This window comes from Haloferula sargassicola, from assembly GCF_040362925.1.
GTDB classification, from domain to species: domain Bacteria; phylum Verrucomicrobiota; class Verrucomicrobiia; order Verrucomicrobiales; family Akkermansiaceae; genus Haloferula; species Haloferula sargassicola.
The window spans coordinates 226,170-283,840 of record NZ_BAABRI010000001.1; the positions used below are offsets into that span (position 1 = coordinate 226,170).

Genomic DNA, 57,671 nt, shown 5'->3' on the forward strand with positions numbered 1-57,671 from the left:
TGTGATCGATGTCGTTCTCGCCGACGAACTCGAGGTTTCCGTCCTCCGAGTCCTCGCGATAGAACCGCACCCGGCCGGCGGGGAGGGGTACTCCGAGGCCGTTTTCCTCCGAGTTCTTGAACTCCCAGTAGACGGCCACGTCCTTGGGAAAGGTCTGCCCCTGGCTCGGCTCGGTCTGGAGCCCGCCGTGGAAACGGAAGGCCTCGGCCCCGTCGTAGACGTATTTTTTGGACGCCGTGACCTCGGGGGAACGCAGGAACTCCACCTGTTTGGTCTCCTTGTCCCGGATCGTCAGGGGGCGGGGAAGGGAGTAGAGGTGAAAGTCGTCGAACGCTTTCTCCTGCACCTTTTGTTCGGCGGCAAACGCATTCATCGTCCGTTTCATGCGGGCTGCCGGCATGATCTGAGGCTCGATGACGTTCACATCGCCCGCCACGAGTTTCACCTTGGCGTCGTCGAAGCCCGTGCCGGACTGGTTGTTCACCGTGACCCAGCCGGTCAGCGAGACGGTCTCGCCGTTTTCCGGGGCCACGAGGTTGTAGTCGGCCTCCCAGCTGAAGCCGCGGGTCAGGTAGGAGAGCTGCGCGTCAAAGCTGGCGGCCTGCGGCGAGGCGATCTGCCACGAGAGCGTCGGGCGCAGGATCGAGCCATCGCCGAGCGAGGGGAACAGCGGCTCGCCCGGAAGGGAGAACATCATTTTCCCCTCCACCTCGATGATCGGCCCGGTCGGCTGGCCGCCGGGGACGTAGCCGGAGCGGATGATTTTTCCATCCACCAGCTCGACCCGGCCATCCGGGTAGGTGTGGCTGAATTGGATCGTTTTTCCTTCGAACTGGCTCAACAGCAGCCACCGGCTCACCGGGTCGTTGCGGTAACTCTGCTCGAGGATGGAGAAATCATGCTCGCCGGTGGGGTCGCGGAGCACCACCGAGTCCGGGTGGACCTGAGCCGTGGCGCGGTCGAAGCTGACGGATTTTTCTCCGGCGGCGAGCTCGAGGGGGAGCGTCTCGCGGACGACGGCGAGGTTGCGGTTGTAGATGGTCAGCGCCGGTTCGGCGGAGGCCGCGGCGGCGAGCGTGGTGAGAAAGAGCGTGGTCTTCATTCGAGTCTATTGAAGACCGGCCGGGCGATTGTGACAGGGAAAATCCTCGGATTCTCCCCCGCCTCACAGCACCGGGGCCGCCAGCCGCGCCGCCCGCGCGGCGATCCGGAACCACAGGGGCCGGCCGGTGAAATGCTCGGCCGTCACGCTGAAGGCCTCCTCGAAGTCCTTTTCCAGCATCGTTTTTACTTCCCTGACGAACCCGGCATCGGTGCTGACGGCGGTGAGCTCGAAGTTCAGGCGGAAAGACCGGTTGTCGAGGTTGGCGGTGCCGATGAAGGCATAGCGGTCGTCCACCAGCATGGCCTTCTGGTGAAGAAAGCCCGCCCGGTAGCGCAGGATCTTGATCCCGAACGGCAGCGTCTCGTCGTAGAAGGTGTGGGCGGCCAGCCACACCATCGCGTGATCGGCCTTTTCCGGGATCAAAATGCGCACGTCCACGCCGCGGACCGCCGCCGCCTGCAGCGCGGTCAGGACGCCCTGGTCCGGCACGAAGTAAGGAGACGCGATCCACAACCGCTCGCGACTGCTGTTGGCGGCCTCGGCCACGACCAACTGCCATGAGTCCGCCGGATCGGCCGGACCGGTGGGCAGGATCGCCGCCGCCTGGTTGGCCGGTTCCTCGTGCGAGTCCCAGAGCAGGTCCGGCCGGGTGGGCGCCACCCAGTTCCAGTCCTCGAGGAAGACAATCTGGATCGCCTGCACGCACGGCCCCCGCAGCCTCAGGTGGGTGTCCCGCCAGTGGCCGAAACGCTGGTCGCGGCCGAGGTATTCGTCGCCCACGTTGAGGCCACCGATGAAGGCCTCGTGGCCGTCGGTGACGACGATCTTGCGGTGGTTGCGGAAATTGATCTGCAGCCGGGACCACCAGCGTCGGTTGACGCCGAACGAGCGGCACTCGATCCCGGCGTCCTCCAGCTCGGACAGGTAGGTCCTGGCCAGCTTGTGCGAGCCGAATTCGTCGAACAGGAAATAGACCTTCACCCCGTGGCGCGCCTTGGCGATCAGGGCCTCCTTGAAGCGCTGGCCGATCCGGTCGCTCTTCACGATGAAGAAATTCACCAGAATGTAGTGCTCGGCCGCCGCGATCGATTGGAAGATGGCTTCGAAGGTCTGGTCGCCATCGATCAGCAGGTGCAGGGCATTGCCGCGGGTGAAAGGAAGGCCGCCAAGCTGGGCCGCGGCCCGGCCGAAGGCATCCACGGGCTGCAGCTCGTACTGCCGCAGCCGGCGGTGCATGTCGTCGGATAGCTTGCGCAGCCCGGCGTCCTCGGCCCGCCGGGCGCGCACGTAGCCGGCGAACTTCTGCCGCCCGGCGATCCAGTAAAAAGGGATGGCCACCCACGGGGCCACGATCATGCACACGATCCAGGCGATCGTCCCCTGCGCGGTGCGCCCGCGCATCAGCACATGGAAGACGTGGAGCAAGCCCACCGCATGCAGGCAGGCGAAGCCCGTGGCGACGACGATGGTGGTCCACTCCGGATGGTTCACGCGGCAAGCTAGCAGCCATTTTCAGCCATCCGCAATGCCGCGATCCCTCGTTGGCGGCGGTCGCGGGGCGATCGGCTTTTGCCAGGGATGGAGGGAAAGATATAAAAAGATGAACTCGGGGGTTGACGTGAAGGGCGTCGATAGATAGAGGTCCGTGCGTCAGCCCCGACCGCCATGTTCTTGCATCCATCCAGCAACCTCACTTCGCTCCGCGGCATCCGTGCCGTGCAGGCGTCCGGTTGTCTGGCAGGAAAAAGCCAGCCGGGATTCGCTCCGGACATGCACGATGAGTGGATGAATCCGGGAAGAAGGGAAAGCAGGGAAGGGTCGATACGATGATCCAAATGTTGCATAGAACCAAGGTTTCGACGCCCCGCTTTCCGTCAGGAAGCGGGGCTTTTTCGTTTCATGGCACGATCTTCCGCCCGCCGCTCCGATTTCGTCCCGAACCTTTTCCTCTTTCCCCACCGCTCCTTCACCTCGAAACGCGGAAATCATCCACCAAGCTTCTCCCCACCGCTGCCGGCAGGTTCCGCCATCGCGCCGCACCTTTTTTAAAACGACGTCATGAAATCCTCAGAAGGATATAATGACGAACCGATGAACTGTGTCCGATTTGTAGCATTAAAACATAACTCAGGTGCCTTGGCACGCCCCTAGCATCAGCGGGATGGCCGGGGCGGCCGACCTTCCAGAATCCGCGGGGAGACCCGCTTCATGCCAATTCCATGACCGAAAACCTTCTCCATCGAAGCAGCGTCCTGGTGCTCAACCGCCACTGGATGGCGATCGACGCCATCTCGCCGGCCGGAGCCTTCAGCCATCTCGTTTCGGGCAGCGCCCGCGCGGTGTGGATCGAGGAAGGCGCCTTCCAGCCGATGGAGTGGGACGAGTGGGCCCGCCTCGAAGTGCCCGAAGGTTCCCCCTCGATCGGCACCACCAAGGGCCGGATCCGGATCCCCACCGTGGTGCTTCTCAACCGCTTCGACCGGGTGCCGATGGTGCGTCCCGTATTCGGCTTCCGCGGGATCTGGGAGCGCGACGGCGGGCGCTGCCAATACACCGGCCGGACCTTGCGGCCCGACGAGGCGAACATTGACCACGTCGTGCCGCGCTCGCGGGGCGGTCGGGACGACTGGGAGAACTGCGTGCTTTCCGATAGACGGATCAACACCCGCAAGGGTGCCCGGACGCCGGAAGAAGCCGGTCTCCGGCTGCTCGCCGCCCCCAAGGCCCCGAAGACCGTGCCCGCCACGCTGCGGATCCGGAATTCGTGGAAGGTCGAGGACTGGAATCACTTTCTTAAATTCCCGGCCTGAGCGCGTCGATCGATTCCTGAGAGGATCACCTCCGTTTCCCCGGTGGCCGTTTTTTCCACGGCCACCTCATCCGGCCGGCTCCCCGAATCACGGGCGAGCCGTGCCTCCGACTTTCTTTTTTGCCATGATCACCTTATTCACCAAACGATTGAAACTGCGGCCTCCCGTGGCTGCGGATGTCGATGCGATCACCGCGCTCCTGCAGGAGCGCAGGGTGGTTGAAATGCTGAGCGTCGTACCTTGGCCCTACGAGCACCACCATGCCCGCACGTGGCTCGAGGAAATTGAAGCCCGTCAGGCGGACGGACACTGGGATTTGTTCTCCATCGTCCTGCGAGAGACTGATGAAATGATCGGCACCATCAGCCTGACTTCCGCTGCGAATGGATTCTGGGGCGTGTTTGGTTACTGGCTCGGCATCGATTTCTGGGGCCGCGGCTACATGACCGAGGCTTTGCGGGAAATCCTCAGGCATGGCTTCGAGGACCTCAAGTTACGGAGGATCGAGGCCTGTCACTTCGCTCATAACCCGGCCTCCGGGCGGGTGATGGCCAAGGCGGGATTGACCTGCGAGGGCGTCCAGCGGCTGCGCGCCGCGCGCTTCGACGAACTGTATGACCGCGTGAACTATGGAATCATCGACGAGGACTGGCGGGCCTTGTCGGGAACCACGGGCTGAGTCCCGACCGCCGAAGATGCCGATCCCATGATCGGCGCTCCACGAAAATGAAACTGTTGAATCATGAAGACCTGATCGCGGCCGGCTATGAGCCCGGCCCGCGCTTCAAGGCGATGTTCGAAAAGCTCGCCGAGTACGAGGCGCGTGGTATTTCGGACAAAAAGTATGCCCTCAAGCTGCTGAAGCGCGAGTTCGGGGCGCCCGAGCCGAAGCGGGGACTGCGGGAAAAGCCCGCGCCGCTCGCCGAGGCGATCCGCCCGGACACGAAGGAGGAGAAGGACAACGTGGCCGCCGTGCGCCGGAAGATGGACGAGCTGCTCCGCGTGCCGGTGATCGCCCGCGGCGCGGTGATGCCCGATGCCTGCCCGGCCGGTGCCGGACGCGCGGTGATCCCGGTCGGCGGCGCGATCGCGGTCGAGAATGCGATCATCCCCTCGGCCCACTCCGCCGACGTCTGCTGCTCGATGTTCGCGACCTTCTACGACGAGCGTAGTAGCGTGGCGAAGGAGCTCGACGCGCTGACGGCCGCGACGCGGTTCGGGGCGGGGCACCGTCACCTCGACGACCTCGTGTTCGATCCCGTGCTCGACGAGCCGGTGTGGCAGAACCGTTTCCTCTCCGGCATGCGGGACCGCGCCCACGCGCACCTCGCGGACCAGGGCGATGGCAACCACTTCGCCTACCTCGGCGAGGTGGAGGTCACCGCGGAAACGCGCGCCGTGCTGCGGATCGCGGGTCATGCCGGGCTGGCCGCGGCTCTGGAGCCGAAGCGCTACCGGGCGCTGGTGACCCACCACGGGTCGCGCGGCCTCGGAGCGCACGTGTTCAAGCGCGGCCAGGCAGCGGCACTCAAGCACACCGCGCGGGCGGGATCGCGCATCCCGGAAGCGGCGGCCTGGCTCGATGCGTCGTCGCCCGAGGGCATCGAGTATTGGGACGCGCTGCAATACGTCGCCCGCTGGACGAAGGCGAACCACCGGGCGATCCACCGTCGTTTCCTCGAGCGGATCGGCGGCGCAGCCGTGGCGGAAGTGGGCAACGAGCACAACTTCGTGTGGCGGCGGGGCGATCATTTCCTGCATGGAAAAGGAGCGACCCCGGCGTGGCGCGACGAGCAGGGCCGGCCCCAGCTCGGCCTGATCCCGCTGAACATGGCCGAGCCGGTGCTGCTGGTGCTCGGCGCGGACAACGAGGATTTCCTCTCCTTCGCTCCCCACGGCGCGGGTCGGAACCTCTCGCGCACCGCGCTCCGGCGACAGTTCCCGGACGAGGCGTCTCGCCGGCACGCGATCGAGCGCGGGACCGACGGGTTGGATGTCCGCTGGTTCTGCGGCGAGCCGGACCTCAGCGAGCTGCCGGTTGCCTACAAGAACGCCGCCGCGGTGAAAGCGCAGATCCACGAGTTCGGCCTGGCCGAGATCGTCGCAGAGATCCGTCCGCTCGGCTGCATCATGGCGGGCGATGCGGGGCAGCCGTGGCGGAATCGCGAGAAGGAACTGACGCCGAAGCAGAAGCGCCAGATCGAGCATCGCAAGGAGCGGCGGCGGATGAATCAGGAATTGCGGGAATAGTGACGGGTCGGGGGGTGCCGGTTCCGCCGCCGGCGCCCCTGTTTCTGTCACGATGCATCCTTGTCGGAGGGAGTGACCGGCCGTGGGATGGCGCCGTGAAGAAGTTTCTACGATGGCTTGTCGCAGGACTCGTATTCGCGGCAGCGATGAGCGCCGAGGAAGAGTGGCGGACCTGGACGAGCACCGCCGGCACCAGCCTGGAGGCCCGCGTGGTTTCCGCCGAAGGCGATCAGGTGACCTTGGAGCGGAAAGGTGGAGGCTCGCTGAAGGTGAAGTTGGGGCAGCTTTCACAGGAGGATCGGGATTTCCTCGCCGAGTGGAGAAAACCCAAGAATGCCGTGGGCGAGCCGAGGGTTGAAGGCGTGGACGCCGAGCCCGGACAGGTTTCAGGAGAAATCCAGTGCGCGGGGGATTCGCAGTGGTCCTATCACCTCTATCTGCCGCAGGAATTTCACACCGGTCGGAACTGGCCGGTCTGCTTCGTGATGGACCCGGGGGGCGGTAGTCCCGGCACGCTGGACCGCTACAAGCCGGCGGCCGAGCGCTACGGGATCATTCTGGCCGTGTCGAAGCAGTCGAAGAACGATTTCGCGGACTCCGATGAGGCGATGATGGCGATGAACCGGGATGTCCGTGAGCGCCTGCCGGTGGTCGAAGGACTGGCCTTCGCCAGCGGGATGTCGGGCGGCAGCCGGATGGCCTACCTGATGTCCGAAATGGACAAGGACATCGCCGGCGTGGTGGCCTGCGGCTCGGGCGGGGGCGTCTACTTGAAGGAAAAGGACTTCCGCCCGGTGAGGCTCCGCAAGTCGGTGATCGTCTGCAGCCTGATGGGGACAAACTGCTTCAATCGCTCCGAGGCGGCCGCGTCCCACAAGACCTTTCCCAAGGCGGCGCGGCTGATCTGGTTCGCCGGCAACCACGACTGGGCGAACGCCGAGCTGATCGAGGAAGCGATGGCGCACGTCTATGGCTCCACGCTACGGGAATCGCGGGAAAAGGAGCACGAACCGCTGCGCGAAGCCTTCGCCGCCGAGCAGATGTCATGGGCGAGGACGAAGGTGTCCGATGAACCGTGGGCTGCGCTCCGCTGGGCCCGGTTCCTGGCGGATTTTCCCTCGGTGGCGTCGGATGCCCGCGCGCTGGAGGGTAGCCTGACCGGCTTGGAGCGGGCGGAGAAGGGGCTCGAGGTGGAAAAGGAGATGAACGAGTTCGCGGAGGATCATTTCACCCTTGGCGACCACACTGCGGATGCCTCCCGGGAAAAAGCGGCCACCAAGCTGGCGGAGAAGTTCTCCGATCTGCCGCAGGCCGAGCTGATCAAGCGGATGGGCGAACCGAGCGTCGCCCCCTGACGGCGGATTTGCCTCGGGCATCAGGAAGCGCTACGCCTCGACCCGTGACGCTCGAAATCTCCACGCCTGCACTGCTGTTTCCGGCGATCAGCCTGCTGTTCCTGTCGTTCACCAACCGCTTCCTCCACCTCGCGGCGCTGATCCGGGAGCTGTATCACGACTGGCTGGAAAAGCGGCACGCCACGCTGATGGCGCAGATTTCCAACCTGCGGAAACGGCTGACGCTGATCCGCTGGATGCAGTTCCTCGGTGCGGTCAGTCTGTTCCTGTGCGTCGCCTCGATGGTGGCGGTGGCGGCCCGGACGCAGGGACTGGCGGTTCCGTGCTTCGTGGTGGCGCTGCTGCTGATGGGCGGATCGCTGGTGTGCCTGATGGTCGAGGTGTGGATCTCCGGCGGCGCGCTGCGCATCCTGCTGAGGACGCTCGAGGCGGACGGCTCAGCGAAAGATTGAAGCCCGCGTTGTCCGCGGCATGCTTCCCGCCGTGGACCTGTTCGGGGAAAAGAAGGAAGCCAAGGCGCTGAGCGTGACCCAGCTCGTGCGCCGGATGAAGAACCTGCTGGAGATCCAGCTCGGCGAGCAATGGGTGGAAGGAGAGGTGTCGAACCTGCGCAAGCAGGGCAGCGGGCACTGGTATTTTTCGCTGAAGGACGAGAACGCCCAGATTTCCTGCGCGATGTTTGGCGCCCGGCGTCGGCCCGGGGCGGAGGCGCTGCAGGACGGAGTGAAGGTTCGCGTGTTCGCCGAGCCGAGTGTTTACGAAGCCCGCGGTCAGCTTCAGATCATCGTCCAAAAGGTCGAGCGCGCGGGCCAGGGCGACCTGCAGGCGCGCTTCGAAGCGCTGAAGCGGAAGCTGGAGGCCGAGGGGCTGTTCGACGCGGCGCGGAAACGGCCGCTGCCGAACTTTCCGCGGACGGTGGGGATCGTGACCTCGGGCACCGGCGCGGCGATCGAGGACATCCTGCACGTCATGGGCCGCCGCGCGCCCTGGGTGAAGCCGGTGCTTTTCCCGGTGCGGGTGCAGGGCCGGGGGGCGGAGCGCGAGATCGCCGAGGCGATCCGGCGGATGGGCGAAGCGGAAAGGCACGGCATTCCGCCTTGCGACCTGCTGATCATCGGTCGCGGCGGGGGTTCGCTGGAGGACTTGTGGAATTTCAATGAAGAGGTCGTCGCGCGGGCGATCGCCGCCTGCCCGCTGCCGGTGATCTCCGCGGTAGGCCACGAGATCGATTTCACCATCGCCGACTTCGTGGCCGATCGCCGGGCACCGACTCCGAGCGCGGCAGCGGAAATGGCGGTGCCGGACGGCGAGGCGCTGCGCCAGCAGGTGGAGATCGTCGGCCGCCGGATGAAGCGACGCGTCGACGAACGCTTGGAGCGCCTCGACCTGATCCTTTCCAATGCCCGCCGCGGGGTGTTGTCGCGAGGGGGCGAGCGCCTGCTGCGCGAGCCGGCGATGCGGCTCGATGCCGTGCGCGGCCAGCTCTCCTCGGCGGTGACCGCCCGTTGGCGCGAGCGTCACGCGGCAGTGCATTCGCTGGCCATGCGGCTATCGCTGATGAAGCCCGAGCGTCAGGTCGCCCAGCGGCTGGAGCGGCTGGCCGGTCTCTCGCGGCAACTCGAACGGGCCGGAAAGGCCGCGCTGGAAGAACGGGGCGACCGACTCGATCACCTAGGGGGATTGCTGCGCGCGCTGGGACCTGAGTCGGCCTTTGAAAGAGGCTTTTCCATCACCACGAAGGCCGATGGCAGCATCGTCCGCTCGATCGCCGATGTGAACAATGGCGAGGTGATTCAAACAAAGGTTCGGGACGGGGTGGTAGAGAGCCGGGTGGAAGTCTGAGGCATGGCAGCGCTTTCCCCCGACCTGTTGCTGAATGCCTATGCCCAAGGGGTTTTCCCCATGGCGCAGGATGGGGAAATCCTGTGGTTTTCTCCGCTGATGCGCGGCGTCATCCCGTTGGACGATGCGTTCCACATCCCGCACGGACTGCGCCGTCGCCTTAAGAAGCAGCCGTTTGAAATCCGCTTTGATACAGCCTTTTCGGAGGTGATGAAAGGCTGTGCGCAGCGCGAGGAAACGTGGATCGATGAAACGATCGTTTCAAGTTACCGGCAGTTGCACGATCGGGGTCACGCGCACTCGGTCGAGTGCTGGGATGATGAAGGGCTGCAGGGTGGACTCTACGGCGTGTCGCTGGGCCGCGCGTTCTTCGGCGAGAGCATGTTTTCGAGGAAGACGGATGCCTCGAAGATCGCCCTGGTGCACCTCGTCGGGCGGCTGCGGGAGGACGGGTTCATCCTGCTCGACACGCAGTGGATGACGCCGCATTTGCGAACCTTTGGCGGGAGGGAAATCCCCCGCGACGATTACCTGGCCTTGCTGGCCGAGGCGCTGGGCGGGCTGGCCGCGGGCTGACGGGATCCGCAGACAGAACCGGGCGGTCGTTTCCCGTAAGGCAGCCATGCGCATCCAAACGCTGACGCTTTTTCTGACTGCCGCGGCTCCTCTTTTCGGCCAGGGGACGGAGCCGCCGCCTCCATTTCCGAAAGACCCGGCGCAGGCGCTGGAGAGAACCTGTTTCCAGACCGCCAAGCCATGGAGTCCGAAGGGCAACCTGCGGTCGGACGTGGCGATCGTTTACGGCATCGGCGACCACCTGCCGGAGCGCATCGGCACGTGGCGCGACCGCGGCTACCGGATCCACCTGATGACCGGCGTGGCGTGGGGCAACTATCAGGATTACCTCTACGGGCGCTTTGACGGGGAAAACCACGTCGACAACGCGCAGACCGACCGCAACGGCCACAAGATCAGCCACGGCGGCGATGTCTACTACATGTGCCCGGCCGCGAACTACGGCGAGTATCTCGCCAGCGGGGTCAAGGTGGCGCTGGAGGCGGGGGTGAAGGCAATCCACCTGGAGGAACCCGAGTTCTGGGCCCGAGGCGGCTATTCGGAGGGCTTCAAGCGGGAGTGGCAGGATTATTACCATGAGGAATGGCAGCCACCGCACTCCTCGGTCGATGCCCAGTGGAAGGCCTCGAAGCTGAAATACTACCTCTATCGTAGGGCGCTCGGGCAGGTCTTCGACCACGTGAACCGTTGGAACGACGACCACGGCACGGACGTGAAGTGCTACGTGCCGACCCACAGCCTGATCAACTACGCGCACTGGTGCATCGTGAGTCCGCAGTCGAGCCTGGCGCGGATCGATGGCTGCGATGGCTACATCGCCCAGGTCTGGACCGGCACCTCGCGGACGCCGAACCACTTCCGCGGCGAGATGAAGGAGCGGACCTTCGAAACGGCCTTCCTCGAATACGGCGCGATGCAGAACCTGGTGCGGTCGACCGGCCGGCGGGTGTGGTATTTGAACGACCCGATCGAGGACAATCCGCGCCACGACTGGGAGGACTACCGGACCAATTGGGAATCGACCCTGACTGCCTCGCTGCTGCAGCCGGAGGTCTGGCGTTTCGAGGTCGCGCCGTGGCCGGAGCGGGCGTTTGGCGGACGCTATCCCCGCGGCGTGCCGGAGGACCAGCAGCAGACGATGCCGGGCGAGTATGCGAGCGAGCTGCAGGTGGTGATGAATGCGCTGAACGACATGAACCAGCAGCGGGTCGAGTGGGACGCGGGCACGCCGGGGATCGGAATGCTGGTGAGCGATTCGCTGATGTTCCAGCGCGAGCAGCCGACGCCGAGCGATCCGAACATGGCGCACCTCTACGGCCAGGCGATGCCGCTGGTGAAGCGCGGGATTCCGCTGGAGCCGGTGCAGCTGGAAAACGTCAACCTGAAGGGCTTTCTCGATCCCTTCAAGGTTCTCACGCTTTCCTACGTGGGTCAGAAACCGATGTCGGCCGAGGTGCATCCGGCTCTGGCCGATTGGGTCCGCGCGGGCGGCGTGCTGGTGGTGGCCGACGATGACTCCGACCCCTATCGCCGCGTTGCCGAGTGGTGGAATGACGGCGGCAAGAACGAGCTGACCCCGCGGGCGAAGCTGTTCGAGGCGCTCGGGATCGCCGACAACGACTTTTCGGATGCCGGCAAGGACACGCTGCCGGTGGGCAAGGGGTCGGTGACCTGGCTGGCGGAGAATCCGGTGAAGTTCGCCACCAGCGCCGCGGGCGACGAAAGGTGGGCGGCCACGCTGGAAGCCGCCGCCGGTCGGGCCGGGCTGGAGTGGAGGACCTGCAACCACCTCGTGCTACGGCGCGGGCCGTATGTCGTGGCCGCCGGGCTGGATGAGTCTCCGGCGGAGGGCGAGAAGGTGCTCGAGGGTCGCTTCGTGAACCTGTTCGACCCCAAGCTGGCCGTGATCGACCGTTATGCGGTGAACCCGGGATCGCGTGCGGTGCTGCTGGATCTTCAGGCCTCCGAGGCGGACGAGACACCTGCCGTGCTGGCCTCCGCTTGCAAGACCTTGCCGGTCGGCGAGGGGGCGGCGTGGACGGTCGAGGGCGTTGGCGACACCCCGGCGGTGGTGCTTTTCCGGACGCCGGAAGCCCCGAAGTCCGCGAAGCTCGACGGCGAGCCGGTCGACTTCGAGACCCACGGCGAGCTGACCTGGGTGCGATTCGAAAACGAGGCACGGCCGCGCAAGCTCGAACTCGGGTTCTGAGGCCGGGCGCTCGACTTCCGCCGCCTGGGTTTTCACGATCCGCCCCATGGCAGCCTGTGAAATGCGTCCGGCCGACAAGAAGGCCTATTTCGGAGCCGTGGGGGAGGAACTCACACGCCGGCATGGGAAAAAGAAGTACTACTCTCCGGGCGAGGTTCGCAGGGCGTCGCAGGACCGGGGTTTTCCGGTGGACATCGAGTGCTGGGCCTACTGCATGTACACGTCTCCGGACGATTTTGCCGCCCTGCACGAGGCGACGGGGGAGGTGTGCGACTACGCCGCGATGAAGGCGGAGATCCTCGCCGACCTGGCGGGCGGATGGACTTTCGAGCTGCCGGATATCGACCTCTCGTGGCTGGAATGGCCGGACATCGACCTCGCGTCGCTGTTCGACTGGTTTGACTGGAGTTGACCGGCAAAAAGTCAGCTCGCGCTCGGGGCATTGTGCCTTGACCGGGGGGGCGGGTGCTTTCAGCGTCGCCCATCTTTCCCGCGACATGAACATCCACGAGTACCAGGCCAAGGAGCTTTTCGACCAATACGGAGTGGCGAGCCCGAAAGGGAAAGTGGCTTCCACGCCCGACGAAGCCGCTGAGGCGGCGCGCGAGTTCGCGGGATCCAAGCTGGTCATCAAGGCCCAGGTCCACGCCGGCGGCCGCGGCAAAGGTCATTTCAAAAACGGGTTCCAAGGCGGCGTTCACCTCATCGAGTCGCCCGAGCAGGCGGCCGAATTCGCCGGCAAGATGCTCAATGAGACCCTGGTCACCGTGCAGACCGGCGAGGAAGGCCGCGTCGTGCGCAAGGTGATGGTGGCCGAGGCCGTCGACATCGAGCACGAGTATTATCTTTCCATCCTGATGGACCGTGGCACCTCGCGGCCGGTCATCGTCGCCTCGACCGAAGGCGGGATGAGCATCGAGGACGTGGCCCACGACACGCCGGAGAAGATCATCCGCCAGTTCGTCCACCCGCTGATCGGGCTGCAGCCGTACGAGCTGCGGAAGCTCTCGGCCACGCTGGGTTTCCACGGCGAGCAGTCGAAGGAGTTCTGCCGCCTGGTGGCGAAGCTCTACAAGATGTTCATCGCCTGCGACTGCTCAATGGTGGAGATCAACCCGCTGGTGACCACCCCGGACGGCCGGGTGCTGGCGCTGGACGCGAAATTCGGCTTCGACGACAACGCGCTTTTCCGCCACCCGGAGATCGTGGCGATGCGCGACCCCGAAGAAGAGGATCCGCGCGAGGTGGCCGCCTCGGAATACGATCTCAACTACATCGGGCTCGACGGCAACATCGCCTGCCTCGTCAACGGCGCCGGCCTCGCGATGGCCACCATGGACATCATCAAGCACTACGGCGGCGAGCCCGCGAACTTCCTCGATGTCGGCGGGGGAGCCTCCAAAGAGCAGGTGACTGCGGCGTTCAAGATCATCCTCGGCGATCCGAACGTGAAAGGCATTCTGATCAACATCTTCGGCGGCATCATGGATTGCAACGTCATCGCCGAGGGCGTGATCGCCGCGGCCAAGGAAACCGGCCTGCCGATCCCCTTGGTGGTGCGCCTGGAGGGCAACAACGTCGAAGCCGGCAAGGCCACGCTCGCCGCCAGCGGGCTGGACATCGTTTCCGGCGACGGCATGGCGGACGCCGCCCAGAAAATCGTGGCCGCCGTTTCCTGATCCGCCCTTCGTTTCGAAAAACCCAGCCGCGCCCACGATGAACGTCTCCGAGATCGCCTTCACGACCTATCCGGTCAAAGACATGGATCGCGCCGTCGGGTTCTACGAGCGGGTCATCGGTCTGACCAAGACCATGGACCACCGGACTGAAGGCGGCCGCTGGGTCGAATTCGACATCGGGGCCGGAACCCTCGGCCTCGGCAAGATGGAGGGATGGGAACCGAGCCCGCAGGGCGGCACGGCGGGGCTGGAGGTCGATGACTTCGAGCAGGCGCTCGCCGAGGTGAGAGCCGCCGGGGTCACCATCACCATGGGGCCGATCGAAACGCCGGTCTGCCACATGCTCATGATTCAGGACACCGAGGGCAACCCGCTCATCCTCCACCACCGCAAGCCGGGACACGCCTGAGCCCCGCACCCGATTTTCTCACCGATACACTCCTGCCATGGCCATCCTCGTCGACGAAAACACCAAGCTCCTTGTTCAAGGCATCACCGGCAGCTTCGGTGCCCGCCATGCCAAACTCTCGCTCGAATACGGCACCCGGCTGGTCGCCGGCGTGACTCCGAGCAAGGGCGGCCAGACCTTCGAGGGCAAGGTGCCGATCTTCGACACCGTCTCGCAGGCCGTCGATGCCACCGGGGCCACGGCTTCCGCCATCTTCGTCCCGCCGCCGTTCGCGGCCGATGCCATCCTCGAAGCGGTCGATGCCGGCGTGAAGCTGGTGGTCGCGATCACCGAGGGCATCCCGGTCATGGACATGATGCGGGTGAAGGCGGCGATGCTGGAATCCGACGCCCGCCTCGTGGGGCCGAACTGCCCCGGCATCGTGACGCCGGGCCACGGGGAAAAGTCGCACGGCGGCTGCCGGATCGGGATTTCCCCCGGCTACATCCACAAGCGCGGCAACGTCGGCGTGGTCTCCCGCTCGGGCACGCTGACCTACGAGGCCGTCTACCAGCTCACCTCGCTCGGCTACGGCCAGAGCACCTGCGTCGGCATCGGTGGCGATCCGATCAATGGCACCTCGCATCTCGACGTGCTGAAGATGTTCAACGACGACCCGGAAACCGAGGCCATCATCATGATCGGCGAAATCGGCGGCAACGCCGAGGCCGAGGCCGCCCGCTGGGCCAAGGAGCACTGCAAGAAGCCGATCTGCGGCTTCATCGCCGGGGCCACCGCGCCTCCGGGCCGCCGCATGGGCCACGCCGGCGCGATCGTCGGCGGCGCGGATGACACCGCCGAGGCCAAGAAGCGGATCCTCGCCGAGTGCGGAATCGCCGTGGCCGAGACGCCGAGCGACATGGCGACCACGCTCCTGCAGCACTGGGGCAAGTAAGGGGCCTTCATTTCCCGCCGCGATGAGCCAGCCCGCCACTCCTCCTCAGCAGCAGGCCCTGGCGGCGTGGGTGATCTGGATGTCCCTGCTGATCGGCATGGGCATCATCATGGTCTTCGCCGGCGGAGGGTGGCCGAGCGGCGAGGATGGGACCACGGGCTTCACCGATCCGGTCGTGCTGATGGCGCTGGCGATGTTCTTCGCCAGCCTGCTGGTCAGGTTCCAGGTCGCTCCGAAGTTCACCGATCACGAGCAACGCCTGCCCTGGTTCATCATCGGGGCGGCCTTGGGTGAGGCGGCGATGATCGTGCCGATGTTCCTGCTGCAGGATGACGCGGTGACGGTGAAACAGGTGCTCTACATTCTGGCCTTCATCGCCGTGTTTCTGCAGGCACCGACGTTCACGCGGGGCGGCGGGCCCCGGGATTTCACCCAACTCGGCGGGCCGAAGCATTGAGCCAGCCGCTCAGCGACCGCGGTTGCGGTAGTGCGGAACGAACGGCTCCTCGACGGCTTCCCTGACGTCTTCGAGCAGGACCTCGACAGCCTTTTCGATCTGCTTGTCATCGCCGGCGATGAGGTCGGCGGGCTCCGGCCAGACGATGTAGTCGGGCACGGCGCCGTTCATTTCCATGTCCTCGCCGGTGTCCGGCAGGAACCAGCCGCGGAAGGGGACGCGCAGCGTGCCCGCATCGAGGATCCGGTCCTTGGTGGCGGAAATGACGCCCCCGGCGGTGGGCACGCCGACCAGTTTGCCGCGGCCGAGGGTCTTGATCGCATGGGCGAATATTTCGGCGTTGGAGTAGGAGTTCTGGTTGCAGATGACGACCAGCGGCTTGTGCCATGAGGCGTAGACCTTGCGGTCCTGCGGGTAGCCCGGGCCCCCGTCGCGCGGGATGGTCACGGCGTGGCGGGGCTGGCAGAGGACGGTGAGCAGGTGGTCGGTGGTGAAGCCGCCGCCGTTGTCGCGAATGTCAATGATCAGGCCGTTCTTGCCGTGGCCGGCGGCGTAGATCTCGCGCTCGAAGCGGTCGAACTCGTCCCAGAACATCCGCGCGATGTGGACGTAGCCGAGCTTTCCGTCGGACAGCTTTTCAACCAGCTTGCGGTTGTTGGCGATGACTTCCTCCTCGGCCAGCAGGGTGGCTTTTTCGTAGGAAATCGGCTCCAACTGGTGGGTGTGCTCCTTCTGTTGGGAATCGCGCACCACCAGCTCGATACGGCGGTCCATGCGCCCGTTCATGAAACGGTAAACCGGCATGCTGCTGTCGACGTGGCGGCCGTTGATCTCGACGATCGTGTCTCCCGGCTGGACCGGCGGGCTGCAGCTCGCCGCGGGGCTGCCGGCGATGACGTTTTTCACGGTGAGCGGGTCGCCGGCACCGTGGCGCTCGAAGCGGATCCCGAGATGACGGGTCTTCTGAAACTCGGTGCCCTCGGCGTTCCAGGGCTTCGGCCACTCCTCGGATAGGAAGGTCAGGTGGGAGGCATTCAGCTCGCCCAACAGCATGCCGACGACGCGGTCGAAGGTTCGCGAGTCCGGCGCTTCGGCCGCCTGGGTTTCGTATTTGGCGAGCATCCGATCCCAGTCGAGCCCGTTCATTTCCGGATCGTAGAACCGGTCGCGCAGGGTGCGCCAGACGAGGCGGAAGCACAGCCGTTGATGGGCCACACGGTCGCGCAGCAGCCGGGCCTCGATCGGAAACTTGGTCAGCTTGCCCTTTTTTAGGACCGCGGGGCTTTGATCGACGATCCAGAACAGCGAGCCGTCCTTTTCCGCGCGGATCGGCAGCCCGCGCTCGTCGGCGACCGATTCCATCTTCGCCCGCGGCCGGGGCTCGATGCGGTAGAGCGTGTCGTTGCTGCTGTTTTCCGACTGGAAAAGAATGGCCTCCGAGTCGCCGGACCACATCACGCGCTTCGGCTCGATGCCTCGGGTATTCAGGCGGACGACGCGCTCGCTGAGGCCCTCGAAATCGATCGGCAGCCGCTTGCGGGTCCGCTTCGCCCGGGGCTTCTTCGGCACCGGAGCGGGTTCGAGAATCTCCCCGGAAACCTGGTCGGGCTCATCGTCGTCGCTCTCGGTTTCGAGCTGGTAGGACGGGTCATCGCGCATCGCGGCCTCGGCTTCGATCTCGCGCAGGTCGCGGGTCGATTTCACCGCCTGCTCCAGCCGCAGGTTCACGTAAAACAAACCCATCTCGTTGTTCAGGCGGCGGCCGGTGAAGGCGATGCAGCTGCCATCCGGCGACCAGCGCGGCGAACCTTCGAAGTCGGGGTGACGTGAGACGTTGAAGGGCTCCATGCTGCCATCGCTGGGCACGATGTAGATGTCGCGGTTGAAATTCTGGTCCTGGGCCGCGAACACGATCCACTCGCCATCGGGCGACCAGTCGAAGCTCGGCGCGTTCCAGCATTCGAAGAGCACGCGCGCCTGCTTGCCGTCCGGATCGGCGACCACCAGGTTGCCGCTGCCGGCCACGTAGGCGAGCTTGCGCCCGTCCGGGCTGAAGGCGAAGCGCTGCTTCGGCTCGGGCGAAAAGGTGACCTGCTCGGTGAGGAACGATTCGGTCTGCCACCAGTACTCGTCCGGATCCTTCCGCGACAGGCGCCAGATCTGGCAGTCGATGCCGTCGTCCCGGGTGTAGTAGATGTATTTCCCGTCCGGGGAAAACACCGGGTCATCCTCCAGCGCATCGGTGCGGGTGATGCGGTTCGGCTCGCGCAGAACGGTATCCATCGCCCACAGCTCGCCTTCGGCTTTGAACACGATTTCCAGCCCGCTCGACGAGAAATCGGCATCGACCGTGCCATCGACCTCCCGCATTTCCTGGCGCGTATCGGGCAGGTCCTCGGTTTGCCAGATGTCGATTTTTTCCGGCTCACCGTCTTGGGCCGGGTGATACCGCCACAGGTCGAAGCCGCGGCGGAAGACGATCGTCGAACCGTCGGCCGAGAGAGAGGGCAGCATCACGCCGTCGTCATCAAAGTGCGTCAGCTGCTGGTTGTCCGAGCCATCCATGGCGCGGCTCCAGAGGTTGAAGGTGCCGTCCTGCTCGGAGACGTAGTAGAAGCCCTTGCCATCGCGCCACGGGGTGGGCGAGCGGGCTTCCCAGTCCTCCTTGATGAGCGGGGTGAAGCTCTGGTCGGCGAGGTCGTAGCGCCAGATCGAGGAAGCCCGCGAGCCGCGGTAGCCCTTGCGATAGAGTTGCTCGCCCTCGCGGCAGAAGAGCACCGCGGAGCCATCCGGCAGCCACGAGGCGCTGGTTCCCTTGGTGTTGAAAAGGTAGGACTCCGGCGCGTTGCGACGGAGGTCGATCTGGATCAGCCTCATCGGCCGGAAGCCCGGCTCATCGCGCTCGCCACGGATCAGGGCCGTGTTTCCATCCGGCGAAATGGCTTCCAGCGTGCCACCCTCCGAGTGGAACGAATGCTGTGTGGCCGGACCGCCCTCGAGCGGCATCGAGAACAGCTGGAGGGTGCCCGTGCGCGTCGAGCAGAAGTAAACCGTCTTCCCGTCCGGCGAAAACTGCGGGTAGCTGTCGCGCGCGGGGTGCGCCGTGATGCGGGTCGCGCGACCGCCATCAACGGAGCAGGACCAGAGGTCGTCGCGCCACTCGAAGACCACGGTTTTTCCATCCGGGGAAACGCAGGGCCAGCTGGTCATCACCACCTCGCCGGCGGATTCCGGCCGCGAAACCTCCCCGGCCACCGGCTGGGCGACCAGCAGGGCGGCGGCGATGAGGAAGAATCGGACACGGGCGCAATCCATCAGCTCGACTAGATACGAGGAACCGTCACGGTTCATACGTTAGATGTTTCGGAAATCCAAAGTATTTCTCCGCTTGTTAGTGGGCGGTTAGCACCCGGCGTACCAGCGCGGATGCGCGCGAATCCGGGCAAGGGCGGGGGATCGACGGAGACAAGAAAGGCATAGGGCATCGGGAAGCGGCCGGATGGATGGCTTCGGGGCCGATGTCGAGTCTTCCCGGTGACTTCGGGCGCTTTGCCGAAAAACTCCCGATGAGTCTGGCGGCCACCCGGCTCAGGATTGTCCTTGCCCCAAGGAGGCGGATCGGGAGAATCCGCGGCCCCGCGAGCCGGACCCGTGACCCCATGAGCGAGAACTCCGTCATCCAAGAAATCGGTGCCTGGTTGAACCAGTACCAGTCGTTCGCCCTGCTGAGCCACGTCCGGCCGGATGGCGATGCGATCGGCTCGCAGATCGCGCTCGGCTTCGCCTTGGAGGCGGCGGGGAAAACGGTGCGACTGATCAATGAAGACGGCCTGCCGGAGAATCTCGCTTTCATGGCAGGATCCGAGCGCATCGAAACGCCGCCGGCCGAACCGGTCGAGGTGGACGTGGTGATCGCGCTCGACACCGCCACCCAGCCGCGCCTCGGCGACAAGGCGCTTGCCGCCGTCGCGAACTGCCGGCGCTGGATCAACATCGACCACCACAAGTCGAACCCCGGCTACGGCGACCTTGCCCTGATCGACTCCACCAGCCCGGCCACCGGCCAGATTCTCTACCACCTGATCCTCGCCCTGGGTCTGCCGATGCCGGCGGAATCGCGCGACGCGATTTACGTCGCCGTTTCCACCGATACCGGCTCCTGGCAGTACAGCGGGACCACCGCGGCGACGTATGAAATGGCCGCCGATCTCGTGCGCCGCGGGACGGATGTCGGGGCCCTCAACGCCCTGACCTACGACAACCATCCGATGCGCCGCGTCGAGCTGATGCGGGCGCTGCTGAACACGCTCGAGACCAGCGCCTGCGGTCGCCTCGCCCACTGGCAGCTCGATCAGGAAACCGTGCACCGCCTCGGCGTGAAGCCGGAGGACAGCGAAGGCCTGATCGATATCATCCGCGCGATCCAGGGCGTGATCGTCGCCATCTTCTTCGAGGAGCTCGCCGGGGGGAAGATCCGCGTTTCCATGCGCTCGAAGGACAAGCGGATCGATGCCTGCAAGATCTGCATGCAGTTCGGCGGCGGCGGCCATTCGCTGGCCGCCGGGATCCGCATGGCGGGCCCGATGGATGACGCCAAGGCGAAGGTGCTGGCGGCGGTGAAAGCCGAGCTGGCCGCGACTGAGAACTGAATTTCCTGAAGAATGAGCCGACCGAATCCTGCTGCATCGAATGTCCCCGCCGGCGTGCTGGTGGTGGACAAAGCCCCGGACATGACCTCGCACGACGTGGTCGCCATCGCCCGCCGCTCGCTGGGCACGAAAAAGATCGGCCACTGCGGCACGCTCGACCCGATGGCGACCGGCCTGTTGATGCTGGTGGTGGAGCGCGCGACCAAGATCCAGGATCTGCTGATGAGCGAGGACAAGGAGTATGAGGGCACGCTCACGCTCGGCGCCACCACCTCCACCCAGGACCGGCAGGGGGAGATCCTGGAGGAAAAGGAAGTGCCGGCTTTCTCCCGCGAGCAGATCGATGAGGCCTTCGCCGCCTTCACCGGGGACTTCGAGCAGATTCCGCCGATGGTGTCCGCGATCAAGAAGGACGGGGTGCCGCTCTACAAGCTGGCCCGCAAGGGACAGGAAGTCGATCGGCCGCCGCGGCCGGTTTACGTCACGAAGTACGACATCCGTCGTATCGAGCTGCCGGAGGTGGACTTCTCGGTCGACTGCTCGAAGGGCTTCTATGTGCGCACCTACGCCCACGACATCGGCCACAAGCTCGGCTGTGGCGCGCACCTCAGCGCGCTGCGCCGCGTCCGCTCGGGCCGCTTCACGCTCGACCGCGCGATTTCCGTGGAAACGCTCAAGACCGCCCCGCGGGAGGATCTTTTCAAGGCGATGGTCAGCCTCGCCGAGATCTCGCTGATGCGTGGGGCGTGAGCGTCGCCTGCGGCGGATGAGCCCAAATATCGTTGCGGTAAGGTCGTCGATTTCATGCACGACCCGTTAGGGGCGCACGATCCATTCGCGAACCGGGTCGTGCCGGTATTCGGGGACGATCCGACCGATCCTCGGGAACGCTGAAATCGACTCGACCTTCCGGATGATCAGCTCGCCTAGCCTCTTTGCCGACCTGGCGCGCGATAAACCGAACTAATCCGGCAAGATCGGACAGGGATCCCTTGGTCCACGCTATGGAGTAGTCCATTTCTGAAGAAGCCCGCGGACGTCCTCGTGTGGAACCACAGCACCTTCTTGGACTTCCAAGCGGGCCTTTTCAATCGCCGGGAGAAAGTGGATCCGATCTTCGCTGTCCTGCCAGGAAGCGTCTTCCGGGAGTTGTTGAATCGTCTCCAATGCGAGTTCCTTGGTCGACATGATGGAAGGAGATCCGATCCAAAGGCTTGCTCAAGCCAGAGTTGGAGCGCCGTTGGCAGACAGGTTCTACCTCCGGCACTTCTCCAACAGCGTCCCGAGGAAGCGGGTGATCTGGTGGAGGGCGGCGGTGTAGTCGTTTTCCGGCAGGCCGGAAAGGTCGGCCCGGCAGGCCTCGAGCATGTCGCATGCGGTATCGACCGCGGACTCGATGGCGCCTTCGTACTCGGCGATGCCGACCAGCACCGAGAGGTCGAGGGGTTGCTGCTCGATGATGCGCTTGTTGAGCTTGGTCCGCTGCGACTCGGAGGCCGACTCCAGCAGGTTGAGGATGGGCAGGGTCAGCTTGCCCTTTTCAAGGTCGGTGCGGAGGGTTTTGCCGACTTTTTCCTCGGTGCCCACGAGATCGAGGCAGTCATCGTAAATCTGATAGACGGTGCCGAGGCGCAGGCCGTAGTGGTAAAGCCGGTGCTCGGTTTCCTCGTCGGCGCCCGAGAGCGCCGCGGCGATGCCGGTGGCGGCGGCGAACAGCGCACCGGTCTTCATTTCGATGATCCGGTAGTAGTCGGCCTTGGTCAGCGAGAGATCGAAGCGGCGCTGGGTCTGGACGATTTCCCCCTCGCAGACTTCGCGCGAAGCCTTGCCCACTTTGCGGCAGATCGTGATGTCGTCGAACTCGGTCGCCAGCGCCAGGGCATGGGAGAAGAGGGCGTCGCCGAGCAGCACGGACAGGCCGTTGCCCCACTTGGCGTTGGCGGTGGGGACCATGCGGCGCGTCACGGCGCCGTCGATGATGTCGTCGTGCACCAGCGTTGCCATGTGAATGAGCTCGAGGATCACGCCGAGCTTGCGCTGGTCCTCGGCCAGGTCGCCGAAGGCGCCGCCGACCAGAATCGAGAGCGCGGGGCGGATCCGTTTGCCGGAGGTGTTGCAAACGTAGGAGACGTAAGGTTCAACGGCGGGGTCGAAGGCGCGGACCTGGTCGCGGATTGAGGCCTCCACTTTTTCCAAATGGGGACGGACGAGATCGAACGGAAAGCGGTCGCTGGTGGTAAGGGTGGTCGGCATGCCCATGGGAAAGAGGCGTGGAGGACGCTCCCACAAAGGAAGGGGCGCCGCAACCCCGATGTCGGAGGCAGGCAAAAGAGCGGTCGATTTCCCGGAAAAACGGCCGAAACTCCCCGGGTGAACGCGCGACGCCTCCGGTCATTCGGGATCCCGGCAGCCGCCGTGGCCGCCGTGGTGGCAGCGGCGGCGAGATGGATCCCGCATTTCGGGGTGGGAGACCGCCCGGACCATCCGCTGCTGCCGGGCACGCCGTGGGTCGTCCACGATGGCACCCGGCCGCAGCCGCCGGTGGTGGGAAACGCCGGTGCGGTGGTCGTGCCGCCGCCGGCGGACGCGGAGGTGTTGTTCGACGGGCGGAGTCTTGACGCCTTCCGCGAGCCGGAGTGGCGGATCGAGCGGGGAATCCTGGTGGCGCAGGGCGCCGACCTGATCACCAAGCGGGAGTTCGGCGCGCTCCAGCTCCACCTCGAGTGGCGGATTCCCGCCGGCAGGAAGGTCCACGAGCAGCGTGGCGGGAACAGCGGCGTGTTTTTGATGGGCCTTTATGAAATCCAGATTCTCCAGAGTCACGACAACCCGACCTACCCGGACGGCATGGCCGGCGCGCTCTACGGCCAGTTGCCGCCGTTGGCGGACGCGACCACCGAGCAAGGCCGCTGGCAGAGCTTCGACATCGTGTTTTCCCCGCCGGTCTATGGGGCGGGCGGGGTGGAAAGACCGGCCCGCGCGACGGTGATCCACAACGGGGTGCTGGTGCAACACGACGAGGCCTTCCTGGGGCCGACCGTCTGGCGGAAGCTGGCCCGCTACCCGCCCAGCCACCCGCAGCAAGGGCCGCTGAGATTCCAGTTCCACGGGGACCCGGTGGAGTTCCGGAACGTCTGGGTCAGGGAGCTGGAAGGGCACGACCGGGGAGCGAGATGACCGGCCGGCGATGTTAGAAAAATGGCGATTCCCGGCAATTGGCCGAGGAGACCGCTTGCGGAGCGGGCCCGAGGGTGGGTAAATGCGTGCATGAAACCTTCACGCCTCCCTCGCGTCCTCCTGTTTCCCGCCGCCCTCGTCGCCCTGACCCAGTGCCAGGAAAAAGAACAGCCCGCGGCGGCCAAAGGGTCCGAGGTGATCGAAGACGTTGCCAAAGTCGTCGCCGAGGTCGTCGAATCGGAAAGCGGCCTGGGGGCGGAAGAGCGCGCGGCCGTGGTCCCCGTGGCGGCGCTGGCCCGGGGCGATGTCGATGCGGTGGCTTCGCTGATCGACCCCAAGGGAGCCGTCGACAGACTGGGCGAGCTCAAGATGTGGGACTTCATTCGCTCGGTGGCGATGGAGGAGGAAGGCACCGACCCCGAGGAGGCGATCTCCGAGGTGGCGGCACCGATCCTTCCCTTCGTGAGCGAGGACCTGTCGGTGATCTATGGCAAGGGGGCGTCGGAGTTTTTCGACCTCTATCTCCAGATCGGGAAACGAATGAACTACTATCAGTTTCGTAGCTTGTCCCAGGCGTTCGCGCAGGGGATCGTTTCGGGTGACCTCTCCACCTCGATGGAGGCCATGGGGGGCGGCGCCCCGTTCGAGGGCATCATCGGCGAGGTCGAGAAGTTCCTGCCGCAGCTTCAGCAGCTGCGCGTCCCGCCCATCGTTTTCGCCAGCAAGATTTCGGACGAGTCCGCCCGCCAGCAGGCGATGGATCAGATCGGCAGCCTGTTCTCCATGGCCGCGCCGCAGGGCGAGGCCGTCAGCTTCGCCTCCGCGGGCTCGGACTTCAACGGCTTCAAGTTTTCCGGCGAACCGATCGCCCAGCAGATCGAGGCGAATCCCGAAGACCTGATCGCTCGCTTCGGGCCGGAGACGACGCAGAGGCTCATCGACACGATCCGGGAGAAGACCGTGGTGGTGGCCAACGCCGTGGTCGGGGATTATGTGATGGTCTATGTGGGGGGCGATACCGAAAGCTGCCCGTTGACCGGCTCGCTGGAGGAGTCCCTCGCCGCCAACGACCGCATTGCATTCATCGACGGCTACAAGGATCTGCCGGTCCATGGCTTCCTCTACGGAGCGAAGGAGTTGATTGAGGCCACCTTCCAGACCGACAGCTTCACGCAGATCGCGGCGGGGGTGGTCGATGGACTGAGGGAGGTCGAGGGCTTCGGCGATCCGCGCGAGCTGATCTCACTGCTGGGCCTCGTCGAGGAAAAGGAAAAGGCGCTCTACAGCTTCTACAAACCGGAGACCGTGGGTGGCGTGATCAGCGTCGACCACGGAGTATCGTTCGATCTTTTCGGCGGCTATGAGTCCGGTGCCTTGCGAAATGACGCGCCCCACCATCTGGAGTCGCTGGGAGAGGGGGAAAACACCCTGCTTTTCGCCGATGCCGTGGTTTCGCCGGAGTATCAGAAAGCCCTTTCCGAATACATCGACCTGCTGGTCACCATCACCTACAGCGCCGCCGAGCACGTCGCGGGTCTGACGCCCGCCAACGACAAGATGGCGCAGTATCAGCAGATGTTCACCATGTTCGACGAAAGCTTCCGCAACGACCTGCTGAAGCTCTGGAACGGGATCATGCTCGCCGACCAGGGACTCGGCGACGAACGGGCGTTCGTGGTCGATGTTTCCGGAGCGGTGCCATCCCTGCCCGGGGTGCCGCCGGCGGTGGTGGAAAACGGTCGCATGCCACGGATGACCTATCTGGCACCGGTTTCCGACCGCTCCAAGCTGGCCGACTCATGGAAGGAGATCGATACTTCGGTGCGCTCGCTGCTCGCCACCGCCCGCGATCTCGGTGCCGGCGACCTCAACATGCTGGTCCCGACCAACTCGGAAAAGAATGACCTGGTGACCTGGTATTTCGATGCCGCCGCCTTTTCCGATGACCTGAAGCCCTCGGTGACGGTCAGCGACCAATGGTTCGCCGCCTCGACTTCCCGGACGCACGCGCTCGACCTGATCGGCAAGGCCGCGGCTGCCGGGGAGGGTGAGCGGACCGGTGCCTGGCTGAAGCTCGATACCGACGTTCTGGCCGCCTACCTTTCCGACCTCGTCACGCTGGTCGACGAGCAGGGAGAGGACATCATTCCCGACCCCGGGGCGCTGGAAGAGTTCCGCGCCCGCCTGCCGATGATCCGCGATGGCATCAAGGCCTTCGAGGAGCTCGATGCGATCACCATCCACGAGCGCGAGGAGAACGGCCGCCGTCGTGCGACTTTCCGCATCACGACCGACTGATGCCATCCGCCTCAGGACGGGCGGATCTCCGCCCGGGCGCGGGTCCCGCTGGCCAGAAGGCCGGCCGCCACCTCGCGCACGGCGGCTGCGCTGACTTCGTCGATCCGGGCCAGGGCGTCCTTCGGACAAATGATCTTCCCATGGTGAAGCAGCGAATCGGCCGCCCATGAGGCATGGCTGGCGGTGCTTTCCATGGCCGCCCGGTGTTGGCTGAAGGCCAGGCGTTTCGCCCGTGCCAGCTCGGCCGCATTCGGCCCGCGGGTGGCGAGGTCCGACAGTTCGCGCCCGAGGATTTCCACGGATTCCTCCAGTCCTTCCGGATCGAGCCCCGCCACGAATTCCAGGGCTCCCGTTTCCTCCAGCAGCGTGGCATCACAGGACACGTGGTAGCAGAGGCCGCGGTCTTCGCGCAGTTGCAGGAAAAGACGCGAGCTGGAACCCTCGCCGAGGATCATCGCCAGCAGGCGCAGGGCGTGCCGGCGCGGGTCCCGCCGACCGAAGGTCGGGTAGGCGATGGCCAGCTGGACCTGCTGCGTGTCGCGCTCGTCGATCCGCAGCGATTCGCCTTTCGCGAGGCCCTTGAAGGGCACGCTGGAGAGCGCGGGCTGCAGGTCGGGAAGCAGCGGATCCAGCAAATCGATCACCGCCTGCGGCTCGTAGGGCCCCGCGACGGCGACCACGAGGTCGTCGCGCCGGTGCTGGCCGGTGGCGAAGCCGACGAGCGTTTCGCGGTCGATCCGACGCAGGCTTTCAAGGCTGCCGGAAATCGGCTCGCCCAGCGGATGCGGCGACCATAGCGCGGCGGACAGCAGGTCGCCGATGTGGTCGCCCGGCGACTCTTCGTACATCACGATTTCCTCGGCAATGACCTCGCGCTCCAGCTCGATGTCCTCCGCGGCGAAGCGCGAATGCCACACCATGTCGCACAGGATGTCGGCCAGCAGGGGCAGCGTGTCGGCATCGCCGCGGCCTTCGTAGGCTGTCTGGTCCTCGGAGGTGTGCGCATTGAGCATGGCCCCGGCGTCCTCGGTCTCGATGCTGATCCCGCGGGCATCCCGTCGCGCGGTGCCTTTGAAAAGCATGTGCTCCACGAAATGCGCGGTTCCCGCCAGTCCCGGCGGGTCATCGCGCGAGCCGGCCGGTACGTGGATCGACATGGCAGCGCATTCGCTGTCGGGAAGTCGGGCGACCGCCAGCCGGACGCCGGTCCGGCTACGGCACTCATGGTAGGTCGCGCGCATCGGTGGTGAGAAGTGCCGCGGCGATCCTGAGGTCGCCGGGGTGGGTGATCTTGAGATTGGGAAGTCCGGTGGAGACCAGCCGCGTCCGTCGACCGATGGCTTCGAGGGCCGAGACTTCGTCGGTCACCGCGAGGCCGCCCGCCACCACGGCCCGATATGCCTCGCGCAGTAGCTCGGTGCGGAAGATCTGCGGGGTTTCCATGTGCCACAGTCCCCCGCGATCCACGGCGTCCTCGGTGAAACCGTCGGCGTCGGCCCGCTTCATGGTCTCGGTAACCGGTCGCGCGAGGGCCGCCGCATCGCACGCGTGCGCTACGGCAAGGCAGGTGGAGATTGCCGCCGGGGAAACCAAGGGACGGGCACCATCGTGAATGGCCGCGTATTCCGCGCGGACTTCCGCCAGTCCGGCCATCACCGAGTCCTGGCGCTCGCGGCCGCCATCGGCCCGTACCAACCGGTCTTCGAGGTCCCCGAGAAGCTCCGCAAAGCGGTCCGGCGGACCGACCACGATCACGCGGTCGATTTCCGCGCACGCCAGGAAGGCCTCCACCGTGTGGCGCAGCACGGGGCGGCCGGCCAGCGGGGCTGCCAGCTTGTCGAAGCCCATGCGGCGGCTGCTTCCGGAGGCGACGATGACGGCATCGCAAACCATCAGGAGAGTCGCTTGGCCACTTCCTGGGAGAGCGTCTTGCCGTCGGCCCGTCCGGCGGCACGTTCCTGGACCAGCTTCATCACCTTGCCCATGTCGGCCTTGGTGGTGGCTCCGGTTTCGGCGATCGCCGCCTCGACCATGGCCACCATGTCTTCGTGGGAAAGGGCGGCGGGGAGGTAGGCCTGCAGGACCTCGATCTCCGCGCGCTCCTTGGCGGCGAGATCATTGCGGCCGGCGGCTTCGAACTGGGAGGCTGAATCCTCGCGCTGCTTCACCTGCTTGCGCACCACGGCCATGGCCTCGGTGTCGGTCAGCGGAGTGTTGAGCCCGCCCTTTTCGATCGAGGCATTGGTCAGCGCCGTTTTCAGCGCGCGGATGACCGTCAGGCGGTCGGCGTCCTTGGCCTTCATGGCGGCCTTGAGGTCTTCCTGGATTTGGGAGGCGAATTCGCTCATGCGGCTTAGGTATCCCCGGCCGCCACCGGGTCAAAGCCGAAAAAGGACATCCCCTTTGCCCTTGGCGTCGCGGCCTTGTCGCTCTACCGCACGGGGTGTGCGGAAACGATCGCTCGCTTCGCGGATCTATCTCAGCCTGATCGGCCTCAGCCTGGCTGGCGTCGGTGGCGTTTTTGCCGTGCTGATGTGGAAAAGCTTCATGCGGGCCGAGGATGTCGATCACTGGCCGCTGGTTCCTTGCTCGATCCTCGAATCCCGCGTCGGGTCCCGGCGGGATGACCCGGACTGGCCGGCCGGGATGCCCCAGGAGTTCCGGTTCGAGGTCCGCTACGTCTACGAGTGGCAGGACCGGCAGTGGGAGTCGACCCGTTACCGCCTGCGGGGCGCTCCGTGGTCGGACACCCCTTCCGCGGCGGAAGAACTGGTGCTGAAATACCCTGAAGGCAGCGTGGCGGAATGCCATGTGAATCCGGACCAGCCCGACCAGGCGGTGCTTCGTGGCGAAACCAAGGCGGCCGGCTATTCGCTTTGGTTTCCCCTGCTGTTTGTCGTCGGTGGGCTCGGGATCGTGGCCGGTGCCTGGCGTCCGAGAAGCAGGTAAAATCAGGCCCTGTAGGCGTCCTTGCAACCTGGTTCTGAGGGGCCCTCTTAATGGGGTATAACGAATTGTTTAATTCCCGAGATGGTTTGGAATTGAGGGTGTTCGGGCTCGATTAGATAGTTAACCCCACGCTCTGCCCTGGGGCGGATGCTTCAAGTCCGACGGCGTTCGTTAGAAGACCCGCCGTCGGACTGCGCTGTTAACACCCAACACCCGATATATGAATATGAATACCATTGCATCGACCATGATTGGCTTGTCCGTGGCGACGCTGGCTCCCACCGCGCACGCCGCGGTGACCGCCGGCACCTCGTCCGGAGTCGGCATTGATGTCGGCGTCTCCGCCTTGTCCTTGGTCGACCTTGACGTGGGCCCCCTGGCACAGAGTTCCGGTACCGCTCCCGCCGCCTATTCCACCACCAACTTTGTCGCGACCGTGAATTCCTCGGTGGTTCTGGGATCGGTGGCCGCGACCGACGATGGAGACGGTGCCATCAACACCAGCGCGAGCTCCGATGTGGACGGTTCCTCGGGTGCGAAGCTGGCCACTAGCAACGCGACGGTCAACGGCCTCGGCGTGACCCTCATTCCGGGCATCGTGCTCACGCCGGACTTTCTTTCCATCACCTCCGACACCATCACCTCGACCTCGAGCAGCTCCGGCGATTTCGGCAGCCTGGTTTCCACCGGAAGCGCGATCATCGAGAACCTCAGCATCACGATCGCTGGCACCGACCTGCTGGTGGGAATCAACAACCCGTCACCCAACACGGTGATTGTGGATGCGGGGGGGATCGCGGGTCTGACGATCGTGCTCAACGAGCAGATTCCCAGCGGAGATGGCATTTCCTCGACGGGGATGACGACCAATGCGCTGCGGGTCAGCCTGGATGCCATCACGGTTGGTGCGGTCTCGGGCCTGACCGGGGACATCGTCATCGGCCAGACCACCTCGGGTCTTGCCGCGGTGCCCGAGCCCGCCGTCTCGCTGCTGGGTGGCCTCGGGCTCATCGGCCTCCTGCGCCGCCGCAGGAGCTGACTTGCTTGTCGTCTTGTTTTGGATGAGGTGCCCCGCGATCTCAAGCGGCCCGGTTTTATCGTTCCGAGGCCGACAGATCGTGGGGTGCTCAATCGGATGCGCGGGGCGGTTTCTGCTCAATCCACGGTGCTTGTCCCTCCCGAAGCGGCCGGTTTTTCAGGAGCGAACACCAAGGCGGTGCGGGCAGGCGTGTAGAAAGTCAGCTTCCCGTCTTCGTTGACCTCATAGGAAATCGAGTCGTCGAGCCGGTCATGCCCGCCGAAGTCCGGGCGGTCGGTGTGCAGCACCAGCCGGTAGGCTCCCTTTCCGGGGACGGGCGCCTGATAGCCCGGCACCGAGTGGTCGTGGGAAAAGTTGAACACGAAGACGAGGCCGCCACGTTCGACGACCAGCACTTTGTTCCCGTGGTCGATGTTGAGGCAGTTCGCCGGCTGGTTGCCGGGCAGGTCGAACTTGCGTCCGAGGTCCTGCATGGCCCGCTCGAACTCGTTGAGGAACTTGTATTTCAGCGCCGGATTGTCGACCAGTGACCACTGCCGGCGGCAGTAGTTATAGGACCAGCCGTTGCCCTCGCGGGGGAAATCGAGCCACTCCGGGTGGCCGAATTCGTTGCCCATGAAGGTCAGCCAGCCCTCACCGGCCGTCGCGAAGGTCACCAAGCGGATCATTTTGTGAAGGGCGATTCCACGATCAATCACAGGATGGGGGTCATCCACGCCCATATGCCAATACATCTCCTGATCCATCAGCCAAAAGGCCAGGGTCTTGTCGCCGACGAGGGCCTGGTCATGGCTTTCCGCGTAGGCGATGTTGGCCTCGCCATGGCGGCGGTTGGTCAGGGTGTGCCACATCTCGTCGAGGTTCCAGTCCTCATCCCGGGTGTGCTTGAGCAGCTTGATCCAGTAGTCGGGCACGCCCATCGCCAGGCGGTGGGTGAAACCTATGCCGCCCTCCGCGACCGGGCGGCATAGACCGGGCATGCCGGACATGTCCTCGGCGATCAGGATCGCTCCGGGCCGGATCTCGTTGGCCAGCGAGGTGGCGAGCTGGAGATAGAGGATGGCATCCTCATCCACGTCGTGGACGAAGTATTTGTCGTAGTGGTCGAACGAGGTCGAACCCCGGTGCCAGTAGAGCATCGAGGTCACGCCGTCGAAACGGAAGCCATCGAAACGGAATTCCTCGAGCCAGTAACGGACGTTGGAGAGCAGGAATTTCCGCACCTCGGGACGGCCGTAATCGAAGCACTTCGAGTCCCACTGCGGATGCTCGCCGCGGTCATCGGAGTGAAAATACAGGTTGCCGGAGCCATCGAGGTCGTTGAGGCCCTCGGCCATGTTTTTCACCGAGTGCGAATGGACGACATCGAGCAGCACCGCGAGTCCGAGGCCGTGGGCGGTATCGATGAGATACTTCAGGTCCTCCGGCGTGCCGAACCGCGAGGAGGGGGCGAAAAAGTTCGAGACGTGATAGCCGAAGGAGCCGTAGTAGGGATGCTCCTGCACGGCCATGAGCTGGACCGTGTTGTAGCCGAGCCGGGCGATGCGCGGCAGGGTGGTGTTGGCGAATTCACGATAGTGGTGCACGCGGCCTTCCTCGCCGGACATGCCGACGTGGGCCTCGTAGATGCGCGGGGTCTTGATGCCGGAGGGATCGAACTCGTGGTGCCAGCGGTAGCTTTCCCCGGGCTGCCAGATCTGGCCGGAAAAGTCGTGGCTTTCCGGATCCTGGATCGCCCGCAGGATGCAGGCGGGGATCCGGTCGCGCACGCTGCCATCGGCGCCGGTGATGTGCAGCTTCACCCGCTGGGCGTGGCTCATGGCACCGGCTGGGACCACCGTTTCCCACATGCCATGGTCCTTCCGATCGAGCGGATCGGCGTCGGGATGCCAGTGGTTGAAATCCCCGACCACGCTCACCGCGCGGGCGCCGGGAAGCCACTCGCGGACCAGCCAGCTGCCGTCCGGTTGCCGGTGGATGCCGGTCGTGAGGTGGGAGTCGGCATAGTCGACGAAGCTCCCGTTTCCCAGCCGCTCGAGGTGGGAGCGGGTGCCCTTGAATCGCAGGCCCCGTTCCTCGATCCGGCTGGCGTAGGGCTCCAGCCAGGGGTCGTCCTTCACCAGTTTGGGCACATCTTTCATCGGTGGCCACCATGGGACCCCGCACGCCCGGACGCAAGGGGGATGCAGGTCAAGATCCGCCGTCCGCGGTCCCGCCGAGCTGTTGGTCGAGAAATGCGCGGAGGTAGGAAGCGGTGAGCACCGTCTGGGTCACGTGCGGCGTGTCCGAGCCGGGCGCGTAGAACACGTTGACCGGGATCGCGCTCATGCCGAGGCGGCGGATCTCCTCGTCGATGTCCGGCCGGGTGGTGGTCTTGTCGGCCTTGAGGGCGACGATGCCGTGGTCCTCGAAATACCGGGCCATGTCGGCGGAGTAGGTGGCGGCCTTGTTCGTTTGGCAGGTGAGGCACCAGCGGGCGGTGAAGTCGACGTAGACCGGCTTGCCCTCGGCGATGAGTTTTTCCTGCAAATCCTTCGTCCAGGGCGCCCAGTGGATCTTCGGGGCATTGGCGGCTTCCGCGGTGAGGGACTCAGGGGTCGGGCGGGCGACGATGAAGCCGGCGGCCGCGATCGCCAGGGCCAGACCACGGGCGGTCCAGCGGGTGGACGGGGATTTCCCCGGCAGGCTCCAGCGGCCGTAGATCCACAAGGCGGCCGCCACGGCGGTCAGGCCGAGCATCACCCACAGGCCTTTCTGGCCGGACTTCTGCTCGAAAACCTGGGCGCTGTAGACCCACAGCAGGTAGCCCGCGGTGCCGAGCAGTAGGAAGGACATGCCTTGCTTGAACGACTCCATCCACGGCCCGGGCCGCGGGAGCTTGTCGACCAGCGCGGGAAAGGCGGAGAGTACGAGGTATGGCGTACTCAGACCCAGCGCCATCAGCGTGAAGGCCAGGAAAAACCAGGGAGCCGGCAGGCCGACCGCAGCGCCCAGGGCGGGGGCCAGGAAGGGCGCGGAGCACGGCGTGGCCACCACGGTGGCCAGGACGCCGGAAAAAAAGGTGCCGGCGAGACCTTGCTTGGCCGTGAGGTGGCCGCCGACTGAGGTGGCCGACGCTCCGACTTCAAACACACCGAACATGTTCAGCCCGAACACCAGCATGACCAGCAGCAGGACATAGACGACCCACGGGTTTTCCAGCTGGCCGCCCCAGTTTGCGATGCCGCCCGCCAGCAGGATGCCGGCCAGGATCCAGAAGGAAAGCAGCACGCCGAGGGTGAACACGAGCCCGTGGGCGACGATCTTCGATCGCGAATGGCCCGCCTGTTGGACGAAGCCCATGATTTTCAGCCCGATCACCGGGAACACGCAGGGCATCAGGTTCAGGATCATCCCGCCGAGAAACATCAGGCCGAGCACCACCGGCGTGGCCAGGGTGGACTTCGCGGTGCCGGGCACCTCGGCCAGATTTGCTGGCGGAGCATCGAAGCCGAGGTCCACCGCCCAGCCGAGCGACTGGCTTTCCGCTCCCCAGCCCTTGCTGGCTTTCAGGATGCCCTTCACCCGCTGCGGGGCCGGATCGGCGTCCGGGTTGCGGGGAAAAGTCAGCGTCCACGAATTGCCTTGGTGCCCGAGGGTTTGCTCGACCGAGCTGTCCTCGATCGAGTCCTCGCCGAAAAAGTGGACGTCACCGGGGTCGGCGGAAGCATCGGCGGGGACCAGTGTCAGCGTGACCATGTCGCCGTTTTCCGAGGCAGTGACCGACCAGGGAACCTCCTCGGCGGGCAGCGCCGCCCGGGCTTTCGCGAAGGCGGCGGCGATCGCGGGCTTGGCCTGCGACTCGCCGATTTGGAGCGTGAGCGCGAGATCCTGGTCCTCCGGCACGCAGGTCTCGTGACAGGTCAACCACGAAGCCTTGGCCTCGAGCGTGACCGAGCCGCCGCTGAGATCCTCCGGGGCGGTGATGCGGGTCAGGAACCAGGTTTCGCCGTCATATCCATAAAAAGGCGCCCCGGCGAAATTCCCGAGAAGCGGGGTGGGGAAGCGGAGCTCTTCCGCCGTGAAACCCTCCGGCAGCGTCCACTCGAGCGATGGCGGATAGCCGGCCTGGCCGGGGTTCACGTAGTAGGTGTGCCAATGCTCCTCGTGGTCGAGCACCAGGGCCACCTCGACCGTCTGGCCGGGCTGGATGGACGGCATCGCCGGCACCAGCCGCGCCTTCACATGAGGTTCATCGTTTCCCCCGAAGGGAAACTGGGCGAAGGCCGGGGAAACGAGGGCAAGAAGGGCGAAAACCAGGGAGCGGATCATGGGCTGAGGCGGAAAGTTGTTTCCTGAAGGATGTCTAACATCGGCCTTTGATTCCCTGAAAGTCGAGGGGGGCTGGGTAACGGAAGGTTAACCCGGCCCTGATCCGGCAAGCGCGGGTCTCAGGGAAAGGGCACGGAATCGAGGGCGCGGGCGACCTCGCGGACCATCTTCGGCCCGCGGAAAATGAAGGACGAATAAAGCTGCACCAGGGTCGCGCCGGCTTCGATTTTCGACAGGGCCGACGCCGGCGAATCCACGCCGCCCACGCCGATGATCGGCAGCGCGCCGCCAAGTTCAGTCGCGAACGCGCGGATCACCTCGTTGCTTTTCTCCAGCAGCACCCGGCCGGAAAGCCCGCCACCCTCCCCGGCGCGCGGATGGCCGGCCACGGCGTCGCGGGTGATGGTGGTGTTGGTGGCGATCAGGCCGTCGAGCCCGCCCTCGCGGAAAACGCGGGCCAGCCCGGCGATGTGCGGCGGGTCGAGGTCGGGCGCGACCTTGAACAGCAGCGGGACCTGCCGGCCATGCTCCGCGGCCAGCCTCGTTTGCTCCGCTTTCAGCACCTCCAGCAAGCGCGCGCAGGCATCCTCGCCCTGCAGGTCGCGCAGACCGGGGGTGTTCGGAGAGGAAAGGTTGACGGCGATGTAGTCGGCCACCGGAAAGGCCTCGCGCAGGCAGGTCAGGTAGTCGTCGGCCGCGTTCTCGTTCGGCGTGTCCTTGTTCTTGCCGATGTTGAAGCCGATCACGCCGTCGAAGGTGCGGGACTTGCGGACATTCGCGACGCCCGCCGCGATGCCCGAATTGTTGAAGCCCATGCGGTTGATGATCGCCTCGTGCTCAACCAGCCGGAACAAGCGCGGCCGCGGGTTCCCCGGCTGCGGGCGCGGAGTGATGGTGCCGATTTCCACGAAGCCGAAACCCAGCCGGCCGAGGGCGTCGATCGTGTCGCCCTCCTTGTCGAGGCCCGCGGCGAGTCCGAGCCGGTTCGGGAAACGCAGGCCCATCACCTCGATCGGGGCCAAGCACTCCGGGGCGGGAAACAACCACGGCAGCAGGCCGGTTTTTTCGCCCATGCGCAGTCCCGCCATGCCGAGGTGGTGGGCGGTCTCCGGATCGAAACGGAACAACACGGAGCGGGCGAGGGTGTAGGCGTCGGACACGCCGCCACCCTGAACGGCGGGCCGGGAATGCCCAAGCGAAATGGTCGGTGCCCTTCGGCTGATGGGACAAGCGGTTCGGTGACGATTCCCACCCGCCGGCGACATCAAGGGGCGGCTTTGCGGGATTGCCGCCACCAGTAAACACCTCCTCCGCCCGCCAGCAGGGTGGCCAGGCCGAGGGGAAGCCACGGGATCTTCCTCCCATCCTCTTCTCCGGTCCCGGTTGAAATTTCGGGATTGCCCCGCTCCGTCGTCTTTTGCCGCCGCGCTTCGACGCCTTCATCCCCATCCCGGAGCGGTCTCAATTCCTTTTCAGCCGGTCCTGCAAGCGTGTAGGGCTGCGGATCTCCTTTGAAGCGGAAGGTCCGGGTGCCCGCCTTGACCTGCTCGAACCAGAGCACCCACATTTTTCGGTCGATGATCTGTTCCACGTAATCATCACTATAGACAGGACCGTCTTCGATCAAATTCATGAGTCCCCGAAGAGCCCAAAACGCCACAGGCATTCTTTCAACTTCATCCGCTGTCAGGCGTTCCTGATCGTCAATCAGGTTTCCCAAAACCCTGACGGATTCGGGGCTTGGAAGATAGCGGATGGTCCCGATAGTCTCGCCTATAACATCGATGTATTCCTGCTGTCTCAAGGATCCGGCTTTCCACTCTTTCTTAGCCTGGTAATACTTTTTCTCAAAGAACCCCACCGATCCAGGGATGGACAGCATTGCTTGTACTAGTTCGTCTCTTACCACGAAACGTTCTTCCGTTGGAAATATTACAGGTCTGCGCATCTTCTCGATACCACGAGACAGTTTTTCCATATTCTCAGTACTGGGGTCAGACACGGCATCTTCAGCGACCTGCTTCCAGTATCTGAAAGCCTCCATGATTTCCTGGTGCTTTTCTTTCGAAATTTCAGAATAAGCAACGCTCATCGTTGCGCTTAATACAACTAAAGAAATTATAGTAATTTTATTCACTGGTTGTTGAGGATGTTTTGCGTAATCTCTCCTCTGCAGCATCCCGCCCACCCTTTACAAGAAGTCTCGTTATCTCATCTTTCCTCCTGAGATTTCCGTGCCATAGCACATCGAGCGGCGCACGCGATTTCTGGCAGGGAGTGGCGATAGTGACGATTCCCACCCGCCGGCGACATCAAGGGGCGGCTTTGCGGGATTGCCGCCACCAGTAAACACCTCCTCCGCCCGCCAGCAGGGTGGCCAGGCCGAGGGGAAGCCACGGGATCTTCCTCCTGTCTTCGACACCATCCTTCTTGGAGATTCCGGAGTTTTCCAGCCCTGTCGTCTTTCGCCGCCGCGCTTCGACGCTTTCCGTCTCCTGATTGCCCGGTCTCAACTCCTTCTCCGTGGGACCTGCGAGGGTATAGGGCTGCGGATCGCCCTTGAAGCGGAAGGTCCGGGTTCCGGCTTTCACCTGCTCGAACCAGAGCATCCAGCTTTTCCGATCCCTGATCTGTTCCTCGAGCGTGTCGCTGTAAGCAGGACCATCATCGATCAAATCCATCAGACCTCGAAGAGCAAACATCCCGTTGGGCAAGACCTCTTCATCACCGCGGCCGATGCGGTCGATGTCATCAAGAAGCCCTCCCAGGACGCGGACCGAATCAGGACTGGGAAGGCCACAAAGAGTCCCGATGGTTTCTCCGGTAGCAATTTTGTAATCATGGAGTTCCATGGATTGGGAGGCCCAATCTTGTCTGGCTTTCTGAAGTCGGTCTTCGAAAAAGTTCACGGATCCGGGTATTGAAATCATGGCCTGACTCAATTCGTCTCTTAATGCTTTCTCTTCTTTGCTTGGATGCCTTGCTGGGTGCCAGACGGATCGAATTCCGCGCGACAGAACAAGCAGGTTCTCCTTGCTAGGGTTCTCAACGGCTTCAGCCGCCCGTTTTGTCCATATCAAACGCACTTCCTCATACTCTTTGCGGTCAGCGTCTGAGATGGGCGGCAACTCTTCCGCTCTGGAAAAGGGCAAGGAAAGAAGTGGGATCAGTATGAAGATTTGTCTATTGAAGATCATTTACTTGAAATAATAGAAAGTCGTTCGTTAGATGCGTCCCACTCGCCCAACAATGTCACATGGCTGTGCGGCGGGATTTCCACCACAAGTAAGTTCCTCCTCCGGCCGCGAGCAGCGTGGCCAGGCCGAGGGGAAGCCACGGGATCTTCCTCCTGTCTTCGACACCATCCTTCTCGGAGATTCCGGAGTTTTCCAGCCCTGTCGTCTTCCGCCGTCGCGCTTCGACGCTTTCCGTCTCCTGATTGCCCGGTCTCAACTCTTTCTCCGTGGGACCTGCGAGGGTGTAGGGCTGCGGATCGCCCTTGAAGCGGAAGGTCCGGGCTCCGGCTTTCACCTGCTCGAACCAGAGCATCCAGCTTTTCCGATCCCTGATCTGATCCTCGATCGTATCGCTGTAAGCAGGGCCATCATCGATCAAATTCATCAGACCTCGAAGAGCATAGAACGCGGTACAAATGGACGAGGACTCTCCACTTCCTACTGGCTTAAGGTCTTCAAGAAGGCTGCCCAATACGCGGATGGACTCAGGGCTCGGCAAATAGAAGATGGTTCCGAGGGTTTCCCTTCTGGCATCGTTGTATGCCTGCGTTCTCAACAAGCCCTTATCCCAATCTCTCTTCGCCTCGTAATACCTTTCCTCGAAGAATCCCATCGATCCGGGAATGGACAACATTATATGAGCCAATTCATTGCTCAATTCCTTTTCTTCTTTGCTCGGATATCTAGCTGGGTGCCAGACGGACCGAATTCCACGCGCCAGAAGAAGCAGGTTCTTCTCGCTAGGGTTCTCAACGGCCTCCGCCGCCCGTGCTGTCCATTTCAAACGGGATTCTTCATGTCTTTGCCGGTTCGCATCTGAGATCGGCGGCAACTCATCCGTCCCGAAACAGAGCAGAAAGAGCATGGCATAACATATCGAAATGTGACTTTTGGCATTCATTGGCTCAATATCCCTCCAAGGCGTTCGTCTGCCGCATCCCACTCACCCTTCACCAGAAGTTTTGAGCTTCCATCCTTTTTTCGAAGGCTTCCGGAGCACATCAGGCGCTGGACGCGGTTCGTCCCGGGAAGTGGCGCCGGCCCCTTAGCGATAGGTTCTCCCGTGATTATACTCACTCTCGTTTCGTCCGGATGCCCCGGGCCCACAAGACAGTGACCGATTTCATGGGCGATGGTGTCCAGAATATCACCCTTAGAATAATGCATGGAATCGCCCATCACCCAACACTCCAAGCCATTAGGGTTTTGAGCCCCGTCAAATTCATGGTTGGCGATAGCTACCGCGGCGGCGTGGTCCTTGGAAAGAGTGCCTGTGCCGCTATCCAAAATATGGGCGTAGATCATCCGGCACGCTCCTATCAAATACACATTGATATGGACATCCGGATCACGAGGGCATGCGTCCCGAACTTCGTGTGCTTCCAAGCCGAAGTAATGCGCCGTGGTGTCGAAAGATCCTTCACCCCAGCCGACCGGAAGCTCGAAGTTTACAGGCCCCGGCAGGTTTTTGGGCACCATTTCGAACGTCACATTGATCTGCGGCTCGAAGACATCGTCGAGCCTTTCCTTGATCTCCGCGTCGGTCACTTCGGTGGGCGGGGCGCCGCCCGGTGTCCCGTCGTCGTAGGCGACTCTCCACACCGCCACCTTAACAGTCCTCTTCTTCATGACCTTTACACCCAAAGGCTTGGAGAGCGAAGCGGCGTTACCGCTCTTGATCGTAACCAGGAAGTCTTGGCTCTCCGCTTCTTCGGGGGCCGAAGCCGTGGGGGTGGTGATGGCTGAGGCGATCGTGGTCTCGGGTCCACTTCCGAAGGTGAATCCACCCGGAGAAGCAAGCTTGAGCTGCGAGTGGGGGGCGGCGGTGGTTCGGAGGTGGAAGGTGTTGGTTCCGCCTGCCGGAGCCATGATCCACAGTCGGTCTTCACAGGCCTCCCCCGGTTCACTGCTGGTCACCGAGACCGCGTCCACTCCGGTGGCGAATTCCTGGTCCTCGACCTCGATGGGAATGCCCAGCGCATGATCTTCTTGCGCGGAGTCCGACTCGGAAGGCCGGGTCACCAGAAGCGCCCCCCCGGTGGTCATCGATTGGGGGGAAACCCAGCGCCAGCTGTCGGGAATCCCCGGAGCCGATTCCGGCCAGCGATAGGAAATTCCGTTGGCCCAGAAATCGCCCACCGTGGACATCGCCCACCCTTGGGATGAGACGTCATCGAAATGGCTCAGTGCCTGGGAGTTCTTCCAAGCGCCGCTTCCAGGTGGGCACACCAGCACCGCCGGTGAGATGTAGTCCCGGATGGCAGCGAATCCGCCGTCGGGCAGGGGGATCACCTCGCGGATGTGGCCATTGAATTCCTCATCTCCATGGGTGCCGGTCCATCGGGTGGTGACGCGGTCGGATGAATAGTCGGTCCACCACGAGCCCAGTGCTCCGAGTGTGGACTCGCCCTCTTTTAGCTCGACGGGACGAAGCTCGCCTCCTTGCCCGGGGAGGAGCCAGTAGTGATTCCCCTGATGTTCCTCGGTCGCGGAATTCACGCCGTCATCCGTTCTCAAGATCAGACCTGCAAAAAAGCCACCCTCGTCGTCCAGAATCGTCTCGTGGTGGATATGGTTCGCAGCCAAGGCCTCGGTATAGTTGGGAAAGATGGTGCTGCCGGACCCTATGGCTTTCTCGATGGGCAGGGGATCCGAGTCCCGAGTCGGCCACCACATCATGCGTGGCATGCCCTGCGGAAGTTCGGGAGGAGGCGCCACCCTGCCGATGCCGAGGATCTGGCCTTTGGAGTTCATGGCGCGGGCCTCGGCCCATTCGACCCCGGTGCCTGACAGGTTCAGGGCTTGGAATTCGCCCTCCGTCCAGACCCCGTGCTCATAAAGAACCGCTCCGTCGTTTCCTGCGTGGAGGATCCGATGTTCACCCGGTGCGGGGAGGGGAAAGACGGCGAATTTCGGCGCACTGGATCGTTGCCAGTAAATGCTCGGATCAGAGGCCACGGCATCCTCGACGTCTGGAGCGCCATCCTTGTCGAAGTCCAGATTCAGCCCGTCGGGCACTCCGTCGGAGTCGGTATCTTGATTGAAGGGATCGCCCACGGGGCCGTCCGGGTGGGCCGGATCGGGTTCGTAGGCGAACTCCATCCAGTCCGGTGTTCCGTCGCCGTCGGTGTCCACACTTCCATCAGCCCGAACCCGGAGAAACCGTGAGACTCCGGGCAGGGGCGGCGCGGGAGGCGGCGCGGCGAGGCTGAGTTGATAACTGGAGGCGACCTCTGAGTTCATAGCGGGGAGCGCCGCGAGGAAGGTACTCCACATCAGGGCGTCGGCACCCGTCAATTCCACCTGATCATCCGGCGCTGGCACCTCGGCCATCTGGTGCAGGATGAAGAAGGAATGCCCATCGAATTCACGGAAATACAGCGGCACCATGGCCCATGCCGGATCCAAGGAGATCTCCGTATGCTGGGAGAGCAGGGCCTGACTGTCGAGGGAGCGCCATTTGACCACGGCCCCACCATCCGAGGCGGGGCACAGCACGAGGGCCGTGTAAACGGGCGGTGTGGCCGTCGCCGGAGTCGGAGGGTCGCCGCCCGGCGTCTCGGGCGGGGGAGGAGGGGCGGTTTCCAACAAGGAGCAGGCATGCTCATGGCCCAATGAATAAAAAGGATCACCCACCGGTGACCAATGGATCAAGTCTTCAGAATCCTCGAATTGATAGACGACGCCGGGGAGGGACTTGAAGACCAAAGAGGTCTGGATGGACCCATCCATCGCGGTCAAGGAGTGGAGGGAGTAGGGCGGCACCAGCATTTCCTGACCGAGAACCCCGGCAGTGGTCAGCACGATGAGGCTACATAACTCAAATGCAGCTTTCATGAAAAGGAACGGACGCATCGAATCTGCCTCCGCCACGGCGCCGACGACGAGGTAAAATCACGTCGGTAAATGAAAAAGCAGGAGAACCGGCCCGGCCTGGACGGTGCACTGCTCAGTTTTTGCGCTTTCATTCGCGCCTTCCGCTCATGGCTTGGTCGGCTTGGCTCGTCGGCCTAAGGCAGAAGACGACCATGAAGACCGTGTTCGTGTCTGAAACCTCGTTTGCGAAGGCGCAGGCCACCTTTGAGGCGATCAATTCGACCCAGGTGGGCTTCCGTTTTGAGCCGGCACCGGACGACGAGAAGCCGCTGGCCAGTCTGGTGCGCGAGCACCGGGTGCAGGGATTCATTGCCGATCTCGCTCCCTACCGCGGCCCGCTCTATGAAGCCCTGGGTCGCGGGGGGGTGATTTCGCGCTATGGCGTCGGTATTGACTCGATCGACCGCGCGCGGGCGAAGAAGGCCGGCGTGACCATCTGCAACACGCCCGGCGTGCTCGACAACGCGGTGGCCGAGCATGCCGTATGGATGCTCGGCGCGCTGGCCCGCCCGGTGGCCAAGGCCTACGGCGAAATGCACCATGGCCAGTGGCAACCCGCCCAGGGGATCGAGGTGCGCGGCCGCCACGTCACCGTGCTGGGCTGCGGCCGGATCGGGCGGGCGCTGGCCCGCAAGCTCGGGCTCGGGCTGGACATGATCGTGACCGGCTACGACATCCTCGAAAACCCGCATTTCGGCGAGGACGGCGGCATTTCCCGCTACACCAACAACCTCGACAAGGCGCTGGGCCACGCCGACTTCGTGATCTGCCTGCTGCCCGTGCTGGCGGCCACCCGTCACATCGCCAACGCCGACTTTTTCTCGAAAATGAAGCCCGGCGCCCGCTTCATCAACTCCGCCCGCGGAGCGCTGGTCGATGAACCGGACCTTTACGACGCCTTGGTTTCGGGCCATCTCTCGGGCGCCGCGCTGGACGTGTTCGAGTGCGAGCCCTACCAGCCCGTCGATCCGGCAAAGGATCTGCGGGAGCTGCCGCAGGTGATCCTGACGCCGCACATCGGGTCCAACACCGAGGAATCGAACGCCGCCATGGCCCGCACCGCGGCGGAAAACATCATCACCTGCCTGACCAAGGGCCCGAAAGCCTGCCCCAACCGCATCCCCTGATCCTACGCCATCCATGCCGGTCAAACCCAAGTTCACCCTCGTCATCATGGGCGTCTCCGGCAGTGGGAAATCGACGGTGGGGAAACTGGTGGCGGATCATACGGACTCGGATTTCGCGGACGCCGATGATTTCCACCCGCCCGCCAATCGCGGGAAAATGGCGGCGGGGGTGCCGCTCGACGATGCCGACCGCCGGCCGTGGTTGGAAGCCCTGCGCGACCACATCCGCGAGACCAACGAGGCGGGTCGGACGCTGGTGGTGGCGTGCTCCGCCCTGAAGCGGAAATATCGCGACCTCCTCCGCGAAGCCGGGCCGCAGGTGGTGTTCGTGTTTCTCGATGGCAGCCGCGAGCAACTCCTCGAACGCCTGAACTCGCGGCAGGGACATTTTTTCCCACCCGCCCTGCTGGACAGCCAGCTGGCCGCCCTAGAGCGCCCGCAGTCGGCGCTGGTGCTCGACATTTCAGCCCCGCCGGAAGCGTTGGCGGAGCAAATCCTGGTCCCGTTCTTCAACCGGCCGCCGGGATCGCTGGTTTGAGCGTCCTCAGTTTTCGGTGACTTCGAGTTGGAAGAAGCGTCGCGCGGTATCGAGCGGGCCTGCCACCTCGATCAGGCCGCCGGCGACGGGCAGGCCTTGGTTTCCGGGGACATCCCACGGCGTCCATGTGGCGAGGTCGCTGGAAGTCATGACGCGGTAGGACCGGTTCTCCGGCAGCGTGAAGGAAAGGCGGGGACCGCCAGCGATCGCGACCTCGGGCCGCAGCCGCGAGCTGGGATCGAGGGGTTCCGTGCCGTGAAGGAATTCGTCGCGGTTCGCCACGCCGTCGAGGTCCGGATCCTCACCCGGCTCGCCTTCGGGAGAGCTGTCCGAGCCGAAGGCGGCAAGCCGCCAGGCTGCATAATCGGGCTGCGCCGGGAGCTTGGCCGTAATCCATTCGGTGAGCAGGTCGATGGCCACCGTGTCCAGCTCCTTGGTAGCGAGGGGCGGCATGCGGGTGAAGCCATTCGACGCCGCCACGCGCTGCAGCACGACCGAGTGGAGCGCGTCGCCCGGGACCACGAGTTGGTTGGCGGGATCGCCGAGGTTGTTGTTGGCCGCACCGTGGATCAGGCCGGTTTCGGCCAGCGTGAGTGGCTCGCGACCGTCCCACTCGGCACCGCCGGCCGTTCCGCCCGCCATGTGGCAGTAGGCGCAGTTCACATCGAGGTAGGATCGCACGCGGCCCTCGACGGAATAAGCGGTCTCATCCGGCCGGAGGTGGCGCGGAAGCAGATCGGGATCGCTGGGCGAGTTGGTGAAAAACCCCTCGCTGGCCAGCGTGGCGAGTTGGTTGCCGGAATAGCCGAGCATGTCGTGGTCACGGTTGAGCTGGCGGGTGTTGAAGGACAAGGCATGTCCGGCCTGGGGCGTGTGGCAGGTGAGACATTCGGCGCGGCTGGGAATGTGCCAGGTCTGCGTGGTCGGAGAACCGTCGTCGGTGATCTCCAGATCGAAATCCTCACCCGCATCGCCGACGAGATAGGCCTCGGTTTCCTCCTCGTTCCAGCGGTAGCTCACGCCATAAGCACCCTCGTCATTGCGGACGATGAGGCGGGTTTCGAGGCGCTTTTTCGTCGCCGGATTGCCGCGTTCCAGTTCGAGGTCGAAGTGCTTCACCCAGATCATGCCGGATGGCAGCGTCCAGGGATCTTCCTCGGCCCACGTGAGCTGGCTGGTGGCATCGGGGATGATAAACCAGCGGCTCTTGATGGCGTGGTCGCTCCAGAAGGGCAGGTTCACGTCGTAGGGCGTCACGCCCGGAGCCGGGGAAAGATCGGCCACGTCGGCGAACAAGCCCGTCGCGGATAGGGTCGGCGGGAAGGTGCTGTCATCGACATTCTGGGTGATCCGGCGGATGAGGCCGCTGTCGATGTCCGCCAGCAGCAGATCCTGGTTCGAGGGATCGACACCGAAGCCCACGATGCCGCTTTCGCCGAACAAGCGCTCGACGGTGGGAGCCGAGCCCACGTTTCGCGTGAGCGACCAGATGTTGCCGCTGCCATAGTCGGCGAAGATATACTTTCCATGCAGTGATCCGATGCGGTTTCCGCGATAAACACGGCCGCCGGTGACCGAGTAACCGCCGAACTCGCCACCGCGAGGATATTCGTAAACGGGGGGAGCATGATAGAGGGAATCGAAGTCGGCGGGCGCGCTGCGCGGGCCGTTGTGGGTGCCCTCGCGATAGGCCCAGCCGCAGTTGTCGCCGAGCGAGATCACATCGATTTCCTCCCACGCTCCTTGTCCGACATCGCCGCACCAAAGCTCTCCATTGAGCGGATCGAAGGAAAACCGCCACGGGTTGCGCAGCCCGGTGGCAAAAAACTCGCGGCGCACCGTGGTGGTGCTGACGCCGGAGCCATTGTAGGTGCCGTCCCACGAACCGCCGAGGCTGGTGTGGACGAAGGGATTGTCGACCGGGATCGCAAACCGAGCCTGGCCGCCATCGGTGGGGATCGCCGCGTGGGGCGTGGGGGCCACGTTGCCGGCTTGCTTGTCGACATCGATCCGCAGGATGCCGGAGAACAGGTCACCGGTGATTTTCTGGCTGTTGTTGTAGGTGTCGTTGCCGCCTCCTTCATCTCCCACGGAGATATAGAGATAGCCGTCCGGGCCGAAATGGATGTCTCCTCCGTTGTGGTTGCTGGCCTCATCGAGTTGATTGATCAGGATGAGCTGGCTCGACGGATCGGCAGCGGCCGGATTGCCGCTCCGCGTGGTGAAACGGGCCACCCGCTGGTAGCGCGATCCGCCGGACGTGACGGAGTAGAAGACGTAGAAGTGGCGGTTGCTGGCGTAGTCCGGATGAAAGGCCAGCCCGAGGAAACCCGACTCGCCGCCGGTATCGAGCGACTCTCCGTTTCCTGAAAGCACGGAAGGAAGGTCGAGGAAGGTGGAGGCGGTGGGCGAGGGGTTGGTGACATCCGGAATCACGCGGAGGAGTCCGGTTTTTTCCACCACGAAGAGGCGGGAGGCGTCGCCGGGCGGAGATGCCATGGCCACCGGTTGGTCGAAGGCGGTGCCGGGGAAGGCATCGACCAGCATCAGGCTGGTGGCCGGCGGCGAGTCGGAGACGTTCAGGTCCGGATTGGCGAAACGAAGCCCGTCGGCGAAGTGGATCGTCGCGGTGCCGGTCGTCGTGTCGCCGGAGCTGTTGGAGACCTGGTAGCTGAAGCTGTCCTGCTCCGGACTGCCCAGGTTCTGGGTGTAGAGAATGGTGCCATCCGCAGTCACCTCCGCCTCACCGGCGAGGGGCGGGGTGGTGATTGCCACGCTCGAGGCGACGACCTCGCCCTCCGCGCTCGCGAGGACGTCCAGCCGGACTTTTCCGCCGGGCAGCATGGTGGTTTCCACATCTCCGATGGATGGCGCGATCGAGGCATTCGGTCCGGAGCTGGTGCTGGCCGCGATTTCCGAGGCGCTGAGCGCGTGATCGTGGAAGCGGAGTTCGTTGTAGGAGATGGCGGAGTTCGAGTCGCTCGACCATTGGGAGCGGCCGAGCCAGTTGTTGACGTCGGTCAGATCGGTCAGCCGGTCGTCGATGTCGAGCGCGGCCTGCTGGGTGCCGTTGCGGTAAAAAATCATCCGCCCGCCGGTGGTCGGGTAGGTTCCGACGCCCGACTCGAAGGTGACGGTGTAGTGATACTCGGTGCCGGTGGCGGTGGTGAGCGAGGAGTCGGCGGATTGCTCGCCGCCGCTGTCGAGCCGCATGGAAAAGCGCTGCTGGTTGATGTTTCCATCGCGGCTGACCGAAAGGATGAACTGGTCCCGCGAGGAAGTGCCGCCGGGAGAAAAGTCGCCGCTGCCGGTGATTTCGCCCTCGGCCCCGAGGCCGTCGCCGGCGATGTCCATGCGGCCGAAGTCGAACAGTCGCTGCCAGGTGCGGTTGGCGTCAATCGTCGCCCAGATCTCCAAGGTGAGGTTCGGGTTGGCCGAAAGAAGGCCGTTGGGCAGGTCAAGGTAGGCCGAGATCGACGACGGCGGCTGGCGGCCGTTGGTGGTGCCGGGGAGCACCAGGTCCGAGCCGTCGAGCTGCCCGCCGACGCCGCGGACTACGGCGGCCTCCCCGGTGATCCGGTCGGGAAGCTCGGTGCCGTTCGAGGCATCGCCACCGGCGTTGAACGACCAGCGGTGGGTCACTCGGTCGGCATGGGCGACCTGGCAGAGCAGAAGGGCGGTGGCGGCGGCCGGGATGCGCGTCATGGGCATCCGGGCACCCTACATGCATCCCGAGGGCTCGCCACCCGGATCCTGTCCGGCGGGGTGACGAAGACGCCGCATCTGCCGCCCCGATCCGGGGATCAGACGTTGAAGCGGAACTCGATCACGTCGCCGTCCTTGACGACGTATTCCTTGCCCTCGATCCGCAGCTTGCCGGCGTCGCGCGCGGCGGCCTTGGAGCCGAGGGTGGTGAGGTCGTCGTAGTGGACGACTTCCGCGGCGATGAAGCCGCGCTCGAAGTCGGTGTGGATCACCCCGGCGGCGGCGGGGGCCTTGTCGCCCTCGTGGATCGTCCAGGCGCGGGTTTCCTGGACGCCGGTGGTGAGGTAGGTGCGCAGGCCGAGCAGGTGATAGACGGCCTTGATCAGCGAGGAAACGCCGGAGTCCGACACGCCCATGTCCGCCAGGAATTCGGCGGCTTCCTCGGGCTCCAGATCGATCAGCTCCTCCTCGATGTTGGCGGAAATGACGACCGCCTCGGCACCATGGGCCTCGGCCGCATAGGCGCGCACCTTGGCGACCAGCGGGTGGCTGTCGGGGTTCTTCTGGGCCTCGGCGAGCTCGCCTTCGTTGACGTTGCAGGCGTAGATGGTGCGCTTCGAGGAAAGCAGGAAGAAGTCCTTGAGCAGCTTCCTTTCGGCGTCTTCCAAGTCGAGCGTGATGGCCGGTTTGCCGTCGTTGAGGTGGGGCAGGAGCTTGTCGATCAGCTCGACCTCGGCCTTCGATTCCTTGTCGCCGGACTTGGCCTTCTTTTCGCGCGACTGCCGGCGCTTATCGAGCGCGGCAATGTCGGCGAGGATCAGCTCGGCGTTGATGATCTCGATGTCGCGGACCGGATCGACCGAGCCAAGCTCGTGGATGATGTCGTCGTTTTCAAAACAACGGACCACCTGCACGATGGCATCGGTCTCGCGGATGTTGGCGAGGAACTTGTTGCCGAGGCCGGCACCCTCCGAGGCGCCCTCGACCAGGCCGGCGATGTCGACGAACTCGATGGCGGTCGGCACGAGCTTCTTCGAGCCGGAAAGCTTCGAGAGCACGGCGAGGCGCTCATCGGGCACGGTCACGACGCCGACATTCGGGTCGATGGTGCAGAATGGATAGTTGGCGGCTTCCGCGTTGCGGGTGCGGGTGACCGCGTTGAACAGGGTGGATTTCCCCACGTTGGGCATTCCTACGATTCCGGCCTTCAGCATGGCGCGGGAGGCTTAGGGGAGGCCCGGGTGGGGTGCGAGAAAATTTCGCCCCGGCGGAGGTCGGGGCGGTCGCAGGTCGGTCCGGCCGCGGCCGGGATCAGGGATTGGCCGGAGGCAAAAGTCCGCCGTCGAAGGAGGCGTCGTTCATTTCCGGCAGGGCCGGCTCCTCAAAATCGGCCGGGCCGGAGAAGAGGCCCCACAGGCTGCTCCGGCGCTGCCGCTGGGCGTTCTGATAGGCGATCGCCTGATCGTGGCCGGTCTGGACTTTTTCAAAATCCTCGGGCCGCGCCTCGACGACCGGGATGCCCGGCTTGAAGGGCGAGGTGGCCACGGAGGCGACCTTGTTGAAGCCCGAGTCGAGCGATTTGCCCAGCTTGTCGACGCCGTTGCTGGTCGCGGACGAGATGGACTGCATGGTGCCGCAGGAGCTCAGGGCTCCGGCGAGGATGGCGGGGACAGCCAGGTGGAGGAAACGCATGTCTCGGATTCGGTAGGGATTCCGGGTGAACACTCCAAGACTAGAGAGTGAATCCGGTGGCGGGTCAATACAGGGTTTTTTGTCGATCTTGTCACCGCGCCCGCAAAACCAGAAAATTTCTGACGGGCTTGTTCCACAGCGGGCGGGTGAAGGCGGGGCCGCCGGGAACGCTTGAAGCGACCCAGATCTCGGACGAGCGACCGCCGTCGAGGTTGAGGGCTCGGCGGATTTTCACCCCGCCGATGGATGTTCCCGCCAGCGCCTTGCCGAGCTGCGCCAGTGAGCAGGCGCCGCTGCGGGCGATCACCCAGCCGGAGCCGCCATCGGTGGCGAGAAAGGTGCGGGCCGAGGATGGCTTGTCGCTCAGGCCACCGACCGGGAGGCTGTTTTCGACCAAAAAAGGGCCCGCCTGGAGGGCCTCGGTGCCGCCTTGGAAAGACCCGCGCCGGACCAGCGACGGACGGCCGTTTTTTTCCACGAACCAGCCGGCACCCAGCGAGGTGGAGCGGTTCACGCTGCCGGTCGATTTGCCTGCGGCGACCAGTTGCCCGAGAGGTTTTCCCTCGGGGGTGAAAAACCCGCCGTTCACCGCGGCGAGGCCGTTCATCGCTTGTCCGGCCTGGCGGGCATCCGACCATCGGCTGGCCGGGCCGCCTGCTTGATCGGCCACCACCAGGCGGTGGCGGCGGGCATCGAACACGACGGCCTCAAGGGAAATATCGCCCACGCGGGTGCGCAGGTAGCGCAGCTCGTGGGTCGGGCTGGCATCGGGCGGTTCCGCCTGGGTGATCGGGACGCTCGCGACCGTGGGTGCAGCCGGTTTTTTCTCCGCCTGCACGACCGCGGTCTGCGGCGGCGAAAGCGACGCATCATCGACGAGCGGTGAACACGCCGCTAAAAGCAGGATGGGAAGAAGACGGGGGCTCCGCATGGCAGGCAGCAAAGCGCCGCCGGCCACGACGGACAATCCCGATCGATGCCCGCATCAGGGCTCGGGCCCTTCGACGATGCGGGCGAAGCGCTTCGGACCCGCGACGGGGATCGGCGGGACGGAATCGCCGGCGGTGAAAGTGCTGCCGGCGAGCGGAGCGAAGTCGTCGAGCGTCACGCCCGTCTCCAAGTGGTACTGCATGCCCGCCTGCAGGCCGGTGGCGGAGAGGGTCAGGTTGCCATCGACGATCATCACGCTGCCGATCCTCAGTGGTTCGGGCGGCGTGGCCCCGGGCTCGATCACCGAGGCCGGGCCGCCGGCGTAGCTCGCGGCCACGTCGGTCGAGCTGAGGGAGCCCTTCCAGATGCGCATTTCGTTGATGCTGCCGTTCCAATCGAGGTCACCGAAGAAGACCGGCGCTCCGAGGTAGTTGTCGTCGGTGATGCCGATGTCATGAACCGTGCCGGCCCACGCGATGCTGTCGGCCAGGGCCCCATCGAGATACAGGAAAATCATGCCCGCCGCCGAGTCGAACACGGCGACCTGGTGGTGCTCGGCGCCGACCGACAATGCGGGCGGGTTGTCGCCGTCGCGCGTTGAGACGCGGTCGGCGGGGGATTTCATCGTGACCGAGGGCACCCCGGCCGGATCGCCGGGATAGGGCGTGAAGTCCATCCACACCGAGCCGGACTCGGTGGCTTGTCCGGAGCCGAACATCCACACCTTGCGCCAGGTTTCCTCGGCCGCGCCGATGGTGAACCACGACTCGACCGACACGCTGTTGGAGGTGGCGAGGGTTTCGCCGATGGGCAGGTTGGCGTAGTCGAGCCGGGTGCCGCCACCGGGCAGGTTGAGGGCGCCGGAGGCCAGGCTGGCATTGCCGAAGAGTTCGAGGTCGGCCGCACCCACGCTGTCGCTCGTGTCGTCGAAGCTCCAGCGGTGGGCCAGCGCCGTCGCGCCGTCGTCGATGGTGCCGGTGACGTCCACGCTGACCACCAACGCGGGCGAGAGGTTGTCGAATTCGTTCGTGTCGAGGGTCACGAGGGCCGTTTTTTCCCCGGCTCCCAGCCCGGACGGGTCGAAAGTCATGGGGATCGAGCCCGACTCACCCGGAGGGATCACGATGAACTCCTCGAGGAAGTCGTGGTCCACGGTGAAGCGCTGATAGTAGTGCGGCGCGGCGGCGGTTTCCGTGAGGAAAGCGTCGTAGATTTCCAGGTCCGCGGTGCCGTTGTTGGTGATTTGGATCGCATAGGAACGCGGCCCGTCGGTGTTCGCGGCGGTGCCGAGCTCCGTCGTGTAGGCGGCGTCCGGTTCGGAAACGCTGACCTTCAAATGGATCGTCTTGGTCGGGTCGAGGTTGTCATCGCTGGTGATCTCCACATCGACCTCGAACACGCCGGTGAGCCCCTCGGGATCGAAGTCCAGCGACAAGGGGGCGGACCCGCCCGGCGCGATGTCCTGCGGAAAGGTGGCGGGCAGGGTGAAGAAGTCGGTGTCCAGCCCGCTGATCGCCACGTTGCTGATGCTCAGCGTCTGGCTGCCGCCGCTGTTGGAAATCGGGATGTCCACCGCGGCCGGCCCGCCGGGCGAGGAGGCGGTGACGTTCGACACGACCATTTTCGGGTCGTTGACCGGGATGGCATCGGGGCCCGCCGCGTCGTTGGCGGACACCAGGGCCGGGGTCAGCGCGCCGTCCCAAATCCGCAGTTCGTTGATGGTGCCGTTGAAATCCGGATCGTTGTATTGGACCGGGGCACCGATGAAGTTGTCGACCGTGTTGCCGAGGTCGGAGATCTTGCCGTTCCAGTCCGCGCTGTCGGCCAGAGCGCCGTTGATGTAGAGGGAAATGGTGTCCTTTTCCGAGTCGAAGACCACGGTGCCGTGAATCGGCGTGCCGGTGGCGAGGGCGGCGGAGTTCGGGTCGGCGCGGGTGTTCGACTCGGCATCGGTCCCGGCCACTTTGAAGCCGGCGGAGGGCGGGTTGCCGGCGATGCCGGCCCGCGGGGTGAAGTCGATGTAGGGCGAGGCGTTGGCGCTGCCGTTCGCCGTGCCGAACATCCACGCCTTGCTCCAGTCCTGCTGGGCATTCATCGTGAACCACACCTCGACGGTCATGCTGGAAAGCCCGGCGAGGGTGGAGCCGAGCGGCACCGTCGCGTAGTTCGCGCGGGTGCCGCCGCCGGGAAGATTGAGCGAGCCGCTGCCGCTGAGGGCGGCGGTGCCGACGAGGGCGGCGTCGGCCGTGCCCACGCTGTCCTCGAGCGTGTCGAAGCTCCAGCGGTGGGCGAGTTCCTGGCCGGAGGCCGGGGTGGAGATCACGCCGGCGAGCGCGGCGAGGGGGAGTTTCCAGGGTCGGATGGTCTTGGGTTTCATGGGATGGGTTGGGTTGGATGCGGAAAAAGCGGGCCCGGATCAGGCCACGGGCGTTCGAAGATGGGAGAAGGCCTCGCGCAGGGTGAGCCCCTGCCGGGCGCGGCGGTCATCGTCGGCGAGCTGCCGCAAGTAGGCCGCCCGCTCCGCCCCGGGCGGTTCATAGGGGTGCCTTACCGGCACGTCCTGACCCCACAGCAGGGCGAAGTGGCCCTCGAGCCCGAAGGAGCTGGCAGGCTTGGTGAGAATGCCGCCGATCGACCCCGCGCCACCGTATTCCTTCCAGAAATCCACCAGGGCCTCGGAACCATGAAGCGGGGTTTCGTGGCGGGCCGCCCGCCAGAAGGGCGTGTCGAGCCGGGAGTTGAAGCGGTAGTGAAGCGCCAGGAAATCCCGGACATCATCCCACTGCTCAAGGTTGTAGCGGTTGTAGAGATCCCGCACGGGAGTGCTGTTCCTCATCTGCGAGTCGGTCAGCGCGCCGGCCAGCGTCCGCGCCTGCTGGCAGATGATCTGGATGGCGGTGGCTTCGAGTGGCTCGACGAAGCCGCTGGCATTGCCGATCGCGACCACGTTTCCCACCCACAGGCTCTTCCGTCGGGAGCTGGAGAACTTCACCACCCGCAGGCTCCCGGGATCGACCTGCGGGTTTTTCGCGAGGAACTCGGCGCGCGCCGCGTCGTCGTCGAGCCAGGCGGAGCTGTAGACATAGCCCCGGTTGATCCAATGCTCATGCTCGATCTGCCAGCACCAGCCGGCATTCATGGTCTCCGCAGTGGTGTGGGCGACGAGCGCCTCGCCGGTGCGCGGCCAGCCGCCGATGATCGCCCGGTCGCACCACAGGGCGTCGGAAAACGAAACCGTGTCGATGCCCAGTGCCTTCCCGATCAATTCCGCGCGGAAGCCGCTGGCATCGAGATAGAGATCGGCCCGCAGGTCGCGCCCGTCCTCGAGTCGCAGCGAGGTGACGCGGTCGCCGTCGGTGGCGACGCCGGCGACCGTTCCGTCCAGGATTTCCACGCCGGCCTCGCGGACCAGCTGCTCGAGGCCGCCGACCAGGCGCTGGTTTTCCACGTGATAAGCGATCGCCGGGTGCAGCCGGGGTTTTCCCTCCGGGCCGCGGAAGCAGGCCTTGCCCCGCCGCATCAGGGCGGAAATGGCGCCGGTCCAGCGGGTCCCGGGCCCCGCATAGCAGACGGCGGCCCGGCTGGTGCCGGGGTAGACGATCGAAAACTCGGTGGCGAAGGTGTAGTGGAACTCCTTGCGCGGCCCCCACAGGAAACGGATCCCCAGCTTCCACGTCGGCTCGACCAGTTCATGAAACCGCGCCAGCGGGATGCCGAGATACTGGTGCAGGTGGGTGGGAAACGAGGGCGTGGTGCCTTCACCCACGCCGATCACGCCGAGGTCCGGCGAGCGGACCAGCCGGACGGCCAGGCTGGGGAGCTTCAAGCGCAGGGTCAGGGCCGCTAGCAGCCCGGCGGTGCCTCCACCGAGCACGAGGACCTCGCGTACCTGCTCGTCTGACGATCGATCCGGCATTTTCGCGAAAAAAACGCCTGCGGCGAAGACCTACCTCCACCGCAGGCTTGTACTTCGACCCGGGAAAAATCAACGCCGTCGGCGGAGCAGCAGCAGGCTGCCCGAGAAGGCCAGCCAGGCGACCGTCGGCTCGGGAACCGCAATCGTGCCGGGCCCGGCCAGGGCGTTGGCCGCCACCTCGCTGTCGCTGAGCGCGGAGGTCCAGATCCGGAGTTCGTCGATCGAGCCGTTGAGGTCGCCGTCGCCGTAGCCGACGGCGGCCCCGAAGTAGTTTTCGGTCGTGGTTCCCAAGTCGGAAATCAGGCCGGTCCAGGCCACCGAGTCGGCCAGCGCACCATCGATGTAGAGGGAAATCAGGTCGGCGTCCGAGTCGTAGACGACGGTGGCAAGGAAGCTGCCGGGATTGAGCGCCGGGGCGTCGGTGGCATCGTCGGTGCCGACTTCGTTGCCTCCATTGACGGTGAGCGATCGGAAGGTCGTGCCGGGCGGGTTGCCGGCACTGCCGCGGCGCGGAGTGAAGTCGATGTAGGAGTCGGGGTCGCCGTTCGGGTCGGAAGGACCGTCGTCCGGCGTGCCGAACATCCACACCTTGCTCCAGTCCTGGTTGGTCGCGGTGGTGAACCACGTCTCGACGGTCAGGCTGGAAGCACCGGCGAGCGTCGAACCGATGGCGACATCGGCGTAGTTGAGCCGGGTGCCGCCACCTGGAAGCATGAGGGAGCCACCGGAAATGGAAGCGCTGCCGTTGAGGTTGGCGGTGGCACCGCCGACGGAGTCGCTGGCATCGTCGAAGCTCCAGCGGTGGGCGAGATCGGTGAGGGTGGCGGCCTGGGACACGCCGGCGGCGGCTCCGATGCCGATCAGGGTCTGGGTAATACGGGATTTCATAGGGGTTTTTCCATGGCGGCGCGAGCTGTCGGTCGATTCGACGGCCACGCCTGTCCGCAGTGCGCAAAAGCCCCGGCAAATCCCGCCAAAAAACTTCGGGTTTTTCACTCCGCCGGATCTGCGCGGGGACGATGGCGCGGATTCGGTGCAGCGCGGGAAGTCGCACCGTCCGCCCGATTGACGCCCGGGGGCGCGCCCGCTAGGACATGGAGTCCAATCGGATGACTTCCATGGACGAATCGACCACGATGTTCAGCTCGGAGCAGCTTCTGCCTCTGGTCTATGAAGAGCTCCGCAAGCTGGCCTCGCAAAAGCTGGCCCGCGAGTGGGGGCCGATGCCCACCCTGCAGCCGACCGCCCTGGTCCACGAGGTATGGATCCGGGTGGGCATGGATGGCTCCGGCGAGTGGCGCAACGAGGCGCACTTCTTCGGTGCCGCCGCCCAGGCGATGCGCCGCATCCTGGTCGAGCGCGCCCGCGCCAAGCTCGCGGCCAAGCGGACGCCGCCGCGGGAGTTCGACGAGGAGCACTGGCACGAGGACGACGACCACGTGCTCGTGATCCACGAGTGCCTCGGGAGCCTGGAAAAAACCTCCCCGGAAGCGGCGCGGGTCGTCCTCCTCAAGTTCTACGGTGGCCTTAGTACTCCGGAGATCGCTCGCATCGAGGGGATGTCGCCCCGCACCGTGGAGCGGCTGTGGATGTATGCGAAAGCCAGGCTCTACCGGCTCATCGGCGAGCATGCGGATTTTCACGGCCAGGTCCCATGACGGGCGCGGGTGAGGATGTCGCGCTGGAGTCGGCCATCTATCAGATGGCGCTCTCGATCGACGACCCGGAGGTCTGCCGGCGCTTTCTCGACCGCGTGTATGCGTCCGATGGCCCCGCGCGGGCCGAGATGGAGGCCCTCATCGGCTCCGCCGGCGGCAGCGGCCGGTATTTTTCCGAGGCCAACGAGCACAAGCAGCGCCTGGCGCGGGAGTTCGCCGATGAGCAAGGGCAGGCTGGAGCGCCGGCAGCCGACGACGTGCCGTGGGAGGACGCCCCCGGCAAATGGCTCGGCGGCTACCGCCTGGTCCGGCGGATCGGGGCCGGCGCGACCGGTCTGATCTACGAGGCCGAGCAGTTCCAGCCGGTGCGCCGCCGGGTGGCGGTGAAGATCCTCCGCCACGGCATGGACTCGCGGGAAATCCTGGCCCGCTTCGAGGTCGAGCGGCAGGCGCTGGCGATGATGGACCACCCGGGCATCGCCAAGGTGCTCGATGCCGGCTCGACCGAGGGCGAGCGCCCCTACCTCGTGATGGAGCTGGTCGAGGGTGAGAAGATCACCGACTACTGCGACCATCGTAGCTTGGGCCTCACCGAGCGGATCCTCCTTTTCATCCAGGTCTGCCAGGCGGTCCAGCACGCCCATCAGAAAGGCATCATCCACCGCGACATCAAGCCGTCCAACGTGCTGGTGACGCACCGGCCGGACGACACGCCCTTCCCGAAGATCATCGACTTCGGCATCGCCAAGGCGGCCGACTCGCAGCGCCTTTCGAAACAGACCGTCTTCACCTCGCACGACCAGTTTTTCGGCACCCCGGTGTATGCCAGCCCGGAGCAGCTCGACTTCGCCTGCCTCGACATCGACACCCGGAGCGATGTCTACAGCCTCGGCGTGCTGCTTTACGAGTTGCTGACCTCGATGACGCCGATCTCTCCGCCCGGAGCGGTGAGCATCACGCGGCTCCATGAAATCATGCAGGACGCCGATTTCCTGCGGCCCTCGGAGCGGCTGCGCGGCCTCGACCGGGAGGAGTTGAAATCCATTGCCGACGATCGTGGGGTCGATCCTGCGCAGCTGGTTCACGCCGTGCGCGGGGACCTCGATTGGATCGTGCTGCGGGCGATGGAAAAAGCGCGCTCGCGTCGCTACCAGACGGTCAACAACCTGGCCGTCGAACTGGAACGCTTTCTCCACGACCAGCCGATCAGCGCCCGTCCGCCGAGTCGCCTGTATTTGATGCGGAAATTCGTGCGCCGCAACCGCATGGCGGTGGCGCTGTCGTCGATCATCGTGCTGTTGCTGGTCGCCGCGTTGGCGGGCACCACCACGCTCTATAACAAGGCCCGGCAGTCGAGCGCCCAGGAATCGCGCCTGCGGCAGGTGGCCGAAGCCGCGCGGGCTGAGGAAACGCGGCTGCGCATCGAGGCCGACGGCCGGGCCACGGTCGCGCGCATCGCCTTTCTGCTCCACCAGGGCAAGATCGACGAGGCCGACCGGCTCTACCGCGGGGCGCCGCCGGCCTCGGTCGGGCCCTCGATGGAGGCGGCTTCGGTGTTCCGCTCGCTGGCGGGCTGGCATGCCGAGGCCGGCCGCTATGACCAGGCGCTGCCGTGTTTTCAACTGCTGATCCAGGCCAACCGCTTCGATGACCCGAACAAGATCATGCAGGGGCTGGACCTCATCGCCAGCGGCTCGGTGCTGGCATGGCTGGCACCGGAGGACTACCGCGCCTACCGCACCGAGGTCATCGATACCTACCTCCCGGTCGAGGGGCCGGTGGAGGCCGAGCGGCTGCTGAAGTTCTGCCTGCTGGCCCCCATTTCGCCGCCGGAACACCGGAAGCTGAGGGAGGTCGTCCGGCAGATCGACTTCGCCATTCCGCAGACGCCGCCCTCATGGGTCGGCCTGACGCGGAGCCTCGATCTGCTGCGCAGCGGGGACTGCATGAACTCCCTCATCGAGGCGCGCGAGGCTCTCAAGGACGCCGAGCTCAAGCGTTCGTGCGAGGCCTCGATCCACGCCGTGATGGCGATGGCGGAAAAGGGTCTTGGACAGGGCCGCGAGGCCGCCAGCGACCTCGCCACCGCCCGTCGACTCATCCAGGAAGCCCATGGGGAGGACTACGTCGGCGACCGCAAGGTGGTGGTCTACTGGTTCGACTGGATGGTGGCGAAGCTCCTTGTGGCCGAGGCCGCGGCGGACGTTCCGGCAGGGATTCCGCAGTAAAAAAGCGGCCCGCTCAGGCGGGGGCGGAGCGTTTCCGGGCAACCGCCAGCAGGGTTTGGAAGAAGGGCGGTTCAGGCTCCTTGTCGACGACCGCCGTCTCGATTTCGGTGAAACCGCAGCGCTCCAGCATGGCCGCCACCTCGCCCTCGCCGAAACCCAGCCAGGTGTCGGCATAAAGCTCGCGCGCCTGCTCGAAGTTGTGCGTCAGCAGGTCGAGAATCACCAGCCGGCCGCCCGGCTTGAGGGCGGCGTGGGCCGCATCGATGGCCCGCTGCGGGTGCGCCGCGTGATGCAGCGCCTGGCTGAACACGGCCAGGTCCAGCGACGCGGGCTCAAGCGGCGGCGCTTCGATGTCGCCGACGCGGAATTCGATGTTATGGATGCCGTGTTGGGCGGCCAGCCCGGTGGCGAACTCGACCATCTTTTCCGACAGGTCGATCGCAATCACCTGCTCGGCGCGCTGGGCCAGGAGTTGCGACAGGGTGCCTTCGCCGGCTCCAAGGTCGGCCACCACCCCGCCGGCCATGACTTTCAGCAAGGCTTCCGCCAAACCCCGCCATGAGCGCCCGGGCACGTAGTCGCGCCCGAAGCGTCCGGCCAATTGGTCGAAATACAGCCGGGCCCGGTCTTGGCGCTTGCGCATGAGGTGGCGCAGGGCGGTGAGGTCCTTCGAGGTCTCGGGCAGCTCGCCGGCGGCATCCCGCGCCAGCGTCGCG

At 64.9% G+C, this 57,671-nt stretch carries 45 protein-coding genes (2 of these 45 cut by a window edge); 23 read left to right on the top strand and 22 right to left on the bottom strand.

The annotated features are described in order from the left end of the window. A protein-coding gene (locus tag ABXH26_RS00975; protein ID WP_353565150.1) for a DUF4139 domain-containing protein crosses the window boundary here: on the bottom strand, positions 1 to 1,102 show its 5' portion. The gene continues 314 nt to the left of window position 1, outside the view; the window shows 1,102 of its 1,416 coding nt (coding positions 1–1,102); it begins with the start codon at positions 1,100 to 1,102; its stop codon lies off the left edge, out of view. 63 nt (positions 1,103 to 1,165) lie between these two features. After that, positions 1,166 to 2,596, bottom strand: a complete 1,431-nt coding sequence (gene cls, locus ABXH26_RS00980; protein ID WP_353565151.1) for a cardiolipin synthase — start codon at positions 2,594 to 2,596, stop codon at positions 1,166 to 1,168. 728 nt (positions 2,597 to 3,324) lie between these two features. Between cls and ABXH26_RS00985 the strand changes: the two genes are divergently transcribed. The 13 genes from ABXH26_RS00985 (at position 3,325) to ABXH26_RS01045 (ending at position 15,626) form a co-directional block, all read left to right on the top strand. Further along, positions 3,325 to 3,915, top strand: a complete 591-nt coding sequence (locus ABXH26_RS00985) for an HNH endonuclease (protein WP_353565152.1) — start codon at positions 3,325 to 3,327, stop codon at positions 3,913 to 3,915. 124 nt (positions 3,916 to 4,039) lie between these two features. Continuing rightward, positions 4,040 to 4,594 (top strand): GNAT family N-acetyltransferase, encoded by a 555-nt coding sequence (locus tag ABXH26_RS00990; RefSeq protein WP_353565153.1) that lies wholly within the window; start codon positions 4,040 to 4,042, stop codon positions 4,592 to 4,594. A 47-nt stretch (positions 4,595 to 4,641) separates the two neighbouring features. Continuing rightward, on the top strand, positions 4,642 to 6,165 hold the full coding sequence (locus tag ABXH26_RS00995) for an RtcB family protein (RefSeq protein ID WP_353565154.1): 1,524 nt from the start codon (positions 4,642 to 4,644) through the stop codon (positions 6,163 to 6,165). 146 nt (positions 6,166 to 6,311) lie between these two features. Then, positions 6,312 to 7,520, top strand: coding sequence for an alpha/beta hydrolase family protein (locus ABXH26_RS01000; RefSeq protein ID WP_353565155.1), 1,209 nt, complete (start codon positions 6,312 to 6,314; stop codon positions 7,518 to 7,520). A gap of 44 nt (positions 7,521 to 7,564) precedes the next feature. After that, entirely contained in the window at positions 7,565 to 7,972 is a 408-nt protein-coding gene (locus tag ABXH26_RS01005) for a DUF2721 domain-containing protein (RefSeq protein WP_353565156.1), read from the top strand. Positions 7,973 to 7,991: 19 nt separating this feature from the next. After that, a complete protein-coding gene (xseA, locus tag ABXH26_RS01010) occupies positions 7,992 to 9,362 on the top strand; it encodes an exodeoxyribonuclease VII large subunit (protein WP_353565157.1) in 1,371 nt (456 codons plus the stop codon). A gap of 3 nt (positions 9,363 to 9,365) precedes the next feature. Next, positions 9,366 to 9,938, top strand: a complete 573-nt coding sequence (gene aat, locus ABXH26_RS01015; protein WP_353565158.1) for a leucyl/phenylalanyl-tRNA--protein transferase — start codon at positions 9,366 to 9,368, stop codon at positions 9,936 to 9,938. 46 nt (positions 9,939 to 9,984) lie between these two features. After that, complete coding sequence (locus ABXH26_RS01020; protein WP_353565159.1) at positions 9,985 to 12,147, top strand: hypothetical protein; 2,163 nt, start codon at positions 9,985 to 9,987, stop codon at positions 12,145 to 12,147. 46 nt (positions 12,148 to 12,193) lie between these two features. After that, a complete protein-coding gene (locus ABXH26_RS01025) occupies positions 12,194 to 12,559 on the top strand; it encodes a DUF6559 family protein (RefSeq protein ID WP_353565160.1) in 366 nt (121 codons plus the stop codon). 85 nt (positions 12,560 to 12,644) lie between these two features. Further along, positions 12,645 to 13,826 (top strand): ADP-forming succinate--CoA ligase subunit beta, encoded by a 1,182-nt coding sequence (gene sucC, locus ABXH26_RS01030; RefSeq protein ID WP_353565161.1) that lies wholly within the window; start codon positions 12,645 to 12,647, stop codon positions 13,824 to 13,826. A gap of 37 nt (positions 13,827 to 13,863) precedes the next feature. Beyond that, positions 13,864 to 14,235, top strand: a complete 372-nt coding sequence (locus ABXH26_RS01035) for a VOC family protein (protein WP_353565162.1) — start codon at positions 13,864 to 13,866, stop codon at positions 14,233 to 14,235. A 37-nt stretch (positions 14,236 to 14,272) separates the two neighbouring features. Beyond that, complete coding sequence (gene sucD, locus ABXH26_RS01040; protein ID WP_353565163.1) at positions 14,273 to 15,169, top strand: succinate--CoA ligase subunit alpha; 897 nt, start codon at positions 14,273 to 14,275, stop codon at positions 15,167 to 15,169. Positions 15,170 to 15,191: 22 nt separating this feature from the next. Continuing rightward, complete coding sequence (locus tag ABXH26_RS01045) at positions 15,192 to 15,626, top strand: hypothetical protein (RefSeq protein WP_353565164.1); 435 nt, start codon at positions 15,192 to 15,194, stop codon at positions 15,624 to 15,626. A gap of 9 nt (positions 15,627 to 15,635) precedes the next feature. On the opposite strand, the gene ABXH26_RS01050 is transcribed toward ABXH26_RS01045, so the two are convergent. Next, positions 15,636 to 18,977 (bottom strand): S41 family peptidase, encoded by a 3,342-nt coding sequence (locus ABXH26_RS01050; RefSeq protein ID WP_353565165.1) that lies wholly within the window; start codon positions 18,975 to 18,977, stop codon positions 15,636 to 15,638. A gap of 308 nt (positions 18,978 to 19,285) precedes the next feature. On the opposite strand from ABXH26_RS01050, the gene ABXH26_RS01055 reads away from it, so the two are divergent. Continuing rightward, positions 19,286 to 20,275, top strand: coding sequence for a DHH family phosphoesterase (locus tag ABXH26_RS01055; RefSeq protein WP_353565166.1), 990 nt, complete (start codon positions 19,286 to 19,288; stop codon positions 20,273 to 20,275). Between the two features lie 12 nt (positions 20,276 to 20,287). Beyond that, a complete protein-coding gene (gene truB / locus ABXH26_RS01060; RefSeq protein ID WP_353565167.1) occupies positions 20,288 to 21,025 on the top strand; it encodes a tRNA pseudouridine(55) synthase TruB in 738 nt (245 codons plus the stop codon). Positions 21,026 to 21,529: 504 nt separating this feature from the next. On the opposite strand, the gene ABXH26_RS01065 is transcribed toward truB, so the two are convergent. Beyond that, the gene (locus tag ABXH26_RS01065; RefSeq protein WP_353565168.1) at positions 21,530 to 22,528 is read right to left on the bottom strand and encodes a polyprenyl synthetase family protein; all 999 of its coding nucleotides are present in this window, start codon (positions 22,526 to 22,528) and stop codon (positions 21,530 to 21,532) included. 117 nt (positions 22,529 to 22,645) lie between these two features. Here ABXH26_RS01065 and ABXH26_RS01070 point away from each other — a divergent pair, with 117 nt between their 5' ends. Then, complete coding sequence (locus tag ABXH26_RS01070) at positions 22,646 to 23,452, top strand: 3-keto-disaccharide hydrolase (protein ID WP_353565169.1); 807 nt, start codon at positions 22,646 to 22,648, stop codon at positions 23,450 to 23,452. A gap of 90 nt (positions 23,453 to 23,542) precedes the next feature. Next, complete coding sequence (locus ABXH26_RS01075; protein WP_353565170.1) at positions 23,543 to 25,750, top strand: hypothetical protein; 2,208 nt, start codon at positions 23,543 to 23,545, stop codon at positions 25,748 to 25,750. Between the two features lie 11 nt (positions 25,751 to 25,761). Here ABXH26_RS01075 and ABXH26_RS01080 read toward each other — a convergent pair whose 3' ends face one another. From ABXH26_RS01080 to ABXH26_RS01090, 3 genes are read right to left on the bottom strand one after another with little or no spacing between them, the layout of a single operon-like run. Beyond that, the gene (locus tag ABXH26_RS01080) at positions 25,762 to 26,991 is read right to left on the bottom strand and encodes a M16 family metallopeptidase (RefSeq protein WP_353565171.1); all 1,230 of its coding nucleotides are present in this window, start codon (positions 26,989 to 26,991) and stop codon (positions 25,762 to 25,764) included. Next, the gene (gene ispD, locus ABXH26_RS01085) at positions 26,972 to 27,643 is read right to left on the bottom strand and encodes a 2-C-methyl-D-erythritol 4-phosphate cytidylyltransferase (protein ID WP_353565172.1); all 672 of its coding nucleotides are present in this window, start codon (positions 27,641 to 27,643) and stop codon (positions 26,972 to 26,974) included. The genes ABXH26_RS01080 and ispD overlap by 20 nt, the downstream gene beginning before the upstream one ends. Further along, on the bottom strand, positions 27,643 to 28,098 hold the full coding sequence (locus ABXH26_RS01090) for a GatB/YqeY domain-containing protein (protein WP_353565173.1): 456 nt from the start codon (positions 28,096 to 28,098) through the stop codon (positions 27,643 to 27,645). Before ABXH26_RS01090 ends, ispD begins: the two co-directional genes overlap by 1 nt. Positions 28,099 to 28,195: 97 nt before the next feature. Between ABXH26_RS01090 and ABXH26_RS01095 the strand changes: the two genes are divergently transcribed. Next, complete coding sequence (locus tag ABXH26_RS01095) at positions 28,196 to 28,699, top strand: DUF3592 domain-containing protein (protein ID WP_353565174.1); 504 nt, start codon at positions 28,196 to 28,198, stop codon at positions 28,697 to 28,699. Between the two features lie 220 nt (positions 28,700 to 28,919). After that, positions 28,920 to 29,738, top strand: a complete 819-nt coding sequence (locus ABXH26_RS01100; protein WP_353565175.1) for a PEP-CTERM sorting domain-containing protein — start codon at positions 28,920 to 28,922, stop codon at positions 29,736 to 29,738. A 116-nt stretch (positions 29,739 to 29,854) separates the two neighbouring features. Here ABXH26_RS01100 and ABXH26_RS01105 read toward each other — a convergent pair whose 3' ends face one another. The 7 genes from ABXH26_RS01105 to ABXH26_RS01135 form a co-directional block, all read right to left on the bottom strand. Further along, positions 29,855 to 31,879, bottom strand: coding sequence for an alpha amylase C-terminal domain-containing protein (locus ABXH26_RS01105; protein WP_353565176.1), 2,025 nt, complete (start codon positions 31,877 to 31,879; stop codon positions 29,855 to 29,857). A 49-nt stretch (positions 31,880 to 31,928) separates the two neighbouring features. Then, positions 31,929 to 34,049, bottom strand: a complete 2,121-nt coding sequence (locus tag ABXH26_RS01110; RefSeq protein ID WP_353565177.1) for a protein-disulfide reductase DsbD family protein — start codon at positions 34,047 to 34,049, stop codon at positions 31,929 to 31,931. Positions 34,050 to 34,168: 119 nt separating this feature from the next. Further along, a complete protein-coding gene (locus ABXH26_RS01115) occupies positions 34,169 to 35,209 on the bottom strand; it encodes a quinone-dependent dihydroorotate dehydrogenase (RefSeq protein ID WP_353565178.1) in 1,041 nt (346 codons plus the stop codon). A 104-nt stretch (positions 35,210 to 35,313) separates the two neighbouring features. Beyond that, positions 35,314 to 36,186: a hypothetical protein gene (locus ABXH26_RS01120; protein ID WP_353565179.1), complete on the bottom strand. Its 873-nt coding sequence runs from the start codon at positions 36,184 to 36,186 to the stop codon at positions 35,314 to 35,316. 175 nt (positions 36,187 to 36,361) lie between these two features. Further along, the gene (locus ABXH26_RS01125) at positions 36,362 to 37,246 is read right to left on the bottom strand and encodes a hypothetical protein (protein WP_353565180.1); all 885 of its coding nucleotides are present in this window, start codon (positions 37,244 to 37,246) and stop codon (positions 36,362 to 36,364) included. A 55-nt stretch (positions 37,247 to 37,301) separates the two neighbouring features. After that, entirely contained in the window at positions 37,302 to 38,150 is an 849-nt protein-coding gene (locus tag ABXH26_RS01130; RefSeq protein WP_353565181.1) for a hypothetical protein, read from the bottom strand. 32 nt (positions 38,151 to 38,182) lie between these two features. After that, complete coding sequence (locus tag ABXH26_RS01135) at positions 38,183 to 41,122, bottom strand: thrombospondin type 3 repeat-containing protein (RefSeq protein WP_353565182.1); 2,940 nt, start codon at positions 41,120 to 41,122, stop codon at positions 38,183 to 38,185. Between the two features lie 191 nt (positions 41,123 to 41,313). Between ABXH26_RS01135 and ABXH26_RS01140 the strand changes: the two genes are divergently transcribed. Together ABXH26_RS01140 and ABXH26_RS01145 are read left to right on the top strand one after the other, a co-directional pair. Next, positions 41,314 to 42,288 carry an NAD(P)-dependent oxidoreductase gene (locus tag ABXH26_RS01140; protein ID WP_353565183.1) on the top strand — a complete coding sequence of 325 codons (975 nt, stop codon included), beginning with the start codon at positions 41,314 to 41,316 and terminating at the stop codon, positions 42,286 to 42,288. Between the two features lie 13 nt (positions 42,289 to 42,301). Beyond that, positions 42,302 to 42,826, top strand: a complete 525-nt coding sequence (locus tag ABXH26_RS01145; protein ID WP_353565184.1) for a gluconokinase — start codon at positions 42,302 to 42,304, stop codon at positions 42,824 to 42,826. Positions 42,827 to 42,832: 6 nt separating this feature from the next. Here ABXH26_RS01145 and ABXH26_RS01150 read toward each other — a convergent pair whose 3' ends face one another. From ABXH26_RS01150 to ABXH26_RS01180, 7 genes are all read right to left on the bottom strand, one after another. Further along, positions 42,833 to 46,531: a PQQ-dependent sugar dehydrogenase gene (locus ABXH26_RS01150; RefSeq protein ID WP_353565185.1), complete on the bottom strand. Its 3,699-nt coding sequence runs from the start codon at positions 46,529 to 46,531 to the stop codon at positions 42,833 to 42,835. A 98-nt stretch (positions 46,532 to 46,629) separates the two neighbouring features. Next, a complete protein-coding gene (ychF, locus tag ABXH26_RS01155; protein ID WP_353565186.1) occupies positions 46,630 to 47,745 on the bottom strand; it encodes a redox-regulated ATPase YchF in 1,116 nt (371 codons plus the stop codon). A 97-nt stretch (positions 47,746 to 47,842) separates the two neighbouring features. Beyond that, positions 47,843 to 48,223 carry a hypothetical protein gene (locus ABXH26_RS01160; RefSeq protein ID WP_353565187.1) on the bottom strand — a complete coding sequence of 127 codons (381 nt, stop codon included), beginning with the start codon at positions 48,221 to 48,223 and terminating at the stop codon, positions 47,843 to 47,845. A 91-nt stretch (positions 48,224 to 48,314) separates the two neighbouring features. Continuing rightward, positions 48,315 to 49,154: a phosphodiester glycosidase family protein gene (locus ABXH26_RS01165; RefSeq protein ID WP_353565188.1), complete on the bottom strand. Its 840-nt coding sequence runs from the start codon at positions 49,152 to 49,154 to the stop codon at positions 48,315 to 48,317. 54 nt (positions 49,155 to 49,208) lie between these two features. Next, a complete protein-coding gene (locus ABXH26_RS01170) occupies positions 49,209 to 51,530 on the bottom strand; it encodes a LamG-like jellyroll fold domain-containing protein (protein WP_353565189.1) in 2,322 nt (773 codons plus the stop codon). Between the two features lie 39 nt (positions 51,531 to 51,569). After that, on the bottom strand, positions 51,570 to 53,069 hold the full coding sequence (locus ABXH26_RS01175) for a tryptophan 7-halogenase (protein WP_353565190.1): 1,500 nt from the start codon (positions 53,067 to 53,069) through the stop codon (positions 51,570 to 51,572). A gap of 69 nt (positions 53,070 to 53,138) precedes the next feature. Further along, positions 53,139 to 53,957 carry a LamG-like jellyroll fold domain-containing protein gene (locus ABXH26_RS01180; RefSeq protein ID WP_353565191.1) on the bottom strand — a complete coding sequence of 273 codons (819 nt, stop codon included), beginning with the start codon at positions 53,955 to 53,957 and terminating at the stop codon, positions 53,139 to 53,141. A gap of 230 nt (positions 53,958 to 54,187) precedes the next feature. On the opposite strand from ABXH26_RS01180, the gene ABXH26_RS01185 reads away from it, so the two are divergent. Both ABXH26_RS01185 and ABXH26_RS01190 read left to right on the top strand, forming a co-directional pair. Continuing rightward, positions 54,188 to 54,727 carry an ECF-type sigma factor gene (locus ABXH26_RS01185; protein WP_353565192.1) on the top strand — a complete coding sequence of 180 codons (540 nt, stop codon included), beginning with the start codon at positions 54,188 to 54,190 and terminating at the stop codon, positions 54,725 to 54,727. Further along, the gene (locus tag ABXH26_RS01190) at positions 54,724 to 56,955 is read left to right on the top strand and encodes a serine/threonine protein kinase (RefSeq protein ID WP_353565193.1); all 2,232 of its coding nucleotides are present in this window, start codon (positions 54,724 to 54,726) and stop codon (positions 56,953 to 56,955) included. The genes ABXH26_RS01185 and ABXH26_RS01190 overlap by 4 nt, the downstream gene beginning before the upstream one ends. Before the next feature lie 13 nt (positions 56,956 to 56,968). Here the strand turns inward: ABXH26_RS01190 and ABXH26_RS01195 are convergent, their stop codons facing one another. Then, positions 56,969 to 57,671, bottom strand: the 3' portion of a protein-coding gene (locus tag ABXH26_RS01195; RefSeq protein ID WP_353565194.1) for an ArsR/SmtB family transcription factor. The gene runs 233 nt beyond the window's last position; only the last 703 of its 936 coding nucleotides appear in the window; its start codon lies off the right edge, out of view; it ends in the stop codon at positions 56,969 to 56,971.

Bases quoted from the DNA above. Each gene is read 5' to 3' on its own strand.
- ABXH26_RS01055 (WP_353565166.1), top strand. From the start codon at position 19,286: ATGAGCGAGAACTCCGTCATCCAAGAAATCGGTGCCTGGTTGAACCAG.
- ABXH26_RS01080 (WP_353565171.1), bottom strand. From the start codon at position 26,991: ATGCGCGCGACCTACCATGAGTGCCGTAGCCGGACCGGCGTCCGGCTG.
- ABXH26_RS01190 (WP_353565193.1), top strand. From the start codon at position 54,724: ATGACGGGCGCGGGTGAGGATGTCGCGCTGGAGTCGGCCATCTATCAG.
- ABXH26_RS01110 (WP_353565177.1), bottom strand. From the start codon at position 34,049: ATGATCCGCTCCCTGGTTTTCGCCCTTCTTGCCCTCGTTTCCCCGGCC.
- ychF (WP_353565186.1), bottom strand. From the start codon at position 47,745: ATGCTGAAGGCCGGAATCGTAGGAATGCCCAACGTGGGGAAATCCACC.
- ABXH26_RS01175 (WP_353565190.1), bottom strand. From the start codon at position 53,069: ATGCCGGATCGATCGTCAGACGAGCAGGTACGCGAGGTCCTCGTGCTC.
- ABXH26_RS01045 (WP_353565164.1), top strand. From the start codon at position 15,192: ATGAGCCAGCCCGCCACTCCTCCTCAGCAGCAGGCCCTGGCGGCGTGG.
- ABXH26_RS01140 (WP_353565183.1), top strand. From the start codon at position 41,314: ATGAAGACCGTGTTCGTGTCTGAAACCTCGTTTGCGAAGGCGCAGGCC.
- sucD (WP_353565163.1), top strand. From the start codon at position 14,273: ATGGCCATCCTCGTCGACGAAAACACCAAGCTCCTTGTTCAAGGCATC.
- ABXH26_RS01165 (WP_353565188.1), bottom strand. From the start codon at position 49,154: ATGCGGAGCCCCCGTCTTCTTCCCATCCTGCTTTTAGCGGCGTGTTCA.
- ABXH26_RS01100 (WP_353565175.1), top strand. From the start codon at position 28,920: ATGAATATGAATACCATTGCATCGACCATGATTGGCTTGTCCGTGGCG.
- ABXH26_RS01000 (WP_353565155.1), top strand. From the start codon at position 6,312: ATGAGCGCCGAGGAAGAGTGGCGGACCTGGACGAGCACCGCCGGCACC.
- ABXH26_RS01090 (WP_353565173.1), bottom strand. From the start codon at position 28,098: ATGAGCGAATTCGCCTCCCAAATCCAGGAAGACCTCAAGGCCGCCATG.
- aat (WP_353565158.1), top strand. From the start codon at position 9,366: ATGGCAGCGCTTTCCCCCGACCTGTTGCTGAATGCCTATGCCCAAGGG.
- ABXH26_RS00990 (WP_353565153.1), top strand. From the start codon at position 4,040: ATGATCACCTTATTCACCAAACGATTGAAACTGCGGCCTCCCGTGGCT.
- ispD (WP_353565172.1), bottom strand. From the start codon at position 27,643: ATGGTTTGCGATGCCGTCATCGTCGCCTCCGGAAGCAGCCGCCGCATG.
- ABXH26_RS01125 (WP_353565180.1), bottom strand. From the start codon at position 37,246: ATGATCTTCAATAGACAAATCTTCATACTGATCCCACTTCTTTCCTTG.
- ABXH26_RS01105 (WP_353565176.1), bottom strand. From the start codon at position 31,879: ATGAAAGATGTGCCCAAACTGGTGAAGGACGACCCCTGGCTGGAGCCC.
- ABXH26_RS01160 (WP_353565187.1), bottom strand. From the start codon at position 48,223: ATGCGTTTCCTCCACCTGGCTGTCCCCGCCATCCTCGCCGGAGCCCTG.
- ABXH26_RS01050 (WP_353565165.1), bottom strand. From the start codon at position 18,977: ATGAACCGTGACGGTTCCTCGTATCTAGTCGAGCTGATGGATTGCGCC.
- ABXH26_RS01145 (WP_353565184.1), top strand. From the start codon at position 42,302: ATGCCGGTCAAACCCAAGTTCACCCTCGTCATCATGGGCGTCTCCGGC.
- xseA (WP_353565157.1), top strand. From the start codon at position 7,992: ATGCTTCCCGCCGTGGACCTGTTCGGGGAAAAGAAGGAAGCCAAGGCG.
- sucC (WP_353565161.1), top strand. From the start codon at position 12,645: ATGAACATCCACGAGTACCAGGCCAAGGAGCTTTTCGACCAATACGGA.
- ABXH26_RS01075 (WP_353565170.1), top strand. From the start codon at position 23,543: ATGAAACCTTCACGCCTCCCTCGCGTCCTCCTGTTTCCCGCCGCCCTC.
- ABXH26_RS01025 (WP_353565160.1), top strand. From the start codon at position 12,194: ATGGCAGCCTGTGAAATGCGTCCGGCCGACAAGAAGGCCTATTTCGGA.
- ABXH26_RS01020 (WP_353565159.1), top strand. From the start codon at position 9,985: ATGCGCATCCAAACGCTGACGCTTTTTCTGACTGCCGCGGCTCCTCTT.
- ABXH26_RS01185 (WP_353565192.1), top strand. From the start codon at position 54,188: ATGGACGAATCGACCACGATGTTCAGCTCGGAGCAGCTTCTGCCTCTG.
- ABXH26_RS01135 (WP_353565182.1), bottom strand. From the start codon at position 41,122: ATGAAAGCTGCATTTGAGTTATGTAGCCTCATCGTGCTGACCACTGCC.
- ABXH26_RS01065 (WP_353565168.1), bottom strand. From the start codon at position 22,528: ATGCCGACCACCCTTACCACCAGCGACCGCTTTCCGTTCGATCTCGTC.
- ABXH26_RS00995 (WP_353565154.1), top strand. From the start codon at position 4,642: ATGAAACTGTTGAATCATGAAGACCTGATCGCGGCCGGCTATGAGCCC.
- ABXH26_RS01130 (WP_353565181.1), bottom strand. From the start codon at position 38,150: ATGCTCTTTCTGCTCTGTTTCGGGACGGATGAGTTGCCGCCGATCTCA.
- ABXH26_RS01180 (WP_353565191.1), bottom strand. From the start codon at position 53,957: ATGAAATCCCGTATTACCCAGACCCTGATCGGCATCGGAGCCGCCGCC.
- truB (WP_353565167.1), top strand. From the start codon at position 20,288: ATGAGCCGACCGAATCCTGCTGCATCGAATGTCCCCGCCGGCGTGCTG.
- ABXH26_RS01170 (WP_353565189.1), bottom strand. From the start codon at position 51,530: ATGAAACCCAAGACCATCCGACCCTGGAAACTCCCCCTCGCCGCGCTC.
- ABXH26_RS00985 (WP_353565152.1), top strand. From the start codon at position 3,325: ATGACCGAAAACCTTCTCCATCGAAGCAGCGTCCTGGTGCTCAACCGC.
- ABXH26_RS01035 (WP_353565162.1), top strand. From the start codon at position 13,864: ATGAACGTCTCCGAGATCGCCTTCACGACCTATCCGGTCAAAGACATG.
- ABXH26_RS01150 (WP_353565185.1), bottom strand. From the start codon at position 46,531: ATGACGCGCATCCCGGCCGCCGCCACCGCCCTTCTGCTCTGCCAGGTC.